57 protein-coding genes and 1 other RNA gene (2 of these 58 running past the window's edge) are annotated in these 57,284 nt (G+C 43.8%); 23 read left to right on the forward strand and 35 right to left on the reverse strand.

Annotated features, from left to right (window positions below):
• Window positions 1-149 carry the start of an EamA/RhaT family transporter gene (locus OGH69_RS02780; protein WP_306354342.1) on the reverse strand. The gene continues 550 nt to the left of window position 1, outside the view, so the window shows 149 of its 699 coding nt (coding positions 1-149); the start codon lies at window positions 147-149; its stop codon lies off the left edge, out of view.
• Between the two features lie 282 nt (window positions 150-431).
• Between OGH69_RS02780 and OGH69_RS02785 the strand changes: the two genes are divergently transcribed.
• Window positions 432-2,048, forward strand: a complete 1,617-nt coding sequence (locus tag OGH69_RS02785) for a S8 family serine peptidase (RefSeq protein ID WP_265172913.1) — start codon at window positions 432-434, stop codon at window positions 2,046-2,048.
• 16 nt (window positions 2,049-2,064) lie between these two features.
• Entirely contained in the window at window positions 2,065-3,009 is a 945-nt protein-coding gene (locus OGH69_RS02790; RefSeq protein WP_265172914.1) for an NAD(P)H-dependent flavin oxidoreductase, read from the forward strand.
• Between the two features lie 4 nt (window positions 3,010-3,013).
• On the opposite strand, the gene OGH69_RS02795 is transcribed toward OGH69_RS02790, so the two are convergent.
• Window positions 3,014-3,649, reverse strand: a complete 636-nt coding sequence (locus OGH69_RS02795) for a YiiX family permuted papain-like enzyme (RefSeq protein ID WP_265172915.1) — start codon at window positions 3,647-3,649, stop codon at window positions 3,014-3,016.
• A 6-nt stretch (window positions 3,650-3,655) separates the two neighbouring features.
• Window positions 3,656-5,074 (reverse strand): alkaline phosphatase, encoded by a 1,419-nt coding sequence (locus OGH69_RS02800; RefSeq protein ID WP_265172916.1) that lies wholly within the window; start codon window positions 5,072-5,074, stop codon window positions 3,656-3,658.
• 277 nt (window positions 5,075-5,351) lie between these two features.
• Between OGH69_RS02800 and OGH69_RS02805 the strand changes: the two genes are divergently transcribed.
• Window positions 5,352-5,819 (forward strand): hypothetical protein, encoded by a 468-nt coding sequence (locus tag OGH69_RS02805; RefSeq protein ID WP_265172917.1) that lies wholly within the window; start codon window positions 5,352-5,354, stop codon window positions 5,817-5,819.
• A 47-nt stretch (window positions 5,820-5,866) separates the two neighbouring features.
• On the opposite strand, the gene OGH69_RS02810 is transcribed toward OGH69_RS02805, so the two are convergent.
• The 7 genes from OGH69_RS02810 to OGH69_RS02840 form a co-directional block, all read right to left on the reverse strand.
• Window positions 5,867-6,421 carry a hypothetical protein gene (locus OGH69_RS02810; protein WP_265172918.1) on the reverse strand — a complete coding sequence of 185 codons (555 nt, stop codon included), beginning with the start codon at window positions 6,419-6,421 and terminating at the stop codon, window positions 5,867-5,869.
• A 66-nt stretch (window positions 6,422-6,487) separates the two neighbouring features.
• The gene (locus OGH69_RS02815) at window positions 6,488-6,670 is read right to left on the reverse strand and encodes a hypothetical protein (protein ID WP_265172919.1); all 183 of its coding nucleotides are present in this window, start codon (window positions 6,668-6,670) and stop codon (window positions 6,488-6,490) included.
• 14 nt (window positions 6,671-6,684) lie between these two features.
• Window positions 6,685-7,038, reverse strand: coding sequence for a hypothetical protein (locus tag OGH69_RS02820; protein WP_265172920.1), 354 nt, complete (start codon window positions 7,036-7,038; stop codon window positions 6,685-6,687).
• An 82-nt stretch (window positions 7,039-7,120) separates the two neighbouring features.
• Window positions 7,121-7,975: an HAEPLYID family protein gene (locus OGH69_RS02825; RefSeq protein WP_265172921.1), complete on the reverse strand. Its 855-nt coding sequence runs from the start codon at window positions 7,973-7,975 to the stop codon at window positions 7,121-7,123.
• Window positions 7,976-8,053: 78 nt separating this feature from the next.
• A complete protein-coding gene (locus OGH69_RS02830; RefSeq protein ID WP_265172922.1) occupies window positions 8,054-8,437 on the reverse strand; it encodes a hypothetical protein in 384 nt (127 codons plus the stop codon).
• Window positions 8,438-8,495: 58 nt separating this feature from the next.
• On the reverse strand, window positions 8,496-9,416 hold the full coding sequence (locus OGH69_RS02835; protein ID WP_265172923.1) for a Cif family virulence factor: 921 nt from the start codon (window positions 9,414-9,416) through the stop codon (window positions 8,496-8,498).
• Between the two features lie 54 nt (window positions 9,417-9,470).
• Window positions 9,471-10,118, reverse strand: a complete 648-nt coding sequence (locus tag OGH69_RS02840; RefSeq protein ID WP_265172924.1) for an HAD family hydrolase — start codon at window positions 10,116-10,118, stop codon at window positions 9,471-9,473.
• 75 nt (window positions 10,119-10,193) lie between these two features.
• Between OGH69_RS02840 and OGH69_RS02845 the strand changes: the two genes are divergently transcribed.
• Window positions 10,194-10,685, forward strand: coding sequence for a hypothetical protein (locus OGH69_RS02845; protein ID WP_265172925.1), 492 nt, complete (start codon window positions 10,194-10,196; stop codon window positions 10,683-10,685).
• A 68-nt stretch (window positions 10,686-10,753) separates the two neighbouring features.
• On the opposite strand, the gene lysA is transcribed toward OGH69_RS02845, so the two are convergent.
• Together lysA and OGH69_RS02855 are read right to left on the reverse strand one after the other, a co-directional pair.
• A complete protein-coding gene (gene lysA, locus OGH69_RS02850) occupies window positions 10,754-11,980 on the reverse strand; it encodes a diaminopimelate decarboxylase (protein ID WP_265172926.1) in 1,227 nt (408 codons plus the stop codon).
• Between the two features lie 230 nt (window positions 11,981-12,210).
• Complete coding sequence (locus OGH69_RS02855) at window positions 12,211-12,630, reverse strand: hypothetical protein (protein WP_265172927.1); 420 nt, start codon at window positions 12,628-12,630, stop codon at window positions 12,211-12,213.
• Between the two features lie 396 nt (window positions 12,631-13,026).
• Here OGH69_RS02855 and sucC point away from each other — a divergent pair, with 396 nt between their 5' ends.
• Both sucC and OGH69_RS02865 read left to right on the forward strand, forming a co-directional pair.
• Entirely contained in the window at window positions 13,027-14,220 is a 1,194-nt protein-coding gene (gene sucC / locus OGH69_RS02860; RefSeq protein ID WP_265172928.1) for an ADP-forming succinate--CoA ligase subunit beta, read from the forward strand.
• Window positions 14,221-14,298: 78 nt separating this feature from the next.
• Entirely contained in the window at window positions 14,299-14,523 is a 225-nt protein-coding gene (locus tag OGH69_RS02865) for a hypothetical protein (protein ID WP_265172929.1), read from the forward strand.
• 44 nt (window positions 14,524-14,567) lie between these two features.
• Here OGH69_RS02865 and OGH69_RS02870 read toward each other — a convergent pair whose 3' ends face one another.
• The 4 genes from OGH69_RS02870 to OGH69_RS02885 form a co-directional block, all read right to left on the reverse strand.
• Window positions 14,568-15,389, reverse strand: coding sequence for an alpha/beta hydrolase (locus tag OGH69_RS02870; protein WP_265172930.1), 822 nt, complete (start codon window positions 15,387-15,389; stop codon window positions 14,568-14,570).
• Window positions 15,390-15,443: 54 nt separating this feature from the next.
• Window positions 15,444-15,968 (reverse strand): DUF4269 domain-containing protein, encoded by a 525-nt coding sequence (locus OGH69_RS02875; RefSeq protein WP_265172931.1) that lies wholly within the window; start codon window positions 15,966-15,968, stop codon window positions 15,444-15,446.
• Window positions 15,969-16,005: 37 nt separating this feature from the next.
• Window positions 16,006-16,452, reverse strand: coding sequence for a DUF1456 family protein (locus tag OGH69_RS02880; protein ID WP_265172932.1), 447 nt, complete (start codon window positions 16,450-16,452; stop codon window positions 16,006-16,008).
• Between the two features lie 110 nt (window positions 16,453-16,562).
• Window positions 16,563-17,357 (reverse strand): alpha/beta hydrolase, encoded by a 795-nt coding sequence (locus tag OGH69_RS02885; protein ID WP_265172933.1) that lies wholly within the window; start codon window positions 17,355-17,357, stop codon window positions 16,563-16,565.
• Between the two features lie 55 nt (window positions 17,358-17,412).
• On the opposite strand from OGH69_RS02885, the gene OGH69_RS02890 reads away from it, so the two are divergent.
• Entirely contained in the window at window positions 17,413-17,814 is a 402-nt protein-coding gene (locus tag OGH69_RS02890) for an excinuclease ABC subunit B (RefSeq protein WP_265172934.1), read from the forward strand.
• Between the two features lie 10 nt (window positions 17,815-17,824).
• Complete coding sequence (locus tag OGH69_RS02895; protein ID WP_265172935.1) at window positions 17,825-18,376, forward strand: TlpA family protein disulfide reductase; 552 nt, start codon at window positions 17,825-17,827, stop codon at window positions 18,374-18,376.
• Here OGH69_RS02895 and OGH69_RS02900 read toward each other — a convergent pair whose 3' ends face one another.
• The 5 genes from OGH69_RS02900 to OGH69_RS02920 form a co-directional block, all read right to left on the reverse strand.
• Entirely contained in the window at window positions 18,377-19,117 is a 741-nt protein-coding gene (locus OGH69_RS02900) for an alpha/beta hydrolase (RefSeq protein ID WP_265172936.1), read from the reverse strand.
• Complete coding sequence (locus OGH69_RS02905) at window positions 19,118-19,717, reverse strand: hypothetical protein (RefSeq protein WP_265172937.1); 600 nt, start codon at window positions 19,715-19,717, stop codon at window positions 19,118-19,120.
• 71 nt (window positions 19,718-19,788) lie between these two features.
• The gene (locus OGH69_RS02910) at window positions 19,789-21,192 is read right to left on the reverse strand and encodes an FAD/NAD(P)-binding protein (RefSeq protein ID WP_265172938.1); all 1,404 of its coding nucleotides are present in this window, start codon (window positions 21,190-21,192) and stop codon (window positions 19,789-19,791) included.
• A gap of 206 nt (window positions 21,193-21,398) precedes the next feature.
• Entirely contained in the window at window positions 21,399-21,773 is a 375-nt protein-coding gene (locus OGH69_RS02915; RefSeq protein ID WP_265172939.1) for a hypothetical protein, read from the reverse strand.
• Window positions 21,774-22,461: 688 nt separating this feature from the next.
• A complete protein-coding gene (locus OGH69_RS02920; RefSeq protein ID WP_265172940.1) occupies window positions 22,462-24,654 on the reverse strand; it encodes a S9 family peptidase in 2,193 nt (730 codons plus the stop codon).
• 111 nt (window positions 24,655-24,765) lie between these two features.
• Here OGH69_RS02920 and OGH69_RS02925 point away from each other — a divergent pair, with 111 nt between their 5' ends.
• Complete coding sequence (locus OGH69_RS02925) at window positions 24,766-25,146, forward strand: YidH family protein (RefSeq protein ID WP_265172941.1); 381 nt, start codon at window positions 24,766-24,768, stop codon at window positions 25,144-25,146.
• 29 nt (window positions 25,147-25,175) lie between these two features.
• On the opposite strand, the gene OGH69_RS02930 is transcribed toward OGH69_RS02925, so the two are convergent.
• Both OGH69_RS02930 and OGH69_RS02935 read right to left on the reverse strand, forming a co-directional pair.
• Window positions 25,176-25,373 (reverse strand): hypothetical protein, encoded by a 198-nt coding sequence (locus tag OGH69_RS02930; RefSeq protein ID WP_265172942.1) that lies wholly within the window; start codon window positions 25,371-25,373, stop codon window positions 25,176-25,178.
• 86 nt (window positions 25,374-25,459) lie between these two features.
• Window positions 25,460-26,680 (reverse strand): aminotransferase class I/II-fold pyridoxal phosphate-dependent enzyme, encoded by a 1,221-nt coding sequence (locus tag OGH69_RS02935; RefSeq protein WP_265172943.1) that lies wholly within the window; start codon window positions 26,678-26,680, stop codon window positions 25,460-25,462.
• Window positions 26,681-26,840: 160 nt separating this feature from the next.
• Here OGH69_RS02935 and OGH69_RS02940 point away from each other — a divergent pair, with 160 nt between their 5' ends.
• The 6 genes from OGH69_RS02940 to lpdA all read left to right on the forward strand — a co-directional run bounded on the left by OGH69_RS02940 (window position 26,841) and on the right by lpdA (window position 35,029).
• On the forward strand, window positions 26,841-27,299 hold the full coding sequence (locus OGH69_RS02940; RefSeq protein WP_265172944.1) for an Lrp/AsnC family transcriptional regulator: 459 nt from the start codon (window positions 26,841-26,843) through the stop codon (window positions 27,297-27,299).
• A gap of 169 nt (window positions 27,300-27,468) precedes the next feature.
• On the forward strand, window positions 27,469-29,097 hold the full coding sequence (locus OGH69_RS02945; protein WP_265172945.1) for a carboxylesterase/lipase family protein: 1,629 nt from the start codon (window positions 27,469-27,471) through the stop codon (window positions 29,095-29,097).
• An 80-nt stretch (window positions 29,098-29,177) separates the two neighbouring features.
• On the forward strand, window positions 29,178-29,534 hold the full coding sequence (locus OGH69_RS02950; RefSeq protein ID WP_265172946.1) for a hypothetical protein: 357 nt from the start codon (window positions 29,178-29,180) through the stop codon (window positions 29,532-29,534).
• A 155-nt stretch (window positions 29,535-29,689) separates the two neighbouring features.
• Complete coding sequence (locus tag OGH69_RS02955) at window positions 29,690-29,929, forward strand: hypothetical protein (RefSeq protein WP_265172947.1); 240 nt, start codon at window positions 29,690-29,692, stop codon at window positions 29,927-29,929.
• 408 nt (window positions 29,930-30,337) lie between these two features.
• The gene (locus OGH69_RS02960; RefSeq protein WP_265172948.1) at window positions 30,338-32,908 is read left to right on the forward strand and encodes a T9SS type A sorting domain-containing protein; all 2,571 of its coding nucleotides are present in this window, start codon (window positions 30,338-30,340) and stop codon (window positions 32,906-32,908) included.
• A gap of 714 nt (window positions 32,909-33,622) precedes the next feature.
• Window positions 33,623-35,029, forward strand: coding sequence for a dihydrolipoyl dehydrogenase (gene lpdA / locus OGH69_RS02965; RefSeq protein ID WP_265172949.1), 1,407 nt, complete (start codon window positions 33,623-33,625; stop codon window positions 35,027-35,029).
• A gap of 74 nt (window positions 35,030-35,103) precedes the next feature.
• Here lpdA and OGH69_RS02970 read toward each other — a convergent pair whose 3' ends face one another.
• Window positions 35,104-35,613 (reverse strand): hypothetical protein, encoded by a 510-nt coding sequence (locus OGH69_RS02970; protein WP_265172950.1) that lies wholly within the window; start codon window positions 35,611-35,613, stop codon window positions 35,104-35,106.
• Window positions 35,614-35,702: 89 nt separating this feature from the next.
• Between OGH69_RS02970 and OGH69_RS02975 the strand changes: the two genes are divergently transcribed.
• From OGH69_RS02975 to OGH69_RS02985, 3 genes are read left to right on the forward strand one after another with little or no spacing between them, the layout of a single operon-like run.
• Window positions 35,703-37,007: an anthranilate synthase component I family protein gene (locus OGH69_RS02975; protein WP_265172951.1), complete on the forward strand. Its 1,305-nt coding sequence runs from the start codon at window positions 35,703-35,705 to the stop codon at window positions 37,005-37,007.
• A 28-nt stretch (window positions 37,008-37,035) separates the two neighbouring features.
• Window positions 37,036-38,346 carry a tRNA lysidine(34) synthetase TilS gene (gene tilS, locus OGH69_RS02980; protein WP_265173104.1) on the forward strand — a complete coding sequence of 437 codons (1,311 nt, stop codon included), beginning with the start codon at window positions 37,036-37,038 and terminating at the stop codon, window positions 38,344-38,346.
• A gap of 2 nt (window positions 38,347-38,348) precedes the next feature.
• On the forward strand, window positions 38,349-40,328 hold the full coding sequence (locus OGH69_RS02985) for a protein-disulfide reductase DsbD family protein (RefSeq protein ID WP_265172952.1): 1,980 nt from the start codon (window positions 38,349-38,351) through the stop codon (window positions 40,326-40,328).
• A gap of 34 nt (window positions 40,329-40,362) precedes the next feature.
• Here the strand turns inward: OGH69_RS02985 and OGH69_RS02990 are convergent, their stop codons facing one another.
• The 3 genes from OGH69_RS02990 to OGH69_RS03000 all read right to left on the reverse strand — a co-directional run bounded on the left by OGH69_RS02990 (window position 40,363) and on the right by OGH69_RS03000 (window position 43,402).
• Entirely contained in the window at window positions 40,363-41,721 is a 1,359-nt protein-coding gene (locus OGH69_RS02990; RefSeq protein ID WP_265172953.1) for an FAD-dependent oxidoreductase, read from the reverse strand.
• The gene (locus OGH69_RS02995) at window positions 41,714-42,952 is read right to left on the reverse strand and encodes a cation:proton antiporter (protein WP_265172954.1); all 1,239 of its coding nucleotides are present in this window, start codon (window positions 42,950-42,952) and stop codon (window positions 41,714-41,716) included. Before OGH69_RS02995 ends, OGH69_RS02990 begins: the two co-directional genes overlap by 8 nt.
• Before the next feature lie 72 nt (window positions 42,953-43,024).
• Window positions 43,025-43,402 carry a PH domain-containing protein gene (locus tag OGH69_RS03000; RefSeq protein ID WP_265172955.1) on the reverse strand — a complete coding sequence of 126 codons (378 nt, stop codon included), beginning with the start codon at window positions 43,400-43,402 and terminating at the stop codon, window positions 43,025-43,027.
• 126 nt (window positions 43,403-43,528) lie between these two features.
• Between OGH69_RS03000 and OGH69_RS03005 the strand changes: the two genes are divergently transcribed.
• Window positions 43,529-45,064: a YifB family Mg chelatase-like AAA ATPase gene (locus OGH69_RS03005; RefSeq protein ID WP_265172956.1), complete on the forward strand. Its 1,536-nt coding sequence runs from the start codon at window positions 43,529-43,531 to the stop codon at window positions 45,062-45,064.
• Between the two features lie 116 nt (window positions 45,065-45,180).
• Here the strand turns inward: OGH69_RS03005 and OGH69_RS03010 are convergent, their stop codons facing one another.
• Window positions 45,181-46,257 carry a DNA topoisomerase IB gene (locus tag OGH69_RS03010; RefSeq protein WP_265172957.1) on the reverse strand — a complete coding sequence of 359 codons (1,077 nt, stop codon included), beginning with the start codon at window positions 46,255-46,257 and terminating at the stop codon, window positions 45,181-45,183.
• Window positions 46,254-46,565, reverse strand: coding sequence for a hypothetical protein (locus OGH69_RS03015; protein WP_265172958.1), 312 nt, complete (start codon window positions 46,563-46,565; stop codon window positions 46,254-46,256). The genes OGH69_RS03010 and OGH69_RS03015 overlap by 4 nt, the downstream gene beginning before the upstream one ends.
• Window positions 46,566-46,784: 219 nt before the next feature.
• Between OGH69_RS03015 and rnpB the strand changes: the two genes are divergently transcribed.
• An RNA gene (gene rnpB, locus OGH69_RS03020) (RNase P RNA component class A) lies at window positions 46,785-47,099 on the forward strand.
• A gap of 23 nt (window positions 47,100-47,122) precedes the next feature.
• On the opposite strand, the gene OGH69_RS03025 is transcribed toward rnpB, so the two are convergent.
• The 3 genes from OGH69_RS03025 to OGH69_RS03035 are packed head-to-tail and all read right to left on the reverse strand — an operon-like array spanning window position 47,123 to window position 50,920.
• Window positions 47,123-49,558: a T9SS type A sorting domain-containing protein gene (locus tag OGH69_RS03025; RefSeq protein WP_265172959.1), complete on the reverse strand. Its 2,436-nt coding sequence runs from the start codon at window positions 49,556-49,558 to the stop codon at window positions 47,123-47,125.
• A 1-nt stretch (window position 49,559) separates the two neighbouring features.
• The gene (gene rsmD, locus OGH69_RS03030; protein ID WP_265172960.1) at window positions 49,560-50,120 is read right to left on the reverse strand and encodes a 16S rRNA (guanine(966)-N(2))-methyltransferase RsmD; all 561 of its coding nucleotides are present in this window, start codon (window positions 50,118-50,120) and stop codon (window positions 49,560-49,562) included.
• Window positions 50,117-50,920, reverse strand: coding sequence for a DUF3822 family protein (locus OGH69_RS03035; RefSeq protein WP_265172961.1), 804 nt, complete (start codon window positions 50,918-50,920; stop codon window positions 50,117-50,119). Before OGH69_RS03035 ends, rsmD begins: the two co-directional genes overlap by 4 nt.
• A gap of 200 nt (window positions 50,921-51,120) precedes the next feature.
• Here OGH69_RS03035 and OGH69_RS03040 point away from each other — a divergent pair, with 200 nt between their 5' ends.
• Window positions 51,121-52,536 (forward strand): ATP-dependent DNA helicase, encoded by a 1,416-nt coding sequence (locus tag OGH69_RS03040; protein ID WP_265172962.1) that lies wholly within the window; start codon window positions 51,121-51,123, stop codon window positions 52,534-52,536.
• A gap of 145 nt (window positions 52,537-52,681) precedes the next feature.
• On the forward strand, window positions 52,682-53,413 hold the full coding sequence (kdsB, locus tag OGH69_RS03045) for a 3-deoxy-manno-octulosonate cytidylyltransferase (protein ID WP_265172963.1): 732 nt from the start codon (window positions 52,682-52,684) through the stop codon (window positions 53,411-53,413).
• Between the two features lie 284 nt (window positions 53,414-53,697).
• Here the strand turns inward: kdsB and OGH69_RS03050 are convergent, their stop codons facing one another.
• On the reverse strand, window positions 53,698-54,702 hold the full coding sequence (locus OGH69_RS03050) for an LLM class flavin-dependent oxidoreductase (protein WP_265172964.1): 1,005 nt from the start codon (window positions 54,700-54,702) through the stop codon (window positions 53,698-53,700).
• 136 nt (window positions 54,703-54,838) lie between these two features.
• Here OGH69_RS03050 and OGH69_RS03055 point away from each other — a divergent pair, with 136 nt between their 5' ends.
• Window positions 54,839-55,462, forward strand: coding sequence for a matrixin family metalloprotease (locus OGH69_RS03055; RefSeq protein ID WP_265172965.1), 624 nt, complete (start codon window positions 54,839-54,841; stop codon window positions 55,460-55,462).
• A gap of 167 nt (window positions 55,463-55,629) precedes the next feature.
• Here the strand turns inward: OGH69_RS03055 and OGH69_RS03060 are convergent, their stop codons facing one another.
• Both OGH69_RS03060 and OGH69_RS03065 read right to left on the reverse strand, forming a co-directional pair.
• Window positions 55,630-56,382 (reverse strand): maleate cis-trans isomerase family protein, encoded by a 753-nt coding sequence (locus OGH69_RS03060; RefSeq protein WP_306354345.1) that lies wholly within the window; start codon window positions 56,380-56,382, stop codon window positions 55,630-55,632.
• A gap of 152 nt (window positions 56,383-56,534) precedes the next feature.
• A protein-coding gene (locus tag OGH69_RS03065) for a fumarylacetoacetate hydrolase family protein (protein WP_265172966.1) crosses the window boundary here: on the reverse strand, window positions 56,535-57,284 show its 3' portion. It continues 171 nt past the right edge of the window; only the last 750 of its 921 coding nucleotides appear in the window; its start codon lies off the right edge, out of view — the gene reads right to left on this strand; it ends in the stop codon at window positions 56,535-56,537.

Genomic DNA, 57,284 nt, shown 5'->3' on the forward strand with positions numbered 1-57,284 from the left:
AACCATGCAGCGAGTATGGGGATAAACAAGGATAACCGTTGAGCAGCATCAGTTTTTACGATTCCCATGTGCTTAATGGAGAGAGCCAAAAGAACAAATACTGTTGGCAAGAGCAGTGATAAGGGAGCAAATAAATCCCAATGCCCCATGATGGCAAAAGAGGTAACATCAGGTTTGAAAAAGTAATAACATAGCAGTATGGCTATGCAATAATTGTAAAATATTATTTGCGTGGCGATAGTGCCGAATTTTCGGGAAACCTTAAAGATTGCCCCGACGGTTACACTGCAAATTATGCTCAATAGTAAGTATAGCATAAATAATTGGGTAATTAGTTAGTCATTCCCGGATTGCAAAATTAGGCTTTAAATTTAATTCAGCAATTCCAAGCTTTGCTTGCGTAATTCTTTAAAATATGGTATTTTTCGCCTATGAAAGAGCTGTGTTATATAGTATTATTACTGGCATCGGGAATTGCTTTCGGGCAGCAGGAAGATGCATGGGTTTATTTTACAAATAAGCCTGGCACTGAATTTTATCTTGCCAATCCATTAGAAATGCTTTCGCAAAAGGCACTCGACAGGCGTGCTGCCCATGGAATCGGGCTGGATGTTACTGATGTACCTGTGCATGAAGCTTACATTACAGCGGTTGAAGAGTCGGCAGGGATAACAGTAATGGCAAAATCGAAATGGCTTAACTGTGTACATGTTCGCGGCACAGAAGAGGCTATTAATAATCTTGAAACGCTCGATTTTGTTGCCAGCATTGATTTTGCGAACCACCAGCTTAATACTTCGGGAAGGCCTTTTGAGATAAATATTTCAGGATCCGTTAATAAGATAATGGAAACCTCAGCCGATTTTAGTTACGGCAACGCCTCCAACCAAATCCAGATGCTTAATGGGCATTTGCTGCACCAACAGGATTTTACCGGGAACGGAATGACCATAGCTGTTTTGGATAACGGCTTTCCGGGTGTAAATACAGGGCAGCCTTTTCAAAGACTTTTTGATAATAATCTTATACTGGGAGGATATAATTTTGTTGACGGTTCGGATTCAGTATATACAGGTGGCAACCACGGTACAATGGTACTTTCTACCATTGGCGGCTATACCGAAGGACAACTGGTAGGCACAGCTCCTGATGCGTTTTACTACCTTTTCGTGACCGAAGATACAGCAGGGGAGAATCCTGTTGAGGAATCCTACTGGGTGGAAGCTGCCGAAATGGCCGATAGCCTCGGGGTTGATGTAATCAACACTTCGCTCGGTTATTTTGTGTATGACAATCAAAATTACAACTATAGCTATGCTGACATCGATGGTGAGACGGCATTCATTACCCGCGGTGCCAATGTTGCCTTTACCCGTGGCATGCTTTGCGTGACGTCAGCCGGAAATTCGGCCAATACATCACACCCAAACATAGGTGTGCCTGCCGATGCTCCCAATACACTAACGGTGGGAGCGGTAGACCAAAACGAGTTTTATGCGACTTTCAGCTCACTTGGCCCATCTTCAGACGGAAGGGTTAAACCTGACGTAATGGCTCGCGGAGTTGCTTCAGCCATATGCAACACACAGGGGGAAATAACGGCTGCCAATGGTACATCTTTCTCCAGCCCTATAACGGCAGGGCTCGTTGCATGTTTGTGGCAGGCTCTGCCAGAACTAAGTAATGCCGAAATATTACAGATTGTCCGCCAGTCGGCAGACCGGTATAACTTTCCTAATGCCCAGTTTGGTTATGGCATTCCTGATTTTGCACTTGCACTCAATATAGGTCTTGGAGTACAGGAGGATGCAAAACAGGGTTTTAAGTTGTATCCTAATCCTTCTGAGGATATTGTAAACCTTTCTTTTCCTGAAAACATACTTAGTGCCAAAATTGTAATTTTTAATGGTCTTGGGCAGAAAGTTTTAGAAAAGTCAATTTTTCAGGATGTAGCATCTTTTGATATATCACAATTGGTAAAAGGCATCTACGTCTATACTATTGAAAGTTTGCATGGAATACAGTCCGGAAGGATTGTAAGGGAATAATTACTTAAATTACGACATGAATAAAATCACTAAACTATTTAACATTCAATACCCAATTATACAGGCCGGAATGATTTGGGCCAGCGGATGGAAACTAGCAAGTGCCGTAAGCAATGCAGGCGGACTGGGGATTATCGGTGCAGGATCAATGTATCCTGAAGTGCTTCGGGAACATATCCTAAAGTGCAAAAAAGCAACGGATAAACCTTTTGCCGTGAATGTACCCATGCTGTATCCGAATATTGAAGAGATCATGGACATTATAGTTGCCGAAGGAGTGAAAATTGTATTTACTTCGGCGGGCAACCCTAAAACCTGGACGGGTTTTTTGAAAGAAAGAGGTGTCACAGTGGTTCATGTAGTAAGCAGTGTGAAATTTGCGCTTAAATCGGAAGAAGCCGGTGTCGATGCCGTTGTAGCCGAAGGCTTTGAGGCCGGCGGGCATAACGGAAGGGAAGAAACTACGACTTTTGCGTTGATACCGATGGTTAAGGAAAAATTATCCATTCCGCTTATAGCAGCAGGGGGTATCGCTACAGGCCGCGGTATGCTTGCTGCTATGATACTCGGCGCAGACGGGGTGCAGGTGGGCAGCAGGTTTGCTGCATCTGTAGAATCGTCATCCCACGATAAGTTCAAACAGGCCATTATCGATGCGCAGGATGGCGATACCCACGTAACGCTTAAGGAACTGGCTCCTGTGCGTCTTATCAAGAATAAATTTTTCAATGATGTAGTGGCATTGTATGCTAAATCGCCAACCGTGGATGACCTGAAGGGACTTTTGGGGCGCGCCCGTGCGAAAAAAGGGATGTTTGAAGGTGATCTTGAGGAGGGTGAACTGGAAATAGGGCAGGTGGCCGGGCTTATTCATGAGATAAAACCTGCCGGCGACATTCTCAGGGAGATGGTGGCCGATTTTGAAACTGCTAAAAAAGAGGTTTCCGGCTTTACTTTTTAAAGTCTTAATTGGATATAACTGTTTCAAGAAGCGGGCTGTTGTAAATGGCAGCCGGTGAAATAGCCTTATTTTTCTTTGGTATTTCTTTACCATATCGCTCTGTCAGCTTTTCTTTAACAATAGGATTGCTAAGGTCAAAATCGTCTAATTCTTGCAATTTGCCAAGTTCTATGCCGGTACTTTGTTTGTATACTTTCCATACCAGCTCTGAGCAATATATTCTCTTGTTGTTCCATTCGAAATAATAGTCATAATCTTTGTCATTGTATTTACCGCTGATGGCTTTCATTTTGTGTATGATGTCGCTGGTTAGCACGTCATTCACATTTTTAAGTCTTTTTACCACATAGTGCTCATCCTTGCCGCGTTTTATCCATTCTTTAAGCGGGGTAGACTTTACAGGTTGAACAGCTTCAAAAACATAGCATTCATCAGCTGTCTTAAATATGATACCGCAATGGGAATATTTCGAATGAGTGGCCAGTTGTATCGCCTTGCTCTGTGCCGAAGTAGATTCATGGAAAATAATGTCGCCATCCTGCAAAATTTCAGAGGGATTATCTTTAGGGACATCTTCAGCTGAAGGCTTACAGGAAAATAATACAAAAGCAAAGAAGAATGATAATAAAAGCTTCTGCATAATTAATTAAAACTTATTTTCGACCTCAGCTGCCCGGAGCATCAGGTAGTGCAGGTCGGTATTCTTTACAAAAGGCTTCAGCAGTTCGCTGCCCGGCCCGAACATTGCCAATTCCACATAATCTGCCGAATGGTCCATGCTTATCCAACCCACTGATGTGTAATCTTTCTGCATTTCACAGAATGTTTTAAAGGGAAGTTTTTTATAGTTATACAGGCCGTCTTCGGTCTTTTCAATTCCGGTGTAAAAGCCCAATATAGTTTTAGCCTGCTCTTCGCTTATAGTAAGTCCGTTGCTCATGCTTATAATTTCCCTTACCTGCGAAACTGTAGTTTGTGGAGTTATGGCGTTCAATATCCATTCATTGGTATGGGTAAATTTCTGCACCCTGTCAAAGTTGTCATTAGCATTTTTGCCGTAAATCACGCCGGGATTGGCATTCCCGTGGTCAGTAGTAATAATCACAAGCGTATTGCCATCTTTTTCGGCAAAATCAATAGCCACTTTAACTGCTTCGTCAAAAGCCACCTGGTCGTAAAGTACGGCTCCAATATCATTCGCGTGTGCTCCCCAGTCTACCTTGCCGGCTTCAACCTGCAGTACAAAACCGTTTTTGTGGCCCTTCATTCGGTCAATGGCTTTCTGTGCCATTTCGGCAAGGGTGGGCGTGGCCTCGCCTAAAGTTTTATCATTGGCCCTGTCGATGGAATAAGGCAGGGCATCATCACCAAAAACTCCCAATATGGGCTTGTCATTTCCCGCATCCATCATTTCCTTACGATTGCGTACCACCTGCCAGCCTTTGGCTTTATATTCGCCATAAATATTTTTTTTATCTTTTCTGGTTTCAGCATTAAAGTACTTGTCACCTCCTCCCATCATTATGTCAAACCCAAGTTTAAGATAATCTTCGGCAATTTCTTCCTGTGCGTTGCGGCTGTCATTGTTTACGCAAAAACCAGCAGGTGTTGCATGTGTAATGGGTACAGTCGTTACACAACCTGCCATTTTTCCTGCTTTTTTGAATTTCTGCCAGATTGGGAGGTATTTTTCACCATTTGCCCCTATGTTTAGCACACCGTTCTTTACGCGCACGCCACCTCCCCATGAAGAGCTTCCTGCGGAAGAGTCGGTAACTATAGAACTTGCCGACGCAGTATCCATAAGTGCGCGGCTCACTCTTTGATCTTTATATAGCTGTATCCAATTAGAGGTTTTGCCATATTTACGGTTCAGGTACAGGTCGGCCATATTAAGCGTACCTGTGCTCATGCCATCACTCACAAGGAATATGATATTCTTTGCTTTCTTATTTTTATCTAAAGTCCCTTCGTCAAATATCTTTGCAGCGCCTTCGAATGGGCTCACCAATGTTGCACCAAGCGTAAACAGCGACCCGTTTCTGAAAAATCTTCTCCTGTCCATTGAAAAAAATGTTGTTTGCCCAAAGGTAAAAAACTATGCTTAAAACATTATTTTTTGAATGTTATTTATGTATTGCGAACCAAAATAAATATGAGATACTAAATGCCCCTTGAAATATAATAGGCAATACAATGCAAATGCTCGATTACCTTTTAGGAATATATGCCGTTTTGTTTTCTTTGCCACACAAATGGGATTAAAGAAATCATAAACTTGATTCCTTTTCGTTCAAATAATAATAATTTAGTAGCAGGATCAACAATTAACAACAAGAATTATGAAAAGATTGAATTTTTTACTTGCCGGGATTATGGCCTTAGGATTGGCGTCGTGCTCTGACGACGATGGTGATTCCACTTCAATAAACGGCAATGCAACAGCCATCCGCAATAACATGAAGTCGGGTACCTGGAGCATTACAAGTTACACGGATGACGGTGTGGATGAAACAAATCACTTTGCTAACTACGATTTTACTTTTGGAGAAAATGGTGTCCTCACAGCTACCGATGGCACAAATACTTATACAGGGGTATGGAGCGTGACCGATGACGACAGCAGCAGTGATGATGACAATGGCAGTGACGATATCGACTTTAACATTGGTTTTACATCGCCGGCGATTTTTGCAGATGAGCTTACCGATGATTGGGACGTGGAATCTCGTTCAGGAATAAAAATTACTCTTGTTGATGTAAGTGGGGGTAATGGCGGTACCGATCGTATTGTATTTGAAAAAAATTAATTATATTCTAAGGAGTATTAAGAAATAGAGGCCAAAAGCCTCTTTTTTTAGGCCTGTATATTTCTTGTTTTCTTATGCCTGTAAATGGTAATGATGCCTATTGCGAAACCTATGCCGCCACCAAGGTAACTAAAGTTGTGTATACAGGCCACAATATAAAATGATGTAATATCTTCAATTGTACCCGATGCATATTTATTATACGATTCAACATCTTGAATTGTGCGTGTCATCCAGCCATACCCTAAACCTGTAAGTCCGGCACCAATCGCAATGACAATTGTAAGCAATAGGGCTTTTAAAGCAGATTGGAACATTTGCCTGTCATCTTTAAGAACAAGCGCTATAATCCCAAAAGCAATCCCAATAATCAATCCAACCCACCATGTGGCTATAATACCTGTGAGGGCTACCGCCAGCCTGGGGTTTTGGAGGGTTTCTTTAGGATCACTTACCAGGCCAAACATCGGAAATTTGAACTTTGTATAGTATTCAGGCGAGATACAATACGTAAGCTGGTCATGCAATATGCCGTATACAGAAGCAATTATAACAGATAATAGAACAATAATGGGCAGTGTAAGAAGCTTCTTTAAAGTCATAGGGTGTCACTCAGGGCAAAATTTTGCCATTACTACTTTTATCGGTATGTTTTCCAATCACTCAGTTTAATTTTTTTTTGGCCTTTTTACCCTCTCGGCAAGGTCTTCATCCCACACATCTTCAATAACACTGATTTTATTTTTGCTGAGCTTGGTAATGCGTCCGGAGTATATCTCATCCGTACAAATGTGGCACTTCGCTTCTCCAAAATTACGCCATTGCCCTTCTTTGTAAGTGTAAAATTTCATCCTTCCCCAACATCCTATCCACCATATGGCACTACAATCAATTCGGAAATTTTATCTCCATCGATGTCGCCAATGTCTTCCACATAGCCCATTACTGCATTGCCATCGTGTATTGAAGCAAGACCGCACGAAAAAGTGATGTCTATCTCATAGGGCGTCTGAGCAGGGTTTCCCCAGCCTTCGTCATCATTAATCCATTTTGGGTCTGTGATAAAAGCGGTGTCGATTATTCTATCGTGGTTAATGTCGCCAACGATGAGGGTATCGGTAGTAGTCAAATTTGCGGATTGCTGGTGTCCAAAGGATTTCGGGCTGTATGAAAATACGGCAAGCAGGGCAGCAGATAATAGTACAATCGGATATTTCATGAATCAAATATATCTGATTTTTAAATTGCTTTTCATTGGTACGAAAAATAAATAAGGCCGCACAATCGTACGGCCCTGGGTATTAGTGTCCCGGTTCATATATCAGCCTCAGAAACGTGCTGAAACGCTCATTTTCCCGTTTTCCAGGTATACCGGTTACAATACCTATCAGGAGGTTGTCGGCAATGCCTACACGCATTTGTGGGCGTATGGTCATATCAAAATCCTTATCATGGAACTCTTTATTGAACTCGATACCTACAAAATTTCGCGTTCCCGGTATCATGTAATGCACATTTGAATTCACCTGCCACACAGTGTGGACGGCATTGCCCTCGAAATGGTGGAAAAATTGCGGTCCCGTATATAGCAGTGTATGAAAATTCTGCCCCCAACGTTTAGCCGCGATGAAGAACGGGTTGTAAACATTGCCGGTAACCAGTTGGCGGTGATCATACCCATCAAAATCGGTAAGCTCAAACTCGTGGATGTAGCCTATCGCCATGGAGGTACTTATCCTCTCGGATACAAAAAAAGAATACTGCCCTGCCATTTTAAGGCTGTTGAGTGTGTTGCCCGGTGCGGAGGTGTTTCCGCTAACCGGATAGTGAAGCGAAAAGGGTAGTTCCACTTCAAGGCCAAGGCGGTCGGCGGGTGCCCATTCGTACTCTACCAAGCCAGTATATTCATCATAAGTTTCTTTATCCGTAAGCCCAAGGCCAACATTCCATTCGCGTTCACCCTTGCGCGCCCCGAGGTCGCGTATAAGGTCGATATACAAAGGCTCTGCATGAAGTACTTTTACAGGCTGGTCTTTGTTTTCCTCATGTTCAATGTAAAGGCTGTCGGTTAGCCTGTGGTCCTGGGCACTCGCGATAAATAGTGTGCAAAATAGTGCGGCAACAGTCAGTGCCGGCTTTAACGATATAAATTTCATTCCTGATTTTTTAAAGTAAATACAAAAGGGTTTGCTTCACCCTGAAGAGGATAAAGCAATGTCATCATTATATTAAAATCAGGCTTCCGGGGGAGGGGAGACTATCGCAAAATCGGCAGGCTCGAAGCGTTGCGCTACCGGGTGTGGTATTTTCAGAAAGCTTTCTTCAAAAGTAATAACTGGAGAATCTGTTTTTGGAAAAACATAAAAGTCAAGCGACACCGTCTTTTTTACAGAAGGGTTTTCGCTGTCATCATCATCATACTCAGCAATCGCGTCATTATAGCCAAATACTTTTTCGATGAGTATCTCCAAAAGGCTTTCCTGGTCGTTTATGGCAAGGTTATCGGCTAAACCGTCAATTTGGGTATCAGGCGAATCGACACTGCAATTGAGCAGGTAGAGCGCCATGAAAGCGCAAAACAACCTGCCCAGTAATGATGTCGTCCCGGTTTTTTCCATTGTGCAAAAATAAGTTTTTCCATTGGCTTAGCAAAAACGATGCCTACATTAGCCTTATTTAATCATGGTTTACCATTTGACGGTACAGCATCAGTATGCCCTTTTTATCCCGTTTCCAAATATTGATGCTTTTTCCGGTGACACGGCCTTTATAATCACCGGCTGTAAAATCTACGGTGTAGTAGCCGTGCTCAATTACAATGTTTCCATTATTTAGTCCGTAAATATCTCCGCTCCTTAGGTCCAGGTTATCTATAACCACATTGCCGGGTTTTTCGTGCTCGGTAAAATAGGCGGTGATTGCAGCAATTCCCTTAAGCGATGGGGTATAATAGGTGAGGTACATAGCATCGGGCAGGAAAATTGTAGCATGTTCACCACCTTTTCTTTCAATAACGCATTTCTTTATGAATCCGTTACGCTCGGCCAGCTCGTTTTCAAAAGCAGTATTGCTCAGGAAATCATATTCGATAGTAGACAGTTTCCCGATCTCAGGCAGGGCTGCGCGGTCAAACGAAGCATTGGCGCCCCATATTTCGGCGGTCTTCGTTACGGTATTGTTTTTCTTATCCTGTTTCCAAAGCGTAAGGTATTTTCCTTCATACACATATCGGGCTTTTCCTATTCGTGTAAAAGTCTGGGTAAAATTACCAACCTCCAATAGTTCCCCGCCAAGGTTGGATAATTCCCCGATGTTCTTTTGGTAGGCTGTGACGTCTATAGAGTCCAAACATAGCCTGTAATATTCTTCTATTTCGCTCTTGCCATGGCGAACCTCGCTATGTTCGGGCATTATTACAGCATTTTCAGTATAACTTCGCGACACGGAGGCGGGATCTCCCGCTACTATTTTTTTAGACATTTCATTGTTGGCCAGCTCAATGGTTTTCCAAATCCGGTCAGATGGTTGTAATGCCGTTTGTGCCGATGCCTGCATTGCACAAAGCAATAAGATTAATAAATTTATTGAATATTTCATTTTCAGGTGGTTATGATTGATGACTACCAAATGTAATGAAATTTTCTGTAAGATTTATACCTGTCTTTTCATCCAATCTGCAAATTCGGGCACGGTATAAAAAATATAGTCGGGATGCATGGCTACTAGCGCATTGGGTTCGGCTGTTTCGGCCCAAGCCGCAGAAACTATCGGGATGCCAACCTGCCTGCAGGTAAGGATGTCGCTGGTAGTATCACCCACATATACTACTTCATCCTTATCTACATCACTCCAGGCTTCCAGAATCGATTCAATACCTTCTGCCTTGCGGTTGCCATCAGGGTTTCCCGCTTCGAGAATCTCAAAAAGGTGTGACATGCCGAATTTATCCAATGTAATCACCGCACTTGCCCTGCCTTTTCCTGTAACCATAGCCACACGAATATCTTTATCTTTCAAAGAGGCTATAAGCTCCGGCATGCCCTCAAAAGGGGCGGGGCACATATCGTGGCTTTCTTCGTAAATGTGGAGGTATTCACTAACGCCTTTATCAAAATGGTTTGGGGCCAATGCCATGATAGTACCTTCTTCCGAAGGGCCAAAGGTAGCTATAATCTCGGCATCCGAAACCGCACGCCCGGCCAGCGGCTCTATCGACTGCCTGAATGAAGTGATGCAAAGGGGGAGGGTATTGGCAATGGTGCCATCAAGGTCAAAAATTACGGCTTTGAGTTTTTTCATGGGTTTAATGGAAAACAGATGTCGCTAAAATAGACAGAATTTTGTAGCTTTGGTAACAACCAATTTAAAATTACCATGAAGATAATTACACGTTTGCTGTTAGCTGCGGCTTTGCTAACACTATCATTGCCCGCAATGGCACAGGAATATGAAGGCGGCCTGTTCACGCCAGGTACCAACTTCGAAATGACTGTCGTTGCAACTGAGCCTGTATTTTGGGTAAATGCTGCTAACGAAGCCAATGCCTATTTTGAAACAAAGGAGGGCATTACAATTATGACAATGCAGGCCAACAAAAAGCCCGACACAGGCAAGCTGCCCAAAATTTCAAGAGTTTCTTTCAGTGATTATGGCTTTATGCTGCACGGCGAGGATAGTTCCTATTTTTTCGGATTGGGTAATAAAGAATCAGAGCAATACCTGAAAATACTGAAATATGCTGCAACAGGAGAAATAAAAACTTTTGAAGGCTATGGCATTGCCAAACATTACTGGCCGAAGGATAAGGCTCCGGCGCTTGATAAGCTTAAAGCGGCAAAGAGTGTTTATGATGTTTTAGGGAAATGATTTGAGAATAAAAAAAACCGCACTCTCTCAAGCACGGTTTTCAACTGAAAAGTAACAATTATTATAATTTAAACTGTGGTTTCGGCTGGCGCAAAATCAAGAACCACCTGGTTCCTAAGTATGTCTTCAAATGTTTCGCGTTCACGTATCAGGTGGCCTTTGCCTTCATGCCAAAGCACTTCGGCAGGGCGTACGCGCGAATTGTAGTTGCTGCTCATCGAAAAGCAGTAGGCCCCGGCATTGCGGAAACATAACAGGTCGCCTTCCTTAATCTCGGCAATACGACGGTTGCTGGCAAAGGTATCGGTTTCACAGATGTAACCCACCACAGAGTAGAAACGCTCCTTGCCTTTAGGATTGGAAATGTTTTCTATATAATGCTCAGACCCATAGAACATAGGACGTATAAGGTGGTTGAAACCGCTGTCTATCCCCGCAAATACAGTTGATGTCGTTTGTTTTACTACATTCACTTTGGCAAGGAAAAAGCCGGCTTCGCTCACGAGGAACTTACCGGGTTCAAAGGCAAGTGTAAGTTCGCGCCCATATTCAGAACAAAATGAATTGAAGCGTTTGCTTAACTTTTTACCCAATTCCTCGACATCAGTCTGAATGTCATCTTTTTTATAAGGCACTTTGAACCCGCTGCCAAAATCAAGAAACTCCAGTTCTTTAAAGTGGCTGGCAGTCTCAAATAATATTTCAGCAGCATACAGGAACACCTCTATGTCCAGGATGTCGCTGCCTGTATGCATGTGAATGCCATTAATATGCATTCCTGTATTTTCTACGATGCGAAGCAGGTGTGGCATCTGATGGATGGATATACCGAACTTACTGTCGATGTGGCCAACAGATATGTTGCTATTGCCACCGGCCATTACGTGCGGGTTGATACGTATGCATACGGGGGTTGTCGGATGTTTGGCGCCAAACTGCTCCAATATGGATAAATTATCTATATTAATCTGAACACCCATCGCAGCCACGTCTTCAATCTCTTCCATGGACACACCGTTTGGGGTGTAAATGATCCTATCCGGAGAATAACCGGCGTGAATGCCCAACTGTACTTCCTCAATTGAAACTGTATCAAGACAGGAACCCATCTGTTTCAGAAGTTTTAATATCGAAATATTTGAGAGTGCCTTAACCGCATAATTGATGCGCAGGCTTTTAACCTTAGAAAACGCTTTCTCCAGGCGTTGGTATTGCGATTGTATTTTTGCTGCATCATACACATACAGCGGGTTGCCAAACTCGTCTGCGAGTTGTACCAATTGTTTAGTATCCATAATCCTCCATCCTTATTTTGCTGCAAAATTATATACGAAAGTAAGTCAAAACAAATGAATACCTGAAGAATAACAAAATATAACATTTTGTTGTAAATAAAACAAATAATTTACTATTTTAAACTTAAAACAACAACTAATACTATCATCAAATAAAAAACCGGGCTACTCACAACACCGGTGACGAAGCGGTATTGCGATAGTAACCCGGTTAAAGGCAAGTAACAACCTTATTTAATGAAAGTGAGCACGTACCCGTCGGCAACAGCCTGGGTAAGTATTAGTCCGCTATCGGTAGCATTCACACAGCCAAAGTCAATATTGTCAATAAAGAGGTTTTCTTCGCATGGGGCTGGTGTATATTCTGCCGGCTGGTAACTTAATTCATACGTTCCTGATTCAAAGAAATCTTCCGCATCTTCGTTGGTATTATTATTAACTACGGTCACAGTCTGGTCGGTATTGAATTTCCAGGTTATAGTTCTCGGTTCAAAATCATGGCTAACCCCGACTATGCTGCCGCTAACATTTACCAAATTGTAGGGTGCAGATGTTTCAGGAATGGTATAAATGGTACCGCTTTCGTCGTCGTCGCCACAGGACATTAAAAATAAAGCAGGCAGTACCAGTAAAAATAGTTTTCTTTTCATAGCAAAATGATTTTACTAAAAGATGATAATTCAACCAAAGAGTTGCGTGGAACCGGATTAAATTTTTACAAATCCGTTAACGGTCAAAAGGCATAAACATAATGGCAAAGACTGCTGCTAAAAGGCATAAATAATTTTTCATAGCTGGATGGTTTTTATTCGGCTTTTCTTTTGTTAATAGACGGATGCCCAATGATAAGGTTGCGTGCTACTTTCATAATTAACACATTCTGATAACAGCAACACAATCAAAACCCCTATGTGATGAAGTGCTATTTAACCAAAAACAACACAAATCCTGTAAAATTTATTGGGATAAAAAACTTAAAAATCTTTCTGCGGTTGAATGGATTTTCCTATTTTTGTTGCACTTTTAAAAAGATAAATGCATTAATCATGAATTTACACGAATATCAGGGAAAAGAAATTCTGGCAAGCCACGGCGTTCGCGTTCAGCGCGGCATCGTTGCCAATAATCCTGCAGAGGCAGTAGCCGCAGCAAAACAGCTTACAGCCGAAACGGGAACCGGATGGCATGTTATCAAGGCGCAAATCCATGCTGGCGGCCGCGGTAAGGGCGGTGGAGTTAAGCTGGCCAAAAACCTTCAGCAGGTTGAGGAGATTGCAGAACAAATCATAGGTATGGATCTTATCACGCCTCAAACGCCTCCTACAGGTAAAAAGGTGCATAAAGTGCTTATTGCCGAGGATGTATACTACCCTGGTGAGAGTGAAACTTCAGAATTCTATATGTCTGTTCTTCTGAACAGAGGCCGTGGCCGTAACATGATTATGTATTCAACTGAAGGCGGTATGGATATCGAAGAAGTTGCCGAGCATACGCCACACCTTATCTTTACTGAAGAAATTGACCCGGCTGTAGGCCTTCAGGGTTTCCAGGCCAGGAGGATTGCCTTCAACCTTGGGCTAAGCGGTAACGCTTTTAAGGAAATGACACAGTTTGTGGCCGCCCTTTACAATGCTTATATCGATAGTGATGCCTCAATGTTTGAGATCAACCCTGTACTTAAAACATCTGACAATAAAATTTTAGCTGTAGATGCTAAAGTAGTGCTTGATGACAACGCCCTTTACCGCCAAAAGAAATATGCAGATATGCGCGACATCCGCGAGGAAGCTGCCATTGAAGTAGAGGCTAAAGAAGTAGGTCTTAACTATGTTGACCTAGATGGTACAGTTGGCTGTATGGTAAACGGTGCAGGCCTTGCCATGGCAACCATGGACCTTATAAAATATGCAGGCTTTGAGCCGGCTAACTTCCTTGACGTAGGTGGTACAGCTGATGCCAAAAGGGTAGAAACAGCTTTCCGAATCATTCTTCGTGACCCGAACGTAAAAGCGATCCTTATCAACATTTTCGGTGGTATCGTTCGTTGCGACCGTGTTGCACAAGGTGTAGTCGATGCTTATAAGAATATGGGCGACAGCATTAAAGTGCCTATCATTGTTCGCCTTCAGGGTACCAATGCCGATATAGCTAAAGAGCTTATCGATAATTCAGGTATGCCAATCCTTTCTGCAACCCTGTTCCAGGAAGCTGCAGACCAGGTAAAAGCTGCCCTTAGCTAAGAAAACATAAACTACTAAATATGTAATGCCGATCCCTCCGCCATAAACGGGGGGATCTTTTTCTTAAACCCATTCGTCATGAAAAAAGAAACGGTATCGCAAGCCCTTATACAGGAAATTTTTTTAGACGGGCTGATATTCATAGCTATTGGTGCCGTTGCATTAGGTTGGGCTTTGTGGCGGAGGAAAAAGAATGGCAGAAAAACGCTGGCCAATAAAGCCTTTCGTTCCCTGGGTATTATAAACATTGCTTTTGGGTTGTTCAGTGTTTGCTGGTCAGCTTACCAGACTTTTAAAAAATAACTTTCAGGAAAAGGTATCTTCATTCTATTCGCTGTAATTGAGGATTATTTCTTCAATTCCAAAATCCTCTTCACCTCATTTAATAAAACCGGAATTGCAGGCTCTTCCATCTGGTGGCCATAGCCGCCAATTTCGACGAGGCGGGTGGCTTTATGCCCAGCTACTTTCATCATGCGTGCCAGATAGGCATTTTCCTCGTATCGGCCTAACAGTTCCAGTTCACGATCTCCTGTAATGAGCAGAAGGGGTGGCGCATCGGCACGCACGTGGAATAATGGCGCATATTCATCTATAGTCGGTTGCTTCTCCCCAATTCCCTTTTCCTGGCGGATGGTAAAATGCGTTACGCACTGCCCGCTGAAGGGTATAAGCCCCGCAACTTCATTGGCATCGATGTTATGTTTGGCAAGGTATTTTTTGTCAAGCACCGCCATCATTCCCAAATAGCCCCCAGCCGAATGCCCCGTAACAAATAATGACGACGGGTCGCCCCCGTATTTAGCCACGTTATTGAATGCCCATGCAATGGCAGCTGCCGCATCTTCAATGTAGGTTGGGGCCGTTACTTTTGGGTGGAGGCGATATCCCACAGTGATTATGGCATATCCTTTATCTTTCAACCCTTCGGGAATCCATTTGCTGCCACCGGTAATGCCACCGCCGTGAAAGTAAACCAGTGTAGCGAAATTCTTTACGTTTTTTGGGTAATAAATATCGAGTATGCAGCGCTCGGCGGCATACGCATTATTTTTGTATACAACTTCAGGATAGTAGCGTATATTGGATTGTGTTGTGTATTCGGTTTTTTGTGCAGCAACTATGTTTGCAGTAAGAACGAGAAGCAACAGAAACAGAGTGTTTTTCATGGCTTGTAATTAAAAACCTAAATATAACCATAAATATGGAAAACAAAAAATGATTCAGATTTTGTACCGCAAAAGCGCTTGATAAGGTTCGCCCTCAAGCCCCAGCAGCTTGGCAAAGGCAGGTTCAGTCTTCATCCCTGATTCTTTAAGGCTAATCACTTCCAATCGGAAAGCCTCGTTTTTTTCCTCCAATATTTGATGCTCAATGATCATGTGGCGGTAACCGTTCTGCTCTTTCACCGGTATCGGCTGACCGAAAACCTCAATCTCAAAACCACCCACAAAAAAGTTGGCTATGGTGGTAGGAATCCCGGCAATTTTCTTTCTGTGGAGTATAAATCCTTCATGTTCCGAAAAAGAGGTTTCCAAAGATGCTGCAAATTCACCTTCATCATCGAAACAGCAAAGGATGTCGAGGTCGCTTCCATCGACATTGATATTGAGGGGGATGGTGCCTGCCAAAATGGGAGTATAAGCATGTAATGACAACATAATTCTGTTTTCATCAAGCACTTTCCGGGCATTCTGCTGTACAGTTGTTCCGTCTTTAAGGTAATCAATTGTATCGAATGGAAGCATATGAAAATGAAAACCGTACAGGTGTACGGTTTTATAGTTAAGCTTTTTTGTTTTTACCGTTGTTGAATTTTACCTTTTCAACTATCGGGGCAGCCTTTTTAGGCTTATTGTTATTATGCTGTTTAGGGCCTTTGAGCGGTGGCTTTTTTGGCTTCTCTTTTGCGGCCGCAGGTTTCTTTTCTGAAGTTGTTTTTTCCGGTTTTCCTGAAGATTGTTTTATAGCCTGCCTGTTCTTTTCTATCACATCCATGGCATTGGTGGGATTCTCTTTCGTCCCGCGCAGGTGAATTACCAGCCCGTTAAGGAAATTGCGCAGCACCTGGTCACCGCACTCCATGTAGTTGGGATGGTCGGCATTGCGAAAAAAAGCGCCCAGCTCCGCCTTGCTTAGTCTGAAATCAACCAGTTGAAGTATCTCCACAATCTGGTCATCACGCAATTGCAATGCCACACGGAGCTTTTTGAATATATCGTTGTTGTTCATAGCGCAAAAGTAGGGTTTATTTGTTGATGCGTTGATATGTTGATTTGGTAATTTGTTTATTCGGATGCCTAGATTTGACAAATAACCAAATCCACAATAACCAAATTAACTTACTCAAATAGCCATAAAAAAGCTTGTGGAAACTCCTTTGCCCATAGCGCTTCATTGTGTTTGCCACCGGGAATTAACTTTTTATATGAGTTTTTTTTATTCTTTATTTTTCCTGAAATGATGCCAAACATCCTGTCGAGGTCGGGCACCATATTCTCATCCTCACTGTCTCCGGCCAGGAAATAGACCTTTGCATCAATCTTATCCGACTGTTCCACAAAAGCATAAATCTCTTTGGAGAACCAAAAAGCAGGGGAGAGCACAATGGCTTTTCCATACACTTCGGGATACTTCAGTACCGCATACAGCGACACCAATCCACCCAATGAGCTACCACCGATAGCTGTATCCTTTTTATCAGGCTTTGTGCGGTAGTTCTCGTCGATGTAGGGTTTCAATGTCCCGGCTATGAATTCAAGGTAAATGTCGGCATCGCCGCCGCCGTATTTTTCGTTAGGGAAGGGGGTAAGCTCATTCAGACGCTTGTCGCCGCCATGCTCAATACCTACCACGATAACGGGCGCTTTCAGGCTATTGAGAGTGTCATCCACGCGCCATTCGCCTGCAAACGAGGCAGACTTATCAAACAGGTTTTGCGCATCATGCATATAGATCACGGAATACTTCTTTTTGAGGTCGCTTTGATAACCTTGAGGCAGGTAGACCCAGATTTTCTTTTCGGTATCCAGTTGCGGCGAATACAGCGTAAAAGTCGTCACGTTGGCCGATGCGGTACTTTGTGCCTTCATCGCGAATGCGGCAAGGAATATCATCAAAAAAAGATACGGCTTCATATTTAGCTTGTTTTTTTAGGGTCAATGAAATATATTAGCTAAAAATAGTAATTCAATGAACACGTACGAAGAAAAATTAAGCTTATTGTCAGAGATGATTGCCTTTGCGAAGATTGACGGGCAAATACATGAAAGGGAATTCGCTTTCCTTTCGATAGTAGCATCACAGCTTAAGATTGACAAACCTGTTTTTGAAAGCCTTTTTGAAAATCCCGCTGATAAAGTCGTACTCAAGACCGAGCACCAGCGCATCCTGCAATTTTACAGGTTGGCACTCCTTATGCATGCTGACGGCGTACTTCATGATAATGAGCAGGTAGCCATACGCGAAATGGGGATAAATATGGGCCTGAGCCCATTTGCGATGAAAAGCGTGCTGAACGAAATGCAGCGCTCCCCAACAGGGTTAATTGACCCGGAAATGCTGTTAGCGCTATTCAGGGCACAGCAGAATTAATAACATATTTATGAAAAAAATTTATCTCTTAATTTTATTCTTTGCATCGCTTTCAGCTTTTTCCCAGGATACTATAGTCCGTGGAAATAAGATAAAGATAATTACTTCAGCATCGGTAAAAAATGTGGCTTCTTCATCAGATAAAAAGAATACACTTTTTTATACTTTCGGTATATGGTGTGAACCATGCCGTCTCCATTTACCCACAGCTATAAAACTTGCAAAGGATTATGACCTGGATTTTTATGTAATTGTTGTTGATGCATTGTCAAGCGATAATGCCATAAAGGCATTTGACTATTTATCACAATTGGATAAAGGCATAAAATTGGCTGTATTAAGTGATAATGAATACGGAATTAAAACAAAAAAAAGAAACACTAAATTTGTTAGTGAAATTACTCCGGCAGGGTTTGAGAACATAGATGATTTTTCTAAATACATACTCCTTAATCAACAAGGTGAAGTAATAATGGTGACAAACTATAAAGATAACCAGGGCAACGACTGGAGAGATGATTCCAAAATGGTAGAAAAGAGGATAGTGCCCCTGCTCAAGTGATTATTTCAGCAACCACAAATATGCCTCCTTAAACTCCTTTCTCCAAAGTTTTTCATTATGATGCCCGCCGTGCGCTATCTTTTTATGTACATTACTTTTGCTTGTTACCTTGCCTAATAGCAGCTGCTCCATGCGTTCTAAATCGGGTACCATCGCGCTGCTCTCGTGGTCACCTGCCATCAGGTATACCCGGCCCTCGATGCTGTCAACAGTTTCCATTAATGTATAAATTTCCTCACTGAACCAAAACGATGGCGAGAAAACCCCGGCGTTGCCAAATACCTCCGGAAATTTTAGCAACGCATAAAAAGAAATCAACCCGCCAACAGAACTTCCAAATATTGTAGTATGCTTTTTATCAGTTAAGGTAGCGTACTTTTCATCAACATAAGGTTTAAGTGTATTAATGATAAAATCCAGGTAATCATTGGCGTGGCCGCCACCGTATTTTTCGTTGGAATAAGGTGTCATTTCATCAATTCGGTGTGTGCTGCCACCGTGCTCAATACCTATGATTATGGCTTCCGAATGCAGATCGTTCAGCTTTTCCTCTACGTGCCATTCCCGCTTAGGCGATTCTCCATGGTCAAACACCCGCTGGCCGTCATGCATGTATATCACCGGGTAGCGCCTGTCCCCACCATAGCCGTAGGGGAGGTAAACCCAAATCGTTTTTGTACGGCCCAGTTGCGGGGCATCGAGCGTAAACTCGGTAACGGTGCCTTTTTCAGTATTTTTCATTTAAGAGCAAAATGCGGTTTTAAAATCCTTTGTCTTTGCTGCCTTCAAAGCGCGGTAGGGCATCGACTTTTGTGAAAAGCTGCAGGTAGTGCACTTTTCAGTTGTTTGGTTGTTCATGTATTTAATCACGAGGTCGTCTTTTACATAATAACGCCGTTCCAGCTTCATTTCGCAACCTTCGCAGGCCGGTCCGCCCTCTACAAAGTCGTAAAAGAAAAACAGCTTACCATCCTTATAATAAAACTCCGATTTTTGGTAGTGGTCGCCCACAGTGCCGTAATCTACAACAGCCTTCACTACATCATCGCCATCGTAATAATAGTCAATCTTCATCAATTCGTCACACTGGTAAGTATAGGACTTTTTAGTGAGCTTAGCCGCGTTAATACGTGCAAATTCACCTTTAATAACCGCTATCGGGTTTGCTGTATCTATACTATCTGTAACCGGCAAGGCCTCTTCACCCGGATGATCGGTGATTACACGGGCCGAGTCAGCGGTTGATTCTGTAACCGTGTCTTCTTTTGGGGCTTCTTTACAGGAAAACAGCGTGAACAGCAGCAAAAACACTGTCACTTTAAGTTGCGCTGGTACATTCATGGTATTTTTTTACCCTGAAGTTACCGCATTATGCGTCAATGGTCGAGAAATTTAGCTAATATTTAACCGCTTTACAGCAGGGCAGGGGCTTCTTGCAAAGCTTTAGATGCAAGCTGGCTCGCCAGTTTTTCGGCCTGTTCGCGCAGGTCGTGCACGGCAGTAGTTTCCCATAATTCGCCCCTAAGGTTAGAGCCTATGGTAAACAGGTTGCTGTATGGCCTGCCATTGGGACCGATGATGCCATAAGTTGCAACATCGGTTACAATGCCTAGCTTCAGGGCATCCTGCTTCATCGTATTGTTAAGTATGCAGTCTTTTAGGAAACCGCTTTCCAGTTTTGTAAAATCACTTTCCGGCCCGGTACAATTGATGACACGGCCCACAAGCATTGTTTTGGCCTCGCCAATTTTCCTGTCACGGTAGTATACTGTAATCCCATCTGAAGTTTCATTGATGTCGGTAAGGTTGCCCGAATGTATGTGCAGCCTACCGTCTTCTTGCAGTTTTTGCAATTTTTCAAAGGAATGCAGAGGTATCCTGTGACGGGTAGCGCCCCATAAATGCCTGAGCCTGCCCATGAAAATACTCTTTTCCCTATCAGTAAAATTATGCCACAGCTTTTGGGTATACGGCCTGAACGAATCAATTACCGGCTCGGCAGAAATGCCATATTCCCTTACTATCTTTATATGCTTGTTGGCAAGTTTAACCAATTCCAAAAGCGTCATGTTCATCGAAATTTCCTCAGCCAGCTTGCTGTACTTAATTCCGATATGCCTGTGCGGCAATATGTTGAACCCGTTTGGTGAAATGGAATATATCTGCCCTTTAAACCCCTGTTCCATGAGGCTCAGCACTGTGTCAACCATGGTGAGTCCGTTACCAACTATGAGTACGGGTTTTTCTGCCAGGCCAAGTACCGACTCTTCTTTCCATGGGTTTTGGAAGTAACTAGGACTATTATAGAAACCGGGGGTTTTGATACGGGGATTGCGCGGGACGTTATTTCCGGAGGTAATCACGCAATAGTCAAATTCCATTTGCGCGCCGTTATCCAGAGTAAGGCTAACAAAATTTTCGTTTACGTCGAGCCCTGTCACCTGGCTTTGTATTTTATTTACAATGCATTTGCCGTTAGCATTGCGGTTGGCTGTTTCCCAAACATGTATCAGGTACTTCCCAAACACGCTCCTTGGCATGAAGGCATTCGCAATGATTTTCCTGTCTTTATCCATGAATTCCGGCTGCTTCATTACCCAATCCAGGAAATGATCGGAATCGGCGGCAAAAGCGCTCATTTTAGAAGTGATCACATTCAATAGGTGCTTGTCGGAATACGGATTGTAAGCAATGCCGCGGCCAAAGGTGGCTTCATCATTGAAAATGGTAACCTCACATGCCGCCGATTGCTGCATGAGGTGTACAGCGGTCATCATTCCCGTAAATCCTCCCCCGATTATCCCTATTTTTTTCATGTACTTTCTCCAGTTGGTTTTGCTTTTGCAATACTACTGATTTTTGATTACAAAAAAAATAGCTTGATAAAAATAAATTGCTGTAAATCAATATATTACAAATATTAATCTATAGGTTTTGTAGAGTAAATCGAATTAGTTATGACATAAATGCTAAATAATGACCTAACACCCTGATAGATAATGTACACCCATTGTGCAACAGATTATTTCTCCTTTACATAAGTAACAACCTCATCCTTCAGGTCGCCCCATCCGGTCCAGTATTCCTTAAGCTTCAGCGTTTTTCCATCATAGCTTAGTATTTCGAAGATCATTACGCGCGGTGGCAGGTTGGGGTCTTTCCGTTCCTTCTCCACGGTAAAGAACTTTTTGTCATCAATCCACTTTAAACGAAGTTCCCACGGTGAGCAGCCCATCTCATTAATGAACGTTGCCGAAGTCTCACTGTTGAACTTCAGCCCCGCACATGATGCCCCATCCATAATGAACATCCCCAAAGGTTTCTGTGCTTTTTTGGTTTGCGCGTTTCCTGCCAGCCCTCCCAGCATGCAGGCAATAAGTAGTAGGTACAGTTTCATGGTAACTTAGTTGATAACACTAATTTACGGAATTTTAATTTGCAGGAGCGAAAGGCATGGGCTTTTCGGCAGTCTTCGTTCCTGCTTTCCGCTATATTGCCGCAGAAAAAGCGGGAATGCCGTTGCAATCAGGGCTAGGAGGGAGCGGTGGTTTTGTCTAATTTATATAGAAATTTCCTTTGTACAGTCAATATTCCGACGAAAGAAAGCGCAGTTGCACCTAAAAATATTAATCTGTAATTGACATTGTTTATATGATAGGACAAAACTCCTTCGCGCAGTGCGCCAAAAGGTGCTGTTTTATAAATATAAATGCTCTCAAGTTTACAAAACAATAGGTATGATAATACCAGAAAAGTTGAATATAATAGAGCTAAAATTGCTTGTTGGGTAAAACTCCTGATTTTCCATATCACAATGTAATATCCGACGGGAAGAAAGATTGAAAGGATTGCAGAATCTAAAGGGAAAAACCTGAAAACTTTACCAGGGTAGAAGTCCAAATTATAATCTGCGAAATAAAGAATAGTATTTCTTGTGATTGTCCTGTAAGGTATATCAAGATATAAACCCAATAAGCCTGCAGCAATTATTGAGACAATGATTAAAAATATCCTCTGCTTATCCATAAAATTCAAATTAGCAATAGAGATATAAAAAAACGGGAGCCTTTCTAGCTCCCGTTCCCTTATTTCTTCAAATACGTATTAAAGTAATCAGCAATCTTCTGGTTCAGGTGTATCCTGTCCTTGCCGCGTACGTTGTGCTCGTGGGTAGGGTAGAGGAAGTAGTCTACCTGTTTACCAGCCGCAATGCACGCCTGTATGAATTCCATGCTGTGCTGCTGTACAACCACGGGGTCCTGTGCGCCGTGTATCATGAGCAGGTGGCCTTTGAGCTTGCCGGCTTTGGCTGTTGTCGCGGTCGACTTGTAGCCTTCGGGGTTTTCCTGCGGTGTGTCCATATAGCGTTCGCCATACATGACCTCGTAATATTTCCAGTCTACCACAGGGCCACCGGCAACGCCCACTTTAAACACATCGGCATGGTCCAGCATCAGCGAAGTCGCCATGAACCCGCCAAAGCTCCAGCCGTACACTCCAATCCTGTCGGCATCCACAAATGATTTACTTTTAAGAAACTCCACGCCTTTCATCTGGTCGGCCATTTCGTTCACGCCGAGGTTGCGGTGCACTACGTGCTCAAAATCGCGCCCACGGGCATCGCTGCCACGGTTGTCCAGCGTAAACACCACATAGCCCTGCTGTGCCATGTAGTAGTCGAACAGGCCTGTTCCGCCAAGCCAGTCATTGGTTACTAACTGCGCGTGCGGGCCGCCATATACATAAACCATTACCGGGTATTTTTTAGAAGCGTCAAAGTTAGCAGGATAAATGAGCCTTCCGTTTAGCGGGGTCTTGCCATCGGCCGATGTTACCGTTACCAGTTCCATTTTAGGCAGTACTGTTTTCCCGGTGTAGGGGTTTTCGGCTTTAAGCAGCGAAGTAGCCTTGTTATTCTTCAGGTTGATGATGCTCACATCATTTGGTGTGGTGGTATTGCTGAAGCTGTCTAATGCCAGTGTACCATCCGTGCTCACGATTGCCGTGTGCGTACCCGATGCCGTGGTTAGCTGCGTCGTCTTACCCGACTTCAGCTCCACTTTATACAGTTGCCTGTCCAGCCCTTTATTGGCCGTGCCAATGTAGAATACCGACTTGCCATCGGCTGTAAAATTCAATAACTGCTGTACTACCACATCATTGTACCCCAGTTTTTTCAGCAGCTTTCCGTTGGTGTCATAAAGGTACAGCTGCTCGTACCCGTCCTTCTCGCTGCGGTACAGGAATTGGTTATCGTTACCCGGAACAAATGTCAGGTCGTGCAACGGCTCTACATACGTTTCTGCCTTCTCTTCAAATAACGTTTTTACAAAATCACCTGTAGCGGCATTGTATTGGTTCATTTTCAGGTGGTCCTGCCCGCGGTTCAGTAGTCCAACATATACATATTTGCTGTCAGGTGACCACGTCACGCAGGTTAAGTACTGCTCCTTAGGCTCACCTGTTTTTAAAGGAATGTATCTGTTTTTGGTATGCTCGGCAATCCAAAGCGTCACCTCTTCGCTTTTTTCGCCTGCCATAGGGTATTTTATGTCGTTGTTCTCTGCAATTCGTGTGCTCCATTGCGTCAGCGGATAGTTGGCAACCATGGTTTCGTCCTTGCGGTAGTACAGTAGTTTTTTGCTATCAGGACTAAACCACATCCCTTTGTTAATGCCAAATTCCTGGCGGTGCGTATAGTCGCTTCCGTTCACGATACCTTTGTCGTTATCGCTTGTCAGTATATGGTCGACTTTTGATTGCATAACTGCATCATGGCCTGAAATTACGATATTATTGTCCTTTAGCCACGCTACATATTCACCGTCAGGCGAAAGTACCTGGTTCTTGGCTTCCGGTGAAAAGTCGATACCGTTTTTGACCTTTTTTGCAGTAACATCGAAAAGCACTATGTACACCTGCTTTTTTCCTGCCACTTCCAACTGTAGCGTGCTGCTATCCCTCCATTGGTAGTTGTACGGGAATATCTGCAAAGCAAACGTATCGTTTTCAAATTGTTTTTCCATGGCGGCCGCCAGTTCCTCTTTTGTAACCAGGACCGATTCGGTCCAGTTGCCCGCCTCGGTGCGTTGCATTAGCTTTTGATAACTGTCATCAAGGTAGGTAATGGCCTTTATGTCTTTGCGCCAAAGCGGCGATACAAGGCTTTTCGGGGCAAACTCCTGGTAGGTGCCATAGGTGGCCTGCTGGATGGTCAGGTTTTGCTGTGCGGTTGCTGCCACTCCCGCGAGGAGGAAGGCGCAGACTAATTTTCTCATAAGTATGTTTGTTGTTTGTTGGACGAATTTAAGCATTGCCCAACTTTTTATAATGGTATTTGTAGCTGTTTTTGTAAATTCGTTTCAAATAGCACAAAGTTTTTTCACACCATGCAAAATATCGACGACCAAACCCTTGCCCGCGAACATTTAGCCAACGAACGGACTTTCCTTGCATGGGTTCGTACAGGTATTGCTGTAATGGCCTTTGGTTTTGTAGTGGTAAAATCATCTATGTTTGTGGAAGACAAGACCTTAACAGGTGTTGAGGAGGTTGTTATACCGGGTGAATTGTTCACAGCTGTAGTGGGCATTGCACTGGTTGTAGCGGGTACACTCATAACTACTGCATCCTATCTTAGGTATAAGGAAAGCAAAAAACAGTTGCGGCTGGGAGTTTATGACCATTCCTCAAAAATGCTTTCGCTCATAACTGCAGGCGTGCTTTTGGTAAGTGCATTGCTGATTGTTTATTTGGTGCGGACATTGTAATTAAAGAACTCTTTAAATTTTAAATTGTTTTACTTTTGATTAATTGCTGCCTTTGCTAAAATCACAACAGCTGCAATTATAAAAAGAATTATACCGGCGATACATCCCATACTATCTAGTTCTGCTTTTTCTTTAGGACTTGCATTTCTATAATTTCTTGCTGCTCGTTCTCTGTTCTTTCGTCTTCCATATTTTGTGTTTGGATTCCACGAACGATTATCTCTCATAATTTTTTCTTAACATTTTTGAGTACTTCAAATTAACAAAAAAATCCGCCACAATCGGCGGATCTTTCATATAAAGGATGGTTTATTTAAACAGTTTCGGCTCTTGCCAGTACACCTACGGCCTCCATGCATTCCTTCATCGTTTGGTACGTCCTCTCAATATCGTTGTCAAGGCCGATAGAGAAGCGGATTAGCCCGTCGGTAAGGCCCATTTCCTTTTGCTCCTCCATAGGTATTTCGCTTGATGTAGACGATCCGGGGGCACTGAATAATGTCTTGTAAAAGCCAAGGCTCACGGCAAGGTAGCCCAGGTTGCGGTGCTGCATTAGCTCCATCAGCTCGTTCGCCTTGTCCAGCGAACCGGCATCTATAGTCAGCATTCCCCCAAAGCCATACTCCGGGTTGATCATGCTCTTATACAGTTCATGGCTCGGGTGGCTCTTCAGTCCAGGGTATACGGTTTTAAGGCCGTCCTTCTCAAAACGCTCTGCAAGGTATTGCGCGTTGTGGCTGTGCTGCTTCATACGTATGTGCAGGGTGCGCAGGTTCTTTAGTATGCTGGCCGCACGCAGGCTGTCCATTGTAGGGCCAAGCAGCATTGCCGCACCATCATTTACATTGCGCAGCGCATCAATGAACTCCTGTGTGCCGCACGTTACGCCGCCTACGGTATCACTGCTGCCGTTAATGAACTTGGTAAGGCTGTGTATAACGACATCAGCGCCCAGTTTTGCAGGAGCTACCGAAAGCGGGGAAAACGTATTGTCGACCAATAGCTTTAGGTTATGTTTTTTGGCAATTTTGGCCAGTGATTCAATATCTGCCACTTCAAGGAGCGGGTTGCTCACGGTTTCACAGAAGATGACTTTAGTGTTTGGTGTGATTGCAGCTTCCACCACATCCAGTTTGGTGATATCAACAAAAGATGCGGTGATGCCCAGTTTTGGCGTGAAGTTCTTAAGGAATGCGTAGGTTCCGCCATAGATGGTACGGCTCGAGATCACATGGTCGCCCGCGCCGCAAAGCTGAAGCAGGGCTGTAGTGATGGCTCCCATGCCCGATGCGGCAACATTGGCCGTCTCGGTACCTTCCATTGCGGCAAGCGCCTGGCCTAAGTATAGGTTGCTTGGCGAAGCATGGCGGGAGTAGAGGTAGCATCCTTCGGCATTGCCTTCAAACGCATCGAACATGGTCTTTGCGGTAAGGAAAGTATAAGTGGACGAATCGGAAATGGATGGATTGACACCACCAAATTCGCCAAAGTATTGTAAATCCTGAATTTTGTCTGCGGGATTGAATGTTTTCATGCGTTGTAGTTTGCTTGTTTGTAAGCCAAATAGACTAAAATTTAAACCTAAAATCAACATTAAGGTAAATAATTAGTTTTATTATCTGTATTTTTAATTTATGTTAGATTTTTAATTTAGCATTAAATAATATCATCACACAAATCCGAAAATTTTTCAGATGGCATTAGATGCAACCGATAAAAAGCTGATCCGCTTGTTGCAGGAGGACAGCACCCCAACGACAAAACAGCTTTCGCTAAAGCTGAACCTTTCTGTAACAGCTGTATACGAGCGTGTGAAAAAATTGGAACGTGAAGGCATAATCAGCAGGTATGTCGCGTTAGTGGACAGGAATAAGGTCGACCGGGGGTTTGTGGTGTTTTGCCATTTAAAGTTGATACAGCACACTAAGGAATACCTGACCAAGTTTGAGCAGGAAGTAAAGCAGCTCGACGAAGTGCTGGAATGCTACCACGTGAGCGGCGACTATGATTATATCCTGAAAATCTATGTGGCCAATATGGAGGAATACCGTGAATTCATGGTGACCAAGCTAACTACATTACAGCACATTGGCAGTACGCACAGCACCTTCATGATAGGCGAGGTGAAGAACACGAATGTGATAACGGTCTAATTTTTTGCCACGAAACCTGTACCGCGACAGGCGGTATTACACGAATTATACAAATTTCTTTTTTTGGAAAATGAAGGTTCGATTGTGGCAATTGGTGAAAATTCGTGTAATTCGTGGCTAAACATTTCTTTTCTAATGATTATATTTGGTTTACCAAATAAACACCTACATGAAAAAATTTGCAATGGCAATCGTCTTGTCAGTTACCTCAATAACGTTTGCCCAAAAAAGCCCGGTTGTAAAAACGCAACAGGGAATGCTGGAAGGAATAACGCTTCCATCGGGTATAAATACATACCGGGGCATCCCGTTTGCACAGCCGCCTGTAGGCGAATTGCGGTGGAAAGCCCCACAGCCTCCAAAAAGCTGGACCGGAACCCGCAAGGCTGATGCCTTTGGCAGCAACCCCATGCAAAAGCCGGTGTTTGGCGACATGAACTTCCGGGCGCCGCAAATGAGCGAGGACTGCCTGTACCTTAATGTGTGGACACCCGCAAAGAAAGCAGGTGAAAAGCTGCCGGTACTTGTTTACTTTTACGGGGGCGGCTTCATTGCGGGCGATGGGTCGGAGTACCGGTACGACGGCGAAAGCCTGGCTGAAAAAGGCATTGTAACGGTAACGCTCAACTACAGGCTGGGCATATTCGGGTTCTTCTCGCACCCGGAACTGACTAAGGAATCACCCCACAACGCATCGGGCAACTACGGCCTTTTGGACCAAAACATGGCATTACAATGGGTTAAAAAGAACATCGCGGCCTTTGGCGGCGACCCCGATAGAATAACCATAGCGGGGGAGTCGGCGGGGTCGATATCCGTATCGGCACAAATGGCATCGCCATTGTCCAAAAAACTTTTTGCAGGCGCGATAGGGCAGAGCGGGGCCATGATCAACCCGACACTGGCGGCCGTTCCGCTGGCTGAAAACGAAAAGCATGGCGCCGCTTTCGCTGAAAAAGCAAAGAAAGGTTCACTGGCGGCATTAAGGGCAATGTCTGCTACAGACTTGCTTGAGGAAGCTTCGAAATGGGGAGTTTTCAGTACCCGTGCGACTATTGACGGCTACTTCCTGCCGAAAGCGCCCGCTGACATATTTGCGGCAGGGGAGCAGGCCAAAGTACCATTGCTGGCAGGCTGGACCTCAGCCGAAACACCCTACATGGCGTTCATGCAGGGGCAATACCCCAATCCTGAAAACTATGCAGCCCGCGTAAAAGCCGTATATGGCGATAAAGCGGATGAAGTTTTACAATTATACCCCGGGACAACGGAAGCGCAGGTTATCGAATCGGCGACGGCTTTGGGCAGCGACGGCTTTATCGTGTACAGCACCTGGAAATGGCTGGAGCTGCACCGCAAAACGTCGAAACAGCCAACGTACGCCTATATCTTCTCTAAACAGCGCCCGAAAATGAAGGCCGAAATGGGGAATGCAAGGGAGGGGCTTGCTGGCGGCATCATTAAGGATGATGGTAAAAAGAAGGAAGAGAATAAAATGCCGGAACCAATGGTGGGCGCCAACCATGCTTCGGACATTGAATACCTATTGGGCAACCTGGCGACCAATACCATTTATGACTGGACGAAGGACGATTACAAAGCTTCAGAGATCGGGGAGGAGTACTTTGCCAATTTCATAAAGACGGGCAACCCGAACAATAAAAAATTACCGGAATGGCCGGTAAGCAAGCCGGATGGCGACATGACGATAATGGATATTAATACGCAAAGCAAGGCGTATAAAGAGCCGCACAGGGAAAGATATTTGTTTTTGGATGGGTATTTTGGGAAGAAATAATTCTTTGTTCCCCGCTCTTCAAAATCTCCGACTTTGTGGAGCAACGGACTTCGCGCAGGCGCTTAATGGTAAGCAGTAAAATGAGAAAAATAGTCAAATATTATTATACAGGTTATTATAAATTTTTTAAACTATGGCAATCAGATATTGATTCTGCGAGAAATGCCAAGGGAATGATAGCCTTAATTATATTATTAGTATGGTTGGGGATTTTTGGAAAACTCTATAAAATTTTTATCTCTGCTGAACCATTAGACCTGGGAGGAAAATATAAGCCTTTGGGATATTTAATAAGCCTGCCTTTAATTATTATAATTATGAGTTCTATTAAAAGCACTTATCCCAATGACATAAAAAGAAATTGGGTTCGAACGATTATTGTTTCATTTACAATTCCAATGGCTATAATCATAATGATATTACTATTAAAGTCATAATTCATTTGTATCATTTTCCTTTCCCCAAAGTCTCCCGACTTTGCGGAAGCGATGGCATGTCTCCTGACATACATAAAAAGATCGTAGACCTTTCAACCTCTACGAAGTCGGTTGAGCAGATATTTGGAAAATTGCTCAAACATTAATTAAAAGATATGGACATAAAAAGAGTTTTAGATCAATCATCACATACAATTGAAGAATTGATTCAATGCTTCGAAATAGTTAAAGAAAATGGTAATGTTGCTGTTATAAAGTTTGATGGGGAAAGAATTAGTAATCAATATACAGTTTTTATTTCCTTCCCTTCTGAAGATAGACAAATTATCAGGTCGGATAAAAAAACTTTAAAAGAAGCATTAGAAAATGTATTAAGGGCTTACATAAAGGACTAATTTTTTAAATTCCGGAGCGTAGAATCCGAAATATGATAGCACGGGATTGCAACTCTGCGCTATTTTGATTCCAACAATTAGTGAAAATTAGTGTGATTCGTAGCTAAAATTTTTAGAGATTTTTCCACTCCGCAATTTGCGTTCAGAAACCTAACTAAGTGGTTCAGCGAAGCTAAATGAGCTACACTCATGCTAAAAATCCGCGACCATCCGCCAAATCCGTGTCATCCGTGTTCCTTTTATAGATTTCTCCACTTCGCACCCCCACCAGCTTGGCAATCTGCTCGTGCCTGCAAGAGTAAGTATCAGCGGGGCGGTCGATTTCTTGATGGGTGGTAGGATACGATAAGGAATGTTCAATAATTGTGTTATATAAAAATATTTATATTTGTGGACAAAACTAAATCAATGAGAAATCTTTTACTTCTTTGTGCATTAATTTTTACCAATTTTTTTTTCGGACAATGCTTTGAGCCGTCACAGATGTTAAATGCGCGATTTTCTAAGACCAAATATTTCGATGAAAATCATGTAATTGCATTTGGCATGGGAACTATGATAGTTAGTGACGACGGTGGTTTAAATTGGTCATTCGTTTCATTGCCAACCGCAGAAAACTCAATTGAAACATTAGGGCATTGTGAAGTTTTAGATGAAAACACCGCAATTGTATGTGGTCATCGGGGTTCTTTGTATAAAACATCTGATAAAGGGCATAACTGGACATTGCTGTCCACCGGACTTGACCAGCCTATAAACTTTACAGGACTTAGCTTTGTAGATTCCCAAATTGGGTATTTGACAGGATACACTGATACTGTCGGGTCTACAGATGGAGAGCGATATGTTTATAAAACCATTAACGGTGGTGAAACCTGGGAAGAAATAAATAACTATTTTGGTGGAGGTTTCAGTTTTTGGAATAATATCAATCTAAAGTTTATCAACGAATCGCATGGGTTCGCATGGTCATCGCAAAATATAGCCAAAACGGAGAACGGTGGTGAAACATGGGAATTTTTTGATAATCCAAGTGGGGAAAATTCCTGGGATGAAGATCATGTGGGTACAATAAAAAGCAATGGTTCCGGAGTATTAATTATGTCATTTTACGACACATTGGGTTCATTTTTTACTTCATCGGATAATGGGCAAACATGGCAGATGATTGAAGCCTTAACCTGGAATCAGAATGTTTATGCGAGTGACCCTGTATTTGACGTAATAGGCACAACGTTGTATTTAGTCGGCTCAATTGGCGGCGGTCCTGACATGAGTTTTATAAAATATGATTTGGAAACTCAAACTTACACATCTTCACTTATAGATCACGAAGTGCGATATATCAGCGATATAAATATGTTTGACGAAAATTCAGGTATTGTGCTTGATCGCGGTTTTGCATTCTGGTTTGACACACCCGGCAGGAAGATATTCAGAACAACGGATTCAGGTGCGACATGGGCGGAAATCGACTCATTCATAATGATTAATCCGGATAGCTCAAATAATATAAAAATATTGCAGAACTTAGAAAATCGGTACACACTTTCCAAACAGGATGGCACTGGAGAATTCTTCTCAAATTTTTACCTGTTCACGTCCTCAGATGACGGTGCTACATGGCAGCAAAGAGCCTTCGAAGCCTCGGTTGGCGGATTTTTACTTCGGGCAGACGGAGACTACATAAGTTATTTAAGATATAGTAATATTGCTGACGTATCTGATGGGCTTTCTTTATATGAATCATATGATTTTGGCCTAACGTGGCAGGTCTCACCGTTTCAGGATCCGAGCGACTGGGGGTGGGGCCCTTCTTATTGTTTCCAACTTGATGAAAATACTTTTAAATTTGGCTTGAATACAGAAATGTATTTTTCCACTGATAAAGGGCAGACTTGGACACCTCAGATTGTCTTGCCCAACATTGCGGGAGTAGAAATTAGTGGCACAGCATACAAAAGTATTTCAGAATTATACTGTTGGGGACAAAACGATAATTGGCCGCAGGATTATGATTACCATTTGTACAGATCTTTAAATGGTGGCGAAACATGGGAAGAAATCGTAGCGATACCTGATAATAATGGGCAGGACTTTGGTGCAATAGCACAAACGACGGTAATTGGTGACGAAATTGCATTTGTGAGTACAGGAGGCAATAAATATTATATTGTTAATATTGACGAAGGCAATTATGAACTTTTAGATTTTAATAATATTATTAACAATGGTATTTCGTATGTTCCCCAAGGACATCTGACATTTGTAAATGATGACTTTTGGCTTTTTGAAATTGGAGGGTGGTCAGGACAAGGTTATATAGGTGTTTCTGTTGATCATGGCAGTACCTGGACTGAATTGCCTTGCATCATTTGTGGGCCAAAACTGGATTATAATCCTCAGACAGGCGAGCTATTGTCTTATTCTCCTACAGAAGGTACAGAACGCATACAAACCGGGCTTCCTGCCATCCCGGTAATTAACATCCCGGAGAGTATGTCTGTTGAAATTGGCACAATTGCAAATTATACGCTCATTTCGCAGGGTATGAGTAACCCGGAATGGCTGTTGCCTACAGGCGGTACAATTTCAGTTGCAGCCGACGGGCAGTCCGCTGCCATTGAGTGGTTGGAGGAAGGAGAACATGTACTGATGGTACGAAACAGTAATGAATGTGGGAATTCTCCTTTTGTAAAACAATATGTGACTGTTTTCGATCCTTTGTCGGTTGATAAAAATGTCCTGAATATTAGCGTATATCCAAATCCGTTTATAGAAGGCCTTTCAGTTACTGTTATGTCTCCGGCTGAAGACACAATTGTCAAGATTTTGACCGTTACAGGGCAGGTTGTTTATAATGTAACATTTTCAGGCAATAGTATACAGTTGAGTTTGGGTGATTTGAATGCCGGTGCATACTTTCTTATTGCGGAAAACTCAGGAAGGGTAACAACTGAAAAGATTATAAAACAGTAGATACACTGCTGCTATGTAGTGTGGCTCATAATAGCATTGTATTTTTGCCATAACTGAAAGTTATCATAGATTTTATATTTTAGCTACTTTTTATTGTTACTTTTATTTCTATAAATGTAAAACAATTGGTAGGTAAATGGTGCACAACCCTGAACCTGTGCACCTCATTCTCCCTACTTCTGAATTCGTGGTGGTCATAACTACATTATCATTTAAATATTTGTATGTCGGCCACAGCCAGTCCAAAAAGCAATGAAAGTGAGTAGCAGGAGCAGAATTTTCAAGATAAGTTGTAGTATTGATAAATAGGTGCCTAAGGATAAAATCATTTTTTTTTACGAAAAGGTTGGATTGGTTCCCGGAAAATTTCCAACCAGTTATTTTAGTAATGCCAAATTTTAAATTTGTTTCAAATCTGCATTTTTTCATTATTTAGTGGGTCAAAAAATCCCCAAGGACAAAAAGTCATCGAAGGAATACTCTAAAATACCCTAGCCTGGTGCCCTAAATCATACATCCTGGGAGGAAAAATACCCCCAACAGGATGAAAAAAGGGGTATATTAGGCAAAGTGCCGGGTTGTAACTTAAAAAAGCATTTTTGTTTCATTTATGTTAAGGAAGGAGGACACCAAAATCCTCTTTTTTCATTGGCATATAAATGATATTGCCTAAATTTGCGGGACTAAATTTTCAACCAAAATAAAACATATACCATGAGTTCATTTGATGTAGTTGTAATAGGTTCGGGCCCTGGTGGTTACGTGGCTGCCATCCGCTGCGCGCAATTGGGTTTCAACACCGCTATCGTAGAAAAATATCCAACCCTTGGCGGTACCTGCCTTAACGTAGGCTGTATCCCTTCGAAAGCGCTGCTGGATTCGTCGCACCATTACCACGATGCCACATCGCACTTTAAGGAGCACGGCATTGACATTGCCGGCGAGATAAAGGTGAACTTCGAGCAGATGATAGTGCGCAAACAGGGCGTTGTAGACCAGAACGTTAGCGGCATCAAGTACCTTATGGACAAAAACAAGATTACCGTTCTAGAAGGCGTAGGCTCGTTTGAAGACGCGACCCACATCAAGGTGACCAAGGCAGACGGATCGTCGGAAACCGTTGAGGCGAAGCACACCATCATCGCTACAGGCTCCAAGCCGTCGTCGCTGCCATTTATCAAAATAGACAAAGAAAAGATCATCACCTCTACCGAAGCCCTTAAATTGAAAGAGGTTCCGAAACACCTTATCGTTATCGGCGGTGGGGTTATCGGGCTGGAACTGGGCCAGGTGTACCTTCGCCTTGGCGCACAGGTATCGGTGGTGGAGTACCTTGACCGTATCATCCCGGGCATGGACGCTGCCCTTTCCAAAGAGCTGACCAAAGTGCTGAAAAAGCAGGGCATGAAATTCTACACATCGCACAAAGTGAAGTCGGTAGAGCGTGCCGGCGAAGGCGTGCAGGTGCAGGCCGAGAATGCCAAGGGCGAAACCATCACGCTTGACGGAGACTATGCATTGGTGTCAGTTGGCCGCCGTCCATTTACAGACGGGCTGAATGCCGAAGCTGCCGGAGTGAAAATAACAGATAGGGGACAGGTAGAAGTAAACGACCACCTTCAGACAGCCGCATCGAACATTTATGCCATTGGCGATGTTATCAAAGGTGCAATGCTTGCCCACAAAGCGGAAGAAGAAGGCGTATTTGTTGCTGAAACGATTGCCGGGCAAAAGCCACACATCCATTACAACCTGATACCGGGCGTAGTATATACATGGCCGGAAGTTGCCGCGGTGGGCAAGACCGAAGAGCAGTTGAAAGAAGCAGGCGTGGAGTACAAATCGGGCAGCTTCCCGTTCAAGGCACTGGGCCGCAGCCGCGCGAGCATGGACACTGACGGGTTTGTAAAAATACTGGCCGATGCCAAGACGGACGAAGTATTGGGCATCCATATGATAGGCGCACGTACCGCCGACCTTATTGCAGAAGCGGTAACCGCAATGGAATTCAAGGCATCTGCCGAGGATATATCAAGGATGAGCCACGCGCACCCGACCTATGCGGAAGCTATCAAGGAAGCGGCGCTTGCTGCTACCGATAACAGGGCGATACATATATAATATTCTTGCAAGGTTTTGAAAACCTTGTAAGTATAAATATAACACGAACCCATCCGCAAGGATGGGTTTTGTGTTTATATTTTTTCCCATTCATAGAACCCTTCAGGATCCCATTTGTAAAAATTATCAATGATGTTGTAAAAAGCCTGTCGGGTTATATTTAGAGGGATTATTTCTTTCGATGTAAATGAGCTGAAAAACAGCCTGTAATCTGAAATATATTCGCTAAATTCTTCCTGACTGAGGTTTTCAATCTCTTCTACATTTTCAGGGAAAGCCCTTGTGATGATCTCGTCATACAGATTGCGATCTTCGTAAGCTGTTTGTGTTCGCAGATTTCGTGCCCCATACCATTCGTCACCATAAGTTTCCCATATTGAGATAATCCCAAGCAATCGCAACGGATCATCAGCAATAAATTGCCTGTTATTTTTAATAGCCCAGTACTTACCAACAAATTCTTCCCTGTCATCAGGGAATAAAAACACCTTATAGCCTTTCGTCCTAATTACCCTGAGCGCCGGATTATAAGTATTTAAATAATCGATAATGCTTACATTGCCGTCTTCTTCAAATCCTTTCATTTATCAAACATTTTGTGATTGTTTCAAAAGTAATAAAATTTTTGTGAGGCGGGTTTAATGAGTATTTTTGACGATCTAAATAAACCCGATTGAGAACTACAGCAACGTTTACCATACAAAATACCGAAACCTTTAAAAAACAGCTGCTGCAATGGGCACAGCAGTTCCGTGAAGCGGTATTTCTGGACAGCAACAGCTATGAGCAAAAATATACCTCCTATGATGCCGTGCTGGCTGTGGATGCGCTTACTTCTATAAAAACCGACTACCACAACGCCTTTGAAGAGCTGAACGAATACCAGCAGGTTACAAAGGACTGGCTTTTTGGTTACCTTTCCTATGACCTGAAAAACGATACGGAAGACCTGCAATCGAAGAACTATGACGGGCTTGGCTTTCCCGACCTTTTTTTCTTCCAGCCGAAGAAACTTTTTTTGCTGAAAGGGAATGAACTGGAAGTACAGTATTTGCTGATGTGCGATGATGAAATTGATTCAGACTTTAATGAAATTACGAATTTGGAATTACGAATTACGCCGGCAACCGACAACCGGCAACCTGTACCTATAACCATAAAACAGCGCATTTCGAAAGAAAGCTATCTGGATAAAGTTGGGCAGATGCTGGCGCACATCCACCGTGGGGATATTTATGAGGCTAACTTCTGCATGGAATTTTATGCAGAAGATGCAATTATCGACCCGCTTGCAACCTATGAAAAACTTAATACCATATCCGAACCGCCGTTTGCCGTTTACTTTAAAAATTACAGGCAGTACCTGATGTCTGCCTCGCCTGAAAGATATTTACGCAAGGAGGGTGATATGGTCATTTCGCAGCCCATAAAAGGCACCGCCAGGCGCAGCGCCGATCCAGATGAGGACAATGCCATTAAAAAGGAACTGGCCGCTAATGAAAAAGAACGTTCAGAGAACATTATGATCGTCGACTTGGTGCGTAACGACCTGTCGCGTACAGCAGCCAAAGGTTCGGTAGCCGTGGAGGAGCTTTGCGGGGCATATACCTTTAAGCAGGTGCACCACCTCATTTCGACCGTAGTATCACAATTGGAGCAGGGGAGCAGGCCGGTAGACTCCATCCGCACCACATACCCGATGGGCAGCATGACGGGCGCACCCAAAATTTCGGCCATGCAGATCATCGAAAAACTCGAGGAAACAAAGCGCGGTCTGTATAGCGGTGCGGTGGGTTATTTTACCCCCGATGGCGATTTCGATTTTAATGTGGTTATCCGTAGCATTCTTTATAATGTTGATAATAAGTATATTTCATTTTCAGTGGGAAGTGCTATTACGGCCAAAGCCAATCCGGAGGCAGAATACGAAGAATGTTTATTAAAAGCACGCGCCATGCGCAAGGTACTGGAAGAGTAGCTTTCGGGAAAAATTCGTACTTTTGAAGATGCTTTCGAAATTGCAAGATCATTTATCAAAAAACCTCCCGTTCTTAAAAGACAGCAAACTCCTTGTTGCGGTTTCGGGTGGTCTAGACAGTATGGTTCTTGTACATCTCCTTCAGCAACTGAATTACAACATTTCAATAGCGCATTGCAACTTCAACTTGCGTGGAAATGAGAGCGATGGCGATGAGGAATCCATTACACAATATGCTAAAGAAAATAGTTTTAATTTTTTTGTAACCCGCTTTGATACAAAAAGTTTCGCGTCTGATAATAAACTATCAATTCAGGTAGCGGCAAGGCAGTTGCGTTATCTTTGGTTTGACGAATTATTACGCGAAAACAACCTTGATTACCTCCTCACCGCACACCATCTTGATGATTCCATAGAGACTTTTTTAATCAACCTGACCCGCGGGACAGGGCTTGATGGGCTGAAGGGTATCCCGCAGCAGAATGGCAACATCGTGCGGCCGCTGCTTCCTTTTACCCGTGATGAGATCCTGGCCTACGCCAAAGAGAATAATATACAATGGCGCGAGGACAGCAGCAATGCTTCCGACAAATACCTGCGCAATAAACTGCGGCACGATGTGGTTCCGTTGCTGAAAGAGCTTAATTCCGGTTTTGCAGATTCTTTCAGGCAGACGCTGGAGTATCTCCAACAAGCGCAGTCATTGGTTGAGGATGCGTCAGTATTGATCTACAAACAGGTGGTTTCCGAAAAGGAAAATCAAAAGCATTTTGATATTGTACAATTGAAACGACTGCCCAACTACAGGGCTTATCTGTACCAATGGCTCAGTCCGTTTGGATTTACTGCATGGGACGATATTTATGCACTTGCTGATGCTCAATCGGGAAAGTATATTCTGTCGCAAAATTTCAGGCTGTTGAAAGACAGGGCAGTACTCATACTGGAACCGCTTTCGCAAGAGAAAGATAAAGTTTTTGAGATTGCCGAAAGCCAACATAAAATTGATGATCCCATAAGTTTGACCTTCTCAAGAACTCATGCAATCAATGAAAATACAACAAAAAAAACTGTTTTTGTTGATAATCAATTAATAAAATTCCCGTTAATTCTTCGTAAATGGAGTGATGGTGATTACTTTTGCCCTACTGGTATGAATGGGCAACGGAAGAAAATCTCTAAATTCTTTAAGGATGAGAAATTCAATCTTAGCGAAAAGGAAAATACCTGGCTGCTGTGCTCCGGAGAAGATATTTTATGGGTGGTGGGCCACCGTGCCGATGACCGTTTTAAAGCAACAAAAACAACAAACATAATTTTAAAAATAGAAGTTTTATAATAATGAGAAAATTAGCATTCACCTTATTCCTGCTATTTGCTTTTGTAACTTCATGGGCTCAGGCACCCGATAAGCACCCCGTAAAATGGACTTCGAAGATCGAAAAGAAGTCGGATAACGAATATGTAATTACCCTCGACGGCGTCATTGAAGACAAGTGGCATGTATATTCTCAGTTTACCCCGGATGGTGGCGCTCTTCCGCTGGAGATTACCTTTAATAATGATAAAGGTAATTTTGAAGCTGTTGGCAAGGCAGAAGAAAGCCCGTATGAAAAGGCTTTTAATAAAACTTTTGGCGTAGACGAATATTTTTGGAGCCATGAAGTACAGTTGAAACAGACAATTAAGACAACCAATGCTGACAACAACCTTGTGCAGCTTGATTTATTTTATCAGGTTTGCAAGGAAGTGTGCATACAAGGAAATTTCTTTTTTGAATATGACCTGAAAAACCTTACTGCTAAAGAGGTTAAGCTGTTCAGCGACCCAACAACTGCCGCTAAAACCGAAACGCCAAAAAAGGCTGAGGAGGTTACGCCTGCCTCCCCAACAAAAAAGGCTAAGGATGGCGATAAAGGTATCATGACAATTTTCATTGTGGCATTCTTTTCGGGGTTTGCGGCACTGCTTACCCCATGCGTTTTCCCAATGATCCCAATGACGGTAAGCGTGTTTACCAAAGCAAGTAAAACAAGGGCTCAGGGCATCCGTAATGCCATATTTTTCGGACTATCCATCATCATCATATATGTATTGTTGGGTTCGATAGTTACCGCAATTTTTGGGGTAGACTCGCTCAACAGGCTATCTACGAATGTGTGGTTTAACCTTGCCTTTTTCGCATTGCTTGTATTCTTTGCCATATCATTTCTTGGAGGGTTTGAGATCATGCTGCCCAATTCATGGGCAAATAAAGTAGACCGCCAGGCCGATAGGGGTGGATTTGTAGGGATATTGTTCATGGCCCTTGCCCTGGCAATTGTTTCTTTCTCATGTACAGGCCCTATCGTGGGTACGCTTCTTGTGGAAGCTGCATCGAAAGGCGGGCTTGCACCGGTGATTGGGATGGTAGGGTTCTCATCAGCTCTTGCCTTGCCGTTCATGCTGTTTGCGATGTTTCCGGGCTGGATGAACTCCCTGCCAAAATCGGGCGGGTGGCTCAATACGGTTAAAGTATCGCTTGGTTTCCTTGAACTGGGGCTTGCATTTAAATTTCTATCCAAAGCCGATCTTGTTACACAATCGCACTTGTTGGAAAGGGAAATATTCCTTGTAATATGGATTGCCGTATTTGGCGCATGGGCTTTATACCTTTTCGGGAAACTGGTACTGCCACACGATACTCCTGTATCTTACATATCGGTCGGAAGGCTGCTTACAGGCCTGCTAGTGCTTTCGTTTACCATTTACCTTATTCCCGGACTTTGGGGTGCGCCATTAAAACTGATCAGCGGATTTCCACCACCATTGCGCTATAGCGAAAGCCCAGACGGGGTGGGCAGGATCAATGTAAGCGGAAGCCTGCCGGAGGGAGCAAAGCTGGTTGGTAAAGACATCATGGCATTTGAAGATTATGATAAAGGACTCGCTTACGCCAAAGAAGTAGGAAAACCGGTAATGATCGATTTCACCGGGTATGGTTGCGAGAACTGCCGTAAGATGGAAGATAATGTATGGTCTGATGACCGTATCCATACCATCCTGAAGGACGAGGTTGTGCTGATATCACTTTATGTAGACGCTACCGAAGAACTTCCTGAAGCCCAGCAATACCGGTCGGAAACAACCGGAAGGAAAGTAAAAACCGTGGGTAACAAATGGTTTGAATTCCAGGTGAAGAAGTATGGTGCTGCCGCACAGCCCTTGTATGTTGTAATAGACCATGAAGAGAACAACCTGAACGAACCTGTAGGCTACACTCCCGATGTAGAAGAGTACCTGCAATGGCTGAAGGACGGTGTTTCCAAATTCAATAAATAAAAATCAGGGCGCAATTAAGCGCCCTTTTTAATATCTATATTTCATTGATAAGCTTGCGTGCCGCCGTCTGCACCGGGTCCCAAACTGGAGAAAAGGGTGGGGCATAGGACAGGTCGAGGTCGATGATGTTTTGCAATGTCAGGTTGTGGGTGAGCGCCGTCGCCAGTACGTCGATGCGTTTGGCCGCGCCTTCCTCGCCTATGATCTGCCCCCCGAGCAGCCTGCCGCTATTCTTTTCAGCCAGCAGTTTAACGGTTATGTCTTTTGAGTTGGGGTAATAATGAGCCCTTGTCTTGCTGGCAATAATGCCTGTTACGTAATCAATCCCCAGCTTTTTGAGTTCCTTTTCCTGTAGCCCCGTGCGACCGATTTCGTAGCTGCACACCTTACACACTGCTGTGCCCACACCGCCCGGGAAGAGCAGTTTTTCACCTGCAATGTTGCTTCCTGCCACCAGACCCGTTTTATTGGCCAAAGTGCCCATGGCAAAGTATACCTGCTGCTTGCTCACCAGGTGCAGTGTTTCGGTACAGTCGCCAGCGGCCCATACATCGGGAATGTTAGTCTGCATGTGGGCGTTTACCTTTATGGCACCTTTTACGCCCAACTCGATTTTCGACCCTTTCAGGAATGCCGTATTAGGTGATGTTCCCATGCCCAGCACCACAATGTCTGTTGGGATGGATTGCTTGTTGGTTACCACGGCCTTAATGCAGTTGCCTTCCAGGTCAAAGGAAACCAGTTCTTCACCCAGGTACAGCGTAACGCCGAGTTTCCGCATGGCATCCGATACGATCTCGCCCATATCGGGGTCGAGGGTATTCATCACCTGTTCGCCACGGTTTATAAGGCTCACTTTTAATCCCCGTATGAGCAGTGCCTCCGCCATTTCCAGCCCAATGTATCCACCGCCTATTATAACTGCGGTTTTGGGTGCCACATCCTCAATATATTTCTCGAGGTTAATACCACTTTTGAGTGTCGAAATACCAAAGATGTTTTCGGCATCATAGCCCTTTATGTCGGCCGGGCAATACGCTTTCCCGCCTGTGGCAATCAATAGCTGGCCGTAGTCCTGCCAAAATTCCTCCTGCTTTACTTTGTCCTGTACCCTGATGCGCTTTTTGTTGGTATCCACCTCAAGTACAAGGTGGAGGGTACGCACATCGATGTTGTATTTGTCCCTGAAGGTTTGCGGCTTGCGTACGATGAGCTCATCCACAGTCTTAACCGTTTCGGAAATATAATAGGGTATCCCGCATGCCGAGTAGGAGGTATATTGCGATTTTTCGAACACGATGATCTCGCGGTCGGGCTGTTCGCGGCGTACTTTTGAAGCTGCCGACATCCCGGCAGCATCGCCACCAATTATTACAAGTGTATCACTAATCATATTTATGTATTTTTTTTTGTACCGAACGTGCTGTTATACCATGTATAAGTACAGAGAAGAAAATTGTAGCTATCGTCAGTGAAATTAGTGTTTTAGCGTCATCAAAGTTAGCAGCGCTAAGGGCATAAGCCAGGTAATATATGGAACCGATTCCCCTCATGCCATAAAATGACAACGAAAAACGCTGAAAGCGGTTAAGGCCGGTTCCTAATAATGCTATATAACCTGCGACCGGCCTTATAACTATTACCATTGTTAAGGCTACAATAAGTAAGGGCAAGACCAGAAGCTTATCGTAGTGCATGGCTATAAAAACACCGGTAGCAATAAATATGAGCGCTACAACAAAACTTTCAAGTTCTTCATTAAAATCGTGCAGGTTGTTCATGTGTTCAACATCTTTCTCGAAATTGCTGAATATGCAGGCTGCAAAAAAAACGGCAAGGAAACCGTATCCACCCAAAATTTCGCATATTGCATACGGAAGCAAAACCAGGGCAAGCGATAGCACCCCCCGACTGATCCTGCCGATTACATGACCCATTGTAATTGAAAAAATTGCTTTATAGAGTAACCACCCACATCCGAGCCCTGTGGTAATGCCTATAGCTATTTTAAGCAAAAAGTAGTGCAAAAACCAATTACTTAACCAGTCAGTATAGTCTGGGCCACTGGTTGCAAAAAGTATGGCGAACCATGTAAAAGGAAAAGCGAGGCCATCATTAATCCCTGCTTCAGAGGTAAGCCCAAGCTTTACTTTGGATGTATCCTCTTCACCGGGATCAGATGTTTGCAATTCACTTGCCAGTACCGGGTCGGTAGGAGATATTAAGGCACCAAAGAGCATTGCCGTAGCAGGCGCAAAACCCATTACCCACCAGCCTAATATTCCCGCAGCAAGAATAGTGAAAGGCATGGCTATGAGCAATAAACGGAAAGAATATTTCCATGTTGACCATTTGAAAGGGTATTTTATGCGCAACCCTGCATTGGCAAGGGCCACAAGGACTACAAATTCAGTCACATGCTCAATTTCTTCCAGTTGCTGCAAAGGCTTTATAACCTTAGCCCCTAAAGCCAGGCAAGACACTATACCTATAAAAATATAGATTATCGGTGGCGATATGTACATTTTTTTTAACAACGGAGGTACTACTGCGGCCAGTAACGCAACAATTCCTGCTATGAGAAGCAGCAAAATATGGGGATTTGATTTTAGAAATTCAGGCATGATTGTAAGTTAAAAAAAACAGCCGGAATGTTGCGTATTCCGGCTAAAAATAAATAAACAGGTTTAGTATAATTACTTCAATATGTACTGGCTGAGAATCTGGTACACCTCGTTGATGTTGTTGTCCTTGCCAAATTGCTTTTTGATCGGCACGCTTTCGCCCCGCACCCATATTTTCAGCTCGGCATCAAGGTCGAGCAGGCCGGCGCTCTCCTTGGAGAATTTATTGATATTGGCATAAGGAATCGAAACATAATCTACCTTGCTGCCCGTAATGCCCTGCTTGTCGACCAAAATGAGCCTTTTATTAGTAAACACGAACATGTCGCGTATCAGCTTGTATGCCTTTTCGATGTTCTCTCCCTGTATGAGTATCGGTTTGAATTCGTCCCTGATCTTATCGATAGATACCTCAGAGGCATTGCCCAGTATGGCGTTGAATAATCCCATTTTGCTTTGTTTTTGGTTGAAGAGGTTAAATTATAAAAATGTTTTCAAACAAGAATGCGTCTTTGCTAAAATTTATGACGGTGTTATTAGAAAATTTTCTTTACTTTCACGTTTAAAATTTTCTATATGCTGATAAAAGTTTTCGGGAGTGCCGTGTTTGGGGTAGAAGCCACTACCATTACCGTTGAAGTGAATGTTGATAAAGGTGTGGGCTACCACCTGGTAGGGCTTCCGGACAATGCCGTCAAGGAAAGCAGTTACCGCATTGCCGCCGCGCTCAAGAACAACGGCTACGCGATGCCGGTAAAGAAATTCACCATCAACATGGCACCCGCCGACCTGCGCAAGGAAGGCTCAGCATACGACCTCACATTAGCCGTAGGGATTTTGGCAGCCACAGGGCAGATAAAACCCGATGATGTGGATAAATACATCATCATGGGCGAACTCTCGCTCGACGGCAGCCTCCAGCCCGTAAAAGGCGTATTGCCCATTGCCATCAAGGCTAAAGAGGAAGGCTTTAAAGGCTTTTTCCTGCCGAAGCAAAATGTAAAGGAAGCCGCCATTGTTACCGGATTGGACGTGTACGGTATAGAGAATGTAAAGGAGGTCATCGACTTTTTTGAAGGTCGCGGGACTTTGAAACCTACCGTCATCAACACCCGTGAGGAGTTTTTTAAAACCCTTGACTTCCCCGAATTTGATTTCAGCGATGTTAAAGGACAGGAAAGCATCAAACGATGTATGGAAATTGCCGCGGCTGGTGGGCACAACATCATCCTGATAGGGCCGCCCGGCGCGGGTAAAACCATGCTCGCCAAGCGCCTGCCAAGCATACTGCCGCCCATGACCTTGCGCGAAGCACTCGAAACTACCAAGATACATAGTGTTGCCGGAAAGATAAAGAATGTAGGCCTGCTTAACCAAAGGCCGTTCAGGAGCCCGCACCACTCGGCAAGTAGTGTATCGCTGGTAGGAGGAGGGAGCTTTCCGCAGCCGGGAGAAATTTCGCTGGCCCATAACGGCGTGCTGTTCCTTGATGAGCTGCCCGAATTCAAGCGGGAGGTGCTCGAGGTGATGCGCCAGCCTTTGGAAGATCGTGAAGTGACCATCAGCCGTGCAAAGTTTACCATAACCTACCCGTCGTCATTCATGCTGGTAGCGAGCATGAACCCAAGCCCTGGCGGGTACTTTAACGATCCTGACGCGCCGGTAAGTTCCTCGCCACACGAAATGCAACGCTATTTAAGCAAGATTTCGGGTCCACTTTTAGACCGCATTGACATCCATATAGAGGTTACGCCCGTACCGTTCGAAAAACTGTCCGACAACCGCAAGGCAGAAAGCAGCGTGGCCATCCGCGAACGTGTAACAAAAGCCCGGGAGATACAAACCGAACGCTTTGAGCAGTTTGAAAACATACACTATAACGCCCAGATGAGCACCAAGCAGATACGCGAGTATTGCCAGCTTGACGAGACATCACTGCAATTATTAAAAACAGCCATGGAACGCCTTAACCTTTCAGCACGTGCATATGACAGGATTTTGAAGGTGTCGCGCACCATTGCCGACCTGGAAGGCGTGGATAATGTACAACCACACCACATATCCGAAGCGATACAGTACAGGAGCCTGGACAGGGAAGGGTGGCTTGGATGATTATTTCAGATTTTTGATTTCAGATTGAGCTACACTCGGTCGTCAATGCTGTAAGTTTAAAGATTTGAGTGAAGTTCAATCTGAAATCTACATTCTGAAATCTGAAATTAAAATTACTAAGCGACAACTTCCGCAATAGCCTCATTGGAAAGCAGTTCGAGTAATGATTTTTCCTGGGCGTTGAGTTCACCTTTTAGTGGTTTATCGTCACATTTGTACTTGGCTATGCTTCCGTTCTCAAATGCAGCTATGACAGTTGGGTGAACATAATATTTCCTGCATACCGTCCGTGTATTGCCCAGCTTTTCAGCCACGGAATCCAACACGGCTACAATTTTCTTCTTGCAGTCAGACTCGCTTACGAATTCGCCGCACTCATGGAAAGCACAGAGGGCATTAAGGCTGCCGGCCCACGCACGAAAATCCTTTGCGGTAAAGTCCTCTCCCGATATTTCCTTAATATAGCTGTTCACATCTCCTGAGCCGATAGTATGGCGCCTGCCTTCATCATCCAGGTACTGGAACAGTTCCTGGCCGGGTATATCCCTGCATTTCTTTACAAGGTTGGCCATGCGGCGGCTTTGCAGCTTAATTTTGTGCTTTACGCCTTTTTTGCCTACAAATTCAAAATTGACTGTAGCACCGTCAAATTTTACGTGTTTATCGCGAAGCGTTGTCAGTCCAAAGGAACCATATAATTTTTTGTAGGCATCATTGCCAATACGGATGTTGGTAAGTTCAATCAGCTTTACCACAAGGGCAATAACTTTCTCATACGGCAGTCCTTTGCGTGCCAGGTCCTTATCCACCTGTTCGCGAATATGCGGCAGCGCTTCGGCAAACCTCCGCAGGCGGAAGAATTTTGATTGGTTGCGTATCTTGTTCCAATGCGGGTGGTAGCGGTATTGTTTACGGCCTTTCGCGTCGATTCCGGTAACTTGCAGGTGGCCATTTTCAAAGGGCGATATCCAAACATCGTTCCAGGCCGGGGGAATTACCAGTTTTTTAATCCTGTCAAGCGTATCCTTGTCTTTTACCGTTTTTCCTTCTTCATCTGCATAGTAAAAGCCGCTGCCCTTCCGTTTCCTGTAAAAGCCTTTATCTGACTTTAGAGAATAGCGAAGTCCAACGGCTTTTGCAGTTATTTTGGGATCGCTCCCTATTTTTTCGAGCTTTTGCTGTAACCGGTTCATGACTGCTGCCCGGCCCTTCCTTTAATGGTCATGTCGAGTAGTACCTTTGCGGCACTATTCTCGTTGTAAGCGCCGGGGCTTGCTACAAACACGCCTTTTTCGCCATCCTTCGACTTGATCCCATATACGGTAGCCTCATCGCCCGGATCGCTTTCGCCCTCATAGCGGTAAATATGCTCGATGGTAAAATCTTCGCAATGGTTTTTAATGCGCTCCTCTTCAAGATTGAAGTCGGTCGTATAACCCTTTTCGTTCAGGTCCTGTAACGCCTTCGATACGGTGGCGTAATGATACATCTGTCTGTCCATGATTTCTTTGATTTATGTTAGCTGTTTTATTTAATTTAAAGTTACCCAATACAATCTTCTTATTACGCCAACGGATTGTTAAGGTTTTTCTTAAGGTTTTTGTAAATTTCAGATTTCAGATTGAGCTTCCCCGGGAATGGCTAGTGACAAGGTTTAAGGGAATGATTGGTAAATCTGAAATCTAGAATCTGAAATCTGAAATAATAACGTACTTTTGCGCCAGCAGGCCGCCTTATCGCGTTCTAACGAGCGAGGAAAGTCCGGACACCAGAGGGCAGCATAGCGGGTAACGCCCGTCACCGTGGTTTGCAGAGCCGCGGGAGGACAAGTGCAACAGAAAGTATGTACAGGTCATGCTGTAGTGAAACCAGGTAAACTCTATGCGGTGAAATGCCATGTATACCGGCTATATGTAGGGCGGCCCGCCCGATGCCGGGGGGTAGGCAGATTGAGTGCTTGCAGTAATGCAGCATCCAGATAAATGATAAGGACCCCGCGGGGGTACAGAATCCGGCTTACAGGCCTGCTTTATTTTTTATGAATCCAAAAGAAGTATCTTATTCTTTAACTACTTTCTTAGTTATTATTTCATTGCCCTTTTTTAATTGTAAAAAGTAAATTCCTTTACTTAAAAAACCAATGTCAAAATACTCTTCACTTGTTACACCCGAGAATACTTGCTGTCCAAGTCTGTCATAAATTGTGATACCATACTTATCATACTCCTTCGACCAGTAAATTTTTCCGGAAGTCGGATTCGGGTAAAATAATGTTCCCGGTATGTCATCAACCGTTATAGCTTCTGAACCAAGTGTTGAACTATTGAGATAAATACTTGTACGGCCAATAAAATAATAGCTTGTCGCTATATCCGGTTTGCCGTCATTATTAAGATCTGTAATATCAATATCGCGGGAGAGACTGGGTGTTTCCCCCAAATTGTCAATTTCAACTTTGGTGTATGTACTTCCGTTATATATAAATGCTATAAGTTCTTCGTCAAATTCTCCTCCATAAGAACGGATTGAAACACCTACTATATCATTGTATCCATCGCCATTGATATCACTTACCGAAAATGTATCTAAGCTTTCTATTCCTATTACGGATGGAGATGTAGAAAAAGTGCCATTAGTATTCATTATTCTATGAACACCATAGGGACTATATTGGTATGTGGAAGAGGTGATAATATCCAAATAGCTATCGTTATTCAGGTCAGCTAACTTTATTACTTCTGTAGACATCGTTGCTATATAACTCACTGTAAATAAGCCATTACCCAAATTAATACATAAATGTATGCGCGAAGTATCATCAGAAACAGAAACAATATCGATATCACCATCATTGTCAATATCCCCAGCGGCTATAGCGCTTGGCCTAAAGCCGTAAATGGATGTTGTAATATATGTGATTTGCTCAAAATTAAAGTTTCCTGAATTAATAATTTTTCCTACTCCAAGTTGGGGTGATGTAAAAGTTACAAGTATATCCTGCTTTGCATCATTGTTAATATCAGAAATTTCAACATCAACTGGATATGAAGTAAAATTTAACGTATTTACAAGAGAAAATGATGCATCTCCCATATTTCGGTAAAGATCTATTTTGGTAGTTGAGAACGCAATTATATCTGTAAAGCCATCATTATCTAAATCTGCAATTTCTATTTTTTGGGCGTAAATGTCATTGAATATATTTGTCAGTATTTTATTGGCGGAAAAATTTCCATTTCCCATGTTCTTATTCCAAACTAATGTTCGGTAACCTGACAAAATATCATTAAATCCGTCATTATCAATGTCAAATATACGTATTGCAGATGTTGCTCCCAAATATATATCCAGTATGTTTTCCTGATAATTGTTTTCAGGCTGGCTATAGGTAAAATAAGATATTTTGCATTTATTTGATTGATTATTTGTAAATGAGGAAACAAAAATTTCTAGTATCCCGTCATTATCTAAATCCTCGGTAAGTAATGTTTTAGCTCCTGTAAACTCATTTGTTATGCTTGTCAGGGGATCAAATCCATTGCCATTATTTTTATTAATACCGATTCCAAAGCTATTTTTGGTGACAATATCAATGAGGCCGTCACCATCTGTATCTTTTACAATTATCATTGATGGATTACTCGGGATATTATCGATTATAATGTCCCCGTCAAAAGTTTCACCCCCCTGGTTTAATATGGCGCTTAACTTAGCCTCCCCTGAATTATAAATAAGGTCTGGATAGCTATCATTATTAATATCTGCAAAATCTATTTTTTCATTATAAACATAGGCATTGATCTGGATTGGTTGTGAAAAGTTGCCATTGCCATTGTTTTTATTCCAGTAAATATTATTAGAATAGTTTAAAAGCGTGATGATTTCTGGTAAATTATCATTATCCAGATCCTTAAGCATTACTTTTTTAACATTATAATTAAACTCGCTGATCACATCTTTATCCTGGAAAGTGCCATCTCCGTTATTGATATACAAAACCACCTGCTGGTCATTATATATCCCGGCAATAATATCCTGGAAACCATCATTATTTACATCCGTGGTTGCTAAAGATTGCGGACTGTCTACAGATGCCCCAACAATTATTTCTGTAGAGAAATTGTCATTTCCAAGGTTTTGATACCAAACTATTTTATCATCAAACTGGCTGGCAGCAATTATATCAACAAGCCCGTCATTATTCAGGTCTGTAGCATGTAAACTTTTAGGAATATTTAAATCTTCTGATATTAGAAGTGGCTTGCTGTGATATAAATCCCCATTTACATTCTTATACCAAATAATATTATTGGCATAATTGGATGAAATGATCATTTCTTTAAAACCGTCATTATTGAGGTCGGCGCTAATTACATCCGTAATATCTGAAGGAGCATAATCCCTGCTAAAAAGTATATTTTCAGGTTCAAAACCAATCTGTGAAAATGCAATTGAAAAATTCAAAATCGTAATAATCGTAATAATCCTTTTCATGTTAATTTGTTTCATTATCCTTGTTCTCCACCTCAAAAAACGTAAAAATACTCCCGCCATACTTTTTCTCAAACGAAAAATGCTCTAAATGGTTCAACGGGGTATGCTTGGAATGCTCAATAATCATCATGCCACCCTCATTAAGCAGATTATTTTCAAATACCTGGTTTACCACGCCCTCGAATTCCTTTTGGGTGGAATTGTAGGGTGGGTCGGCGACAACAATATCGTAGGTCGATTTATGCCCGCTCAGGAACTTGGACACGTCGCTTTTTACGGCAGAGATGTTGAAGTCAAAATCCGCTGCCGTCTGCTTGATGAATTTGATGCATCCGAAGTCGGCATCCACAGCCGTTATCGCTGCCGCGCCGCGCGACCCGAACTCATAGCTCAGGTTGCCCGTGCCGGAGAACAGGTCGAGCACTTTCAGGCCTTCAAAGTCGAACCGGTTGTTCAGGATATTGAACAGCGATTCTTTCGACATGTCTGTTGTTGGCCGTACAGGCAATCCTTTGGGCGGGCTTATCCTGCGGCCCTTGTATTTTCCGGAAATGATCCTCATGAGTTGAATAGTATAAAGTGTTCCAGCGCTTCCTGTTGGGTTTTGCCCCATTTTTCCTGTAATGCCGAAGTATCATATAATGCAAGGTGCCTTATATACGTATAGGCCAGATGAAAGCACGGATGGCTTTCGTCAATTTTCCCAATCAACTGTACCCGGGCCGTTTCGGGGTTCAGGAACAGCTGCTCCATGGTAAACAGGAGGTAGTACAAAATGTCCTCCGGTGTTTTATATTCGAACGAATTGAACAGCAAAAGCTGTTGGTTGCGCACCACTACAATCTCAAAGTGAGTTTCCTTTACATGCACAAAAACCTGCTTCTCATCAATATTTCTCGAAGCATCTAACAAACTGGTTACAAGCACGCTATTTACGTTCTTATAATCAAATACTCCAAATTGGTCGATAAGGAAATTATTCACATTCATCAGGGGTACATACACATTGTTCAGCTCATAGCTGCCTATGGCATCGAACGCGAAAAAATCGGTTTCAAAAACCTTGGTGTTGTATTGCAGGTAGCTGCCCAAAAAGTTTTCATCAAACAGCGCACCGGGTACAAAGGTGTTGAAGCTGTTGTCGTGCAGCACCACTATCTCATCGTACGGACGGGTAAGCTGCGGGTGGTTCACGAACGCCTTCCAAAGCTCCTCCTCAATGGGGCTGTACTTTGAAAACGCTACTGATTTAAAGCTTGTCACCTCCCAGTTGAGCGTATCGAAACAACAGAATGACATGCCGTTTTGAGCAATCTGCAATGTGAGTTTCTTGTAATTTTTAGCGGTAATGGTTTCGTTCATCTGGCAACTGTGGTTGGGTTACAAATTTACATTGTTTTGGTTAGGGTTTAGCCACGAATTGCACGAATTACGTCAATTTTATAATTGCTTTTCCCGACTTTGATAAATCAATCCGTGAAAATCCGCTCGATCCGTGTCATCCGCGTTGCTTTAATTTGTGAAATTGGTGTAATTCGTGGCTAAAATTTTATCTTTGAAAAATGAATCCCACCGACTTCTACAAACTTCTCCGCAGGAAATTCCCATTCAATCCTACCGTAAAACAGGACATTTTCCTGCAAAAGGCGGCCGAGTTCATTACAAGGGATGATGACAGCCTTTTTGTACTGAAAGGCTACGCCGGTACAGGGAAGACCACAATTATTTCCACCATAGTAAACCATTTGGCGGATGCCCAAAAAAAGTATGTGCTGCTGGCGCCCACAGGCCGCGCTGCAAAAGTAATTGCTGGCTATTCCAATAAGCCCGCTTTTACCATCCATAAGCGAATCTACTTTCCTAAAAAGGGGAGTGGCGGCATGGTTGGGTTTACCTTGCAGCAAAACAAGTTCGTCAATACTATCTTCATAGTCGATGAAGCCTCTATGATTTCCGACAGCATCCAGGAGTCAAAGATGTACGAGAATGGCTCCCTGCTGGACGACCTGATGTCCTATGTGTATTCAGGAAAAAATTGCCGCATGATACTCATTGGCGACACCGCACAGCTGCCGCCCGTGAACTCCGACCTGAGCCCGGCATTGGACATTGAGTCGCTTGCGCAAAATTTCTTCCGGGACGTTCAGCACATCGAACTGGATGAAGTAATGCGCCAGGAGGAGAATTCGGGCATACTCTACAATGCAACCGAACTGCGGGAACTGCTCAAGACCGCATTTTTCGACGCATTCCAGTTTAAGCTGAAGGGCTTTAAGGACATCATCCGCCTTGTGGACGGGTATGACATACAGGATGCCATTAACCATGCCTACAGCAATTACAGCATTGAGGATACGGCTTTCATAGTGCGGTCCAACAAGCGCGCCAACCAGTACAACCAGCAGATACGCACCCGCATTTTATCGCGCGAAAGCGAACTTTCTGCCGGCGATTACATGATGGTCGTAAAGAATAACTATTTTTGGCTTGACGAAAAGAGTGAGGCCGGGTTCATTGCCAATGGCGACATTATCGAGGTACTGGAAATTTTCAGGATAGAAGAGCTGTACGGTTTTAAATTTGCTAGGGTAAAAGTCCGCATGGTCGACTATCCCGACGCAAAGCCGTTAGAAACCATACTGCTACTGGATACCGTGGAGAGTGAATCGCCATCGCTCACCTATGAAGAGTCCAACCGCCTGTACAATGAAGTGATGAAGGATTACGAAGGCGAGCCGCAGTATCGCAAGTTTGTAAAGGTAAAGAACAACCCGCATTTCAATGCGCTGCAGGTTAAGTTCTCCTATGCCATTACCTGCCACAAGTCGCAGGGCGGACAATGGAACACGGTTTTCATAGAACAGCCGTACCTGCCGGAAGGAATAACAAAGGATTACATCAGGTGGCTGTATACGGCCATTACAAGGGCAAAAGATAAATTATATTTGATAGGGTTTAAGGATGAGTTTTTTGAATAGCCTCACCCCAGCCCTCTCCGAAGGAGATGGAGCAGCTACACTCAGACACAAAAAAACGTTGACAAATTAATAATAACACAATAAGACACCCTGCTCCAACAGTGTCCTCTCCTTTGGAGAGGAGTCAGGAGAGGCCTATATGACCATGAAAACAATAGCCGTTATACCCGCACGATATGCAAGTACCCGCTTCCCTGCCAAGCTGATGCAGGACCTGGGGGGCAAGACCGTAATAACCCGAACCTACCAGGCAGCGCTCAATACAGGGCTGTTTGACGACGTGTTTGTTGTAACCGACTCTGATATTATTTATGACGAAATCGTGTCTAATGGCGGCAAGGCCATTATGAGCGTAAAGGAACACGAAAGCGGCAGCGACCGCATTGCGGAGGCCATAGAAAACCTCGACGTGGACATTGTGGTCAATGTGCAGGGCGATGAGCCGTTCATCAATAAAGAGCCGCTGGCCGACGTGCTGGAGGTTTTCAAGGGCGATGCTGCCCACGAGATTGACCTGGCCTCGGTAATGATGCACATCACTGATTGGGATGATATTGAAAACCCTAATAATGTGAAGGTAATAGTTGACCAGAAGAATTTTGCGCTGTATTTTTCACGCTCGGTAATACCTTACCCGAGAGATAAGGAAGCGGGGGTGCGGTACTTTCGCCACATAGGCATTTACGCGTTCCGCAAGCACGCGCTGCTGGATTTCTACAAGCTGCCCATGAAGTCGCTGGAGGCTACCGAAAAGCTGGAGCAGTTGCGTTACCTGGAATATGGTAAAAAGATAAAAATGGTAGAAACCGCCCATGCCGGAATAGGCATCGACACGCCTGAAGATTTGGAAAAGGCGAGGAAGATGCTGAAAGGTTAGAAATTTTTGCCACGAATTACACGAATTTCACCAATTAGACAGGGTAAATAGTAACAGTCTAAATTTTGCTGAATTAAAAAATTAACCACATAGGTACATAGCTTTTAGCGGTCGGGTACAGAATGTAATTAAGTGACACAGAGTGTGAAGCTTCGCTTCACTATGTTTTAACTATATGCGCTTTTAGACTATCAAGAGTTATAAAACCTATGTACCTATGTGGTTAAATGAATTTTTAGATAGTCGCTTACTGCAATTTGTGCAATTCGTTGCCTAAATAGTTATTATTTAGTCGCGAACATCTCAGCAATCAATTCATACGAACGCTTCCTGTCGGCAAAATCATCAGCCCAAGTGGCAATCATGATCTCATCTATATTATAATCTTCTGCCAGTTGGCTTAGCTTTTTATGTACATACTTTGGCGATCCGGCAATGAAGCGGTTGCGGTTGTAGGCAATGCGCGCACGCTGTTGCATGCTGTAGTCCATGGCTTTGATTTCTTCGAGTGAAGGCAGGTCGCCCGTAGCACCCATCTCAATGTGGAGCATGCGGTAGTCGAACTCCGTTATCCAGTCCTCAACCTTTTGGTCGTCTTCGCTGCAAAAGGCAAATATGCCCACATTCACTTTCGGTTCCTGCAATGCTGCCGACGGCTTGAAGCTGTCACGGTAAATGGCTGCTACTTCCGGCCCGCCGAAGGGGTTGATGAAATGGGCAAACGACAGCGCCATCCCGAAATGGGCTGCAAACTGTGCGCTGCCCCCGCTTGAGGTCAGTATCCAGAATTCGGGCAATATTTCCGGGGCAGGGTAGGCTTTTACCCTTCCTTCCGAAGCCTCGGTGCCGTCCCCGCCAAGATAGGTTTGAACATCTTTCAGCTGCTGGAAAAAATCTTTCTCGCTAAAGGTGTTGGATGGGTTGAGCAGGTGGGCCGAAAGCCTGTCGCCGCCCGGCGCACGCCCAATCCCAAAATCGATGCGCCCCGGGAAGAGTGTAGATAAAAGTCCGAAGTTCTCGCTCATTTTCAATGTGCTGTGGTTGGGCAGCATGATGCCCCCGGACCCTACGCGGATGCGCTCCGACCTTGAGGCAAGGTAGGGGATGAGCACCTCGGGGGCTGTACCAGCGACTAGCTTGAAATTATGGTGCTCACTGACCCAATAACGTTCAAAGCCCAGCTCGTCGGCCAGCTGTACGAGTTTGCCAGAATCGGCTAAAGCTTGTGCCGCAGTACTGTTACGTGCCACCTGCGACTGGTCGAGCACGCTTATTTTTATATTTTTCATGTAGATGCAAAAACTGTATCCTGCAAAGTTACAGATATGATTTGGATTTTACCGCTATGCTTTAGGTTAGTAGGTACCGGGGCGGCACGCAAAATAAACTACTGCATCAGTATAAAGGAATTTCATACATTTGGATATGAGAACACTTACCCTGCTATTCGCCTGTTTCCTGCTGTTTTCCTGCGCCGACAAACCTGTTTCCGATGCGACCGTCGTGGGTGTTATCCCTTACAAAGGCATCAGCAGTGAAAAAGTAGCTATGCTCAGGCAATCCATTACGGAATATTATGGCGTGGAGACAAAATTACTGCCTGAAGCAGTCCCGACCAAAACGGCATTCGTAAATATAAAATCGCCACGCTACCGCGCTGACAGCCTCATTGCCCTACAGCAGCGATCTATGCCCGAAGGCGTAGATTATGTAATGGGGCTGACCGAAAGCGATATTTCGGTTACCAAAAAAGATGCTGATGGCGCCGTAAAAAAACCGGAATGGAAGTACAACGACTTCGGCATCATGGGGCTGGCATACTGCCCCGGGAAAAGTTGCATCATTTCAGGTTTTCGCCTAAAGCATAAGGACAGGGAGGTGCATTTCGGGCGGTTCAAAAAGGTAGCGATACACGAACTCGGCCATAATTTTGGCCTGCCCCATTGCCCAAATAAAAAGTGTGTAATGACCGATGCTGTGGAAAAGATCGCCACCATTTATAATGCACAGCCGGAATTGTGTGAAGATTGTAAAAAGAAGATATTGTAAAGGCAATGCCCAACACAATTAATTTAACCACATAAATACATAGGTTTTAGAAAGTTCTCAAAACAGCGTGAAACATAGTTGAAGCATCGCTTCATACTATGAGTAACTTTTAGCCACAAACCAAAGCCTACGTACCTATGTGGTTAAAATTAGGGAATAATAGAGGACTAATATTTTCCGCTCAGCAGCGCCCCGCCCATAGGCACCTTCGTCTCAAGCCCTAATTTCTTTAGCATTTCATACGTAGTACAAACCGCTGCCGAGGTTACGGGAATTCCGATCTCTTTCTCAATGGCATCAATGGCTTCCAGCGATGGCATTTGCACACATGCCGAAACCACCAGTACTTCAACGCCTTCAAGGTTCAGCCTTTTGTAAATATCCAAAAGGTTCATAGGGTCCTGTGCCGCGACTTCCAGGTTGTCAGGAATTTCAAGTGCAATGGAATCTACCACTTCAAAGCCCTGATGCTCGATGTAATCAACAACAAGCTGTGTAAGCGGCTTCATGTAGGGAGTGATCACCGCTACTTTTTTCGCGCCAAGCACTTTCAATCCGTTAATTAATGCACCCGCGCTGGTCACAATAGGGGTGGGGCAGTCATTCTTAACGGTCTCCTCATGCAGGTTCGTTTCCGATACGCAGTGGTAGCCGCGACCCATGCTCATGATGGCAACAAGGCAGGCATAGCCCATTACGTCTACGCGGGCATCGCTAAGCTCCTGTGCACATTTCAGGCTTTGGGCATCCATGGCCTCCAGTTCCTCCTTGGTCACTTTCTTCATGCGCATGCGGCTGGAGTGGAAGGTAAACCTTTCCGGCGCAATCGTCTCGCGCGAACGCAGCAGGGCCGGTATCTCCGTTTCCATGGTAATATTGGAGCTCGGCACGATCTGGCCAATTCTGTATGTTTTTTTCATTGTTTATTTTAAATTCCAAGTTCCAAAAGCCAAATAACAAACAAATTCCAATTCCTAAATTCAAAATTTCAAACCTCTGCTACCGTTCTCTAAGATTGGAATTTGAGATTTGGAGCTTGTTTGGAATTTGAGATTTGTTATTTGGTGCTTTACTATTTTACTTCTTCACTATCAACAACTGTATTCCGCAACGTCCCAATTCCCTCAACCGTAGCTTCCACCACATCACCCGGCCACATCCATTCCTGTGGGCTACGGCCTGCGCCAACGCCTGCAGGGGTTCCGGTGGCAATGATGTCGCCTGCATCGAGTGTAAACACCGTGCTCAGGTCGTGTATCAGCTCTTCAATATTGAACAGCATGAATTTTGTGTTGGAGTTCTGCTTCTCAACACCATTTACTGTTAGCGAGAGGTTCAGGTTGTGCGGGTCGGCGATCTCATCGCGGGTCACGATCATTGGGCCCATAGGCGCAAAGGTATCCTGCCCTTTGGAAACGATCCATTGCCCGGCCCTGCGGCAGTCGCGCGCACTGATATCGTTGATCACCGTATAGCCGTACACATAGTCCATCGCATTTTCTTTCGCGATGTTTTTGCCATGTTTGCCGATGATTACAGCCAGCTCTACTTCCCAGTCCAGCTGCTGCGTGATCTTTTGGTTATGGATGATGTTTGTCTCAGTTCCTGTAACCGCTGTTGGCGGCTTCGAGAAGATTACAGGCTGTTGCGGCAGTTCTTTGGCAGTGTCCAGTGTCCTTGCAGATTCTGCCACGTGTTCCGTATAATTCAGGCCGATGCCAAAGATGTTCTTGCGCGGCCTTGGTATTGGGGCCAACAATGTGGCATTCGCCAAGGGTATCGAGCAGTCCAACAGTTCTTCTTTGGTCGCTGTATTCATCAA

Source organism: Flavobacterium sp. MFBS3-15, from assembly GCF_026107645.2.
In the GTDB taxonomy this organism is placed as follows: Bacteria; Bacteroidota; Bacteroidia; order Flavobacteriales; family Flavobacteriaceae; genus Flavobacterium.

Bases quoted from the DNA above. Each gene is read 5' to 3' on its own strand.
- OGH69_RS02880 (WP_265172932.1), bottom strand. From the start codon at position 16,452: ATGAACAACAACGATATATTCAAAAAGCTCCGTGTGGCATTGCAATTG.
- OGH69_RS02970 (WP_265172950.1), bottom strand. From the start codon at position 35,613: ATGAAAGGATTTGAAGAAGACGGCAATGTAAGCATTATCGATTATTTA.
- OGH69_RS02905 (WP_265172937.1), bottom strand. From the start codon at position 19,717: ATGAATGTACCAGCGCAACTTAAAGTGACAGTGTTTTTGCTGCTGTTC.
- OGH69_RS02910 (WP_265172938.1), bottom strand. From the start codon at position 21,192: ATGAAAAAAATAGGGATAATCGGGGGAGGATTTACGGGAATGATGACC.
- OGH69_RS03035 (WP_265172961.1), bottom strand. From the start codon at position 50,920: ATGAACGAAACCATTACCGCTAAAAATTACAAGAAACTCACATTGCAG.
- OGH69_RS03025 (WP_265172959.1), bottom strand. From the start codon at position 49,558: ATGAAAAGGATTATTACGATTATTACGATTTTGAATTTTTCAATTGCA.
- OGH69_RS02790 (WP_265172914.1), top strand. From the start codon at position 2,065: ATGAATAAAATCACTAAACTATTTAACATTCAATACCCAATTATACAG.
- OGH69_RS03055 (WP_265172965.1), top strand. From the start codon at position 54,839: ATGAGAACACTTACCCTGCTATTCGCCTGTTTCCTGCTGTTTTCCTGC.
- OGH69_RS03000 (WP_265172955.1), bottom strand. From the start codon at position 43,402: ATGGGATTATTCAACGCCATACTGGGCAATGCCTCTGAGGTATCTATC.
- OGH69_RS02855 (WP_265172927.1), bottom strand. From the start codon at position 12,630: ATGAAAAGAAAACTATTTTTACTGGTACTGCCTGCTTTATTTTTAATG.
- kdsB (WP_265172963.1), top strand. From the start codon at position 52,682: ATGAAAACAATAGCCGTTATACCCGCACGATATGCAAGTACCCGCTTC.
- rsmD (WP_265172960.1), bottom strand. From the start codon at position 50,120: ATGAGGATCATTTCCGGAAAATACAAGGGCCGCAGGATAAGCCCGCCC.
- OGH69_RS02810 (WP_265172918.1), bottom strand. From the start codon at position 6,421: ATGACTTTAAAGAAGCTTCTTACACTGCCCATTATTGTTCTATTATCT.
- OGH69_RS02805 (WP_265172917.1), top strand. From the start codon at position 5,352: ATGAAAAGATTGAATTTTTTACTTGCCGGGATTATGGCCTTAGGATTG.
- OGH69_RS02815 (WP_265172919.1), bottom strand. From the start codon at position 6,670: ATGAAATTTTACACTTACAAAGAAGGGCAATGGCGTAATTTTGGAGAA.
- OGH69_RS02935 (WP_265172943.1), bottom strand. From the start codon at position 26,680: ATGAAAACATTCAATCCCGCAGACAAAATTCAGGATTTACAATACTTT.
- OGH69_RS02890 (WP_265172934.1), top strand. From the start codon at position 17,413: ATGAACACGTACGAAGAAAAATTAAGCTTATTGTCAGAGATGATTGCC.
- OGH69_RS02885 (WP_265172933.1), bottom strand. From the start codon at position 17,357: ATGAAGCCGTATCTTTTTTTGATGATATTCCTTGCCGCATTCGCGATG.
- sucC (WP_265172928.1), top strand. From the start codon at position 13,027: ATGAATTTACACGAATATCAGGGAAAAGAAATTCTGGCAAGCCACGGC.
- OGH69_RS02785 (WP_265172913.1), top strand. From the start codon at position 432: ATGAAAGAGCTGTGTTATATAGTATTATTACTGGCATCGGGAATTGCT.
- OGH69_RS03060 (WP_306354345.1), bottom strand. From the start codon at position 56,382: ATGAAAAAAACATACAGAATTGGCCAGATCGTGCCGAGCTCCAATATT.
- OGH69_RS02915 (WP_265172939.1), bottom strand. From the start codon at position 21,773: ATGAAACTGTACCTACTACTTATTGCCTGCATGCTGGGAGGGCTGGCA.
- OGH69_RS02820 (WP_265172920.1), bottom strand. From the start codon at position 7,038: ATGAAATATCCGATTGTACTATTATCTGCTGCCCTGCTTGCCGTATTT.
- OGH69_RS02945 (WP_265172945.1), top strand. From the start codon at position 27,469: ATGAAAAAATTTGCAATGGCAATCGTCTTGTCAGTTACCTCAATAACG.
- tilS (WP_265173104.1), top strand. From the start codon at position 37,036: ATGCTTTCGAAATTGCAAGATCATTTATCAAAAAACCTCCCGTTCTTA.
- OGH69_RS03010 (WP_265172957.1), bottom strand. From the start codon at position 46,257: ATGAACCGGTTACAGCAAAAGCTCGAAAAAATAGGGAGCGATCCCAAA.
- OGH69_RS03015 (WP_265172958.1), bottom strand. From the start codon at position 46,565: ATGGACAGACAGATGTATCATTACGCCACCGTATCGAAGGCGTTACAG.
- OGH69_RS02990 (WP_265172953.1), bottom strand. From the start codon at position 41,721: ATGATTAGTGATACACTTGTAATAATTGGTGGCGATGCTGCCGGGATG.
- OGH69_RS02940 (WP_265172944.1), top strand. From the start codon at position 26,841: ATGGCATTAGATGCAACCGATAAAAAGCTGATCCGCTTGTTGCAGGAG.
- OGH69_RS03040 (WP_265172962.1), top strand. From the start codon at position 51,121: ATGAATCCCACCGACTTCTACAAACTTCTCCGCAGGAAATTCCCATTC.
- OGH69_RS02800 (WP_265172916.1), bottom strand. From the start codon at position 5,074: ATGGACAGGAGAAGATTTTTCAGAAACGGGTCGCTGTTTACGCTTGGT.
- OGH69_RS02795 (WP_265172915.1), bottom strand. From the start codon at position 3,649: ATGCAGAAGCTTTTATTATCATTCTTCTTTGCTTTTGTATTATTTTCC.
- OGH69_RS02930 (WP_265172942.1), bottom strand. From the start codon at position 25,373: ATGAGAGATAATCGTTCGTGGAATCCAAACACAAAATATGGAAGACGA.
- OGH69_RS02955 (WP_265172947.1), top strand. From the start codon at position 29,690: ATGGACATAAAAAGAGTTTTAGATCAATCATCACATACAATTGAAGAA.
- OGH69_RS02825 (WP_265172921.1), bottom strand. From the start codon at position 7,975: ATGAAATTTATATCGTTAAAGCCGGCACTGACTGTTGCCGCACTATTT.
- OGH69_RS02950 (WP_265172946.1), top strand. From the start codon at position 29,178: ATGAGAAAAATAGTCAAATATTATTATACAGGTTATTATAAATTTTTT.
- OGH69_RS02985 (WP_265172952.1), top strand. From the start codon at position 38,349: ATGAGAAAATTAGCATTCACCTTATTCCTGCTATTTGCTTTTGTAACT.
- OGH69_RS03050 (WP_265172964.1), bottom strand. From the start codon at position 54,702: ATGAAAAATATAAAAATAAGCGTGCTCGACCAGTCGCAGGTGGCACGT.
- OGH69_RS02900 (WP_265172936.1), bottom strand. From the start codon at position 19,117: ATGAAAAATACTGAAAAAGGCACCGTTACCGAGTTTACGCTCGATGCC.
- OGH69_RS02865 (WP_265172929.1), top strand. From the start codon at position 14,299: ATGAAAAAAGAAACGGTATCGCAAGCCCTTATACAGGAAATTTTTTTA.
- OGH69_RS02870 (WP_265172930.1), bottom strand. From the start codon at position 15,389: ATGAAAAACACTCTGTTTCTGTTGCTTCTCGTTCTTACTGCAAACATA.
- OGH69_RS02840 (WP_265172924.1), bottom strand. From the start codon at position 10,118: ATGAAAAAACTCAAAGCCGTAATTTTTGACCTTGATGGCACCATTGCC.
- OGH69_RS02875 (WP_265172931.1), bottom strand. From the start codon at position 15,968: ATGCTTCCATTCGATACAATTGATTACCTTAAAGACGGAACAACTGTA.
- OGH69_RS02830 (WP_265172922.1), bottom strand. From the start codon at position 8,437: ATGGAAAAAACCGGGACGACATCATTACTGGGCAGGTTGTTTTGCGCT.
- lpdA (WP_265172949.1), top strand. From the start codon at position 33,623: ATGAGTTCATTTGATGTAGTTGTAATAGGTTCGGGCCCTGGTGGTTAC.
- OGH69_RS02895 (WP_265172935.1), top strand. From the start codon at position 17,825: ATGAAAAAAATTTATCTCTTAATTTTATTCTTTGCATCGCTTTCAGCT.
- OGH69_RS02920 (WP_265172940.1), bottom strand. From the start codon at position 24,654: ATGAGAAAATTAGTCTGCGCCTTCCTCCTCGCGGGAGTGGCAGCAACC.
- OGH69_RS02925 (WP_265172941.1), top strand. From the start codon at position 24,766: ATGCAAAATATCGACGACCAAACCCTTGCCCGCGAACATTTAGCCAAC.
- OGH69_RS03005 (WP_265172956.1), top strand. From the start codon at position 43,529: ATGCTGATAAAAGTTTTCGGGAGTGCCGTGTTTGGGGTAGAAGCCACT.
- OGH69_RS02995 (WP_265172954.1), bottom strand. From the start codon at position 42,952: ATGCCTGAATTTCTAAAATCAAATCCCCATATTTTGCTGCTTCTCATA.
- lysA (WP_265172926.1), bottom strand. From the start codon at position 11,980: ATGGATACTAAACAATTGGTACAACTCGCAGACGAGTTTGGCAACCCG.
- OGH69_RS02845 (WP_265172925.1), top strand. From the start codon at position 10,194: ATGAAGATAATTACACGTTTGCTGTTAGCTGCGGCTTTGCTAACACTA.
- OGH69_RS02960 (WP_265172948.1), top strand. From the start codon at position 30,338: ATGAGAAATCTTTTACTTCTTTGTGCATTAATTTTTACCAATTTTTTT.
- OGH69_RS02835 (WP_265172923.1), bottom strand. From the start codon at position 9,416: ATGAAATATTCAATAAATTTATTAATCTTATTGCTTTGTGCAATGCAG.